Origin of the sequence: Treponema sp. OMZ 838, assembly GCF_000775995.1 — a bacterium.
GTDB lineage: Bacteria > Spirochaetota > Spirochaetia > Treponematales > Treponemataceae > Treponema.
This window is the reverse complement of the sequence record NZ_CP009227.1, coordinates 979,893-1,037,563: the sequence shown is the minus strand read 5'-3', so window position 1 is coordinate 1,037,563 and position 57,671 is coordinate 979,893. Positions and strand designations below refer to the sequence as shown.

At 43.9% G+C, this 57,671-nt stretch carries 49 protein-coding genes and 1 pseudogene (1 of these 50 only partly in view); 24 read left to right on the top strand and 26 right to left on the bottom strand.

The genetic code is table 11. From position 1 onward, the window contains the following. Both QI63_RS04620 and QI63_RS04615 read left to right on the top strand, forming a co-directional pair. On the top strand, positions 1–910 hold the 3' portion of the coding sequence (locus tag QI63_RS04620) for a DUF8084 family protein (protein ID WP_044014299.1). Its footprint begins 254 nt before the window's first position; only the last 910 of its 1,164 coding nucleotides appear in the window; its start codon lies off the left edge, out of view; its stop codon occupies positions 908–910. A gap of 4 nt (positions 911–914) precedes the next feature. Continuing rightward, entirely contained in the window at positions 915–1,604 is a 690-nt protein-coding gene (locus QI63_RS04615) for a hypothetical protein (RefSeq protein ID WP_044014297.1), read from the top strand. Positions 1,605–1,674: 70 nt separating this feature from the next. On the opposite strand, the gene QI63_RS04610 is transcribed toward QI63_RS04615, so the two are convergent. From QI63_RS04610 to QI63_RS04580, 7 genes are all read right to left on the bottom strand, one after another. After that, complete coding sequence (locus tag QI63_RS04610) at positions 1,675–2,898, bottom strand: ABC transporter permease (RefSeq protein WP_044014295.1); 1,224 nt, start codon at positions 2,896–2,898, stop codon at positions 1,675–1,677. A 5-nt stretch (positions 2,899–2,903) separates the two neighbouring features. Continuing rightward, entirely contained in the window at positions 2,904–4,127 is a 1,224-nt protein-coding gene (locus QI63_RS04605) for an ABC transporter permease (RefSeq protein ID WP_044014293.1), read from the bottom strand. Further along, on the bottom strand, positions 4,120–4,884 hold the full coding sequence (locus QI63_RS04600) for an ABC transporter ATP-binding protein (RefSeq protein ID WP_235619824.1): 765 nt from the start codon (positions 4,882–4,884) through the stop codon (positions 4,120–4,122). Before QI63_RS04600 ends, QI63_RS04605 begins: the two co-directional genes overlap by 8 nt. Before the next feature lie 22 nt (positions 4,885–4,906). Further along, complete coding sequence (locus QI63_RS04595) at positions 4,907–5,905, bottom strand: efflux RND transporter periplasmic adaptor subunit (protein ID WP_081984403.1); 999 nt, start codon at positions 5,903–5,905, stop codon at positions 4,907–4,909. After that, positions 5,902–7,368 carry an ATP-binding protein gene (locus QI63_RS04590; protein WP_081984402.1) on the bottom strand — a complete coding sequence of 489 codons (1,467 nt, stop codon included), beginning with the start codon at positions 7,366–7,368 and terminating at the stop codon, positions 5,902–5,904. Before QI63_RS04590 ends, QI63_RS04595 begins: the two co-directional genes overlap by 4 nt. Before the next feature lie 66 nt (positions 7,369–7,434). Then, positions 7,435–8,883, bottom strand: coding sequence for a hypothetical protein (locus QI63_RS04585; RefSeq protein ID WP_044014289.1), 1,449 nt, complete (start codon positions 8,881–8,883; stop codon positions 7,435–7,437). A gap of 28 nt (positions 8,884–8,911) precedes the next feature. After that, entirely contained in the window at positions 8,912–9,349 is a 438-nt protein-coding gene (locus QI63_RS04580) for a GAF domain-containing protein (RefSeq protein WP_044014287.1), read from the bottom strand. 219 nt (positions 9,350–9,568) lie between these two features. Between QI63_RS04580 and QI63_RS04575 the strand changes: the two genes are divergently transcribed. Together QI63_RS04575 and QI63_RS04570 are read left to right on the top strand one after the other, a co-directional pair. Continuing rightward, positions 9,569–10,153 (top strand): DUF3793 family protein, encoded by a 585-nt coding sequence (locus tag QI63_RS04575; RefSeq protein ID WP_044014285.1) that lies wholly within the window; start codon positions 9,569–9,571, stop codon positions 10,151–10,153. A gap of 51 nt (positions 10,154–10,204) precedes the next feature. Next, positions 10,205–10,630, top strand: coding sequence for a flavodoxin (locus QI63_RS04570; RefSeq protein ID WP_044014283.1), 426 nt, complete (start codon positions 10,205–10,207; stop codon positions 10,628–10,630). A gap of 51 nt (positions 10,631–10,681) precedes the next feature. Here the strand turns inward: QI63_RS04570 and QI63_RS04565 are convergent, their stop codons facing one another. After that, positions 10,682–11,851: a type III PLP-dependent enzyme gene (locus tag QI63_RS04565; RefSeq protein WP_044014281.1), complete on the bottom strand. Its 1,170-nt coding sequence runs from the start codon at positions 11,849–11,851 to the stop codon at positions 10,682–10,684. Positions 11,852–12,363: 512 nt separating this feature from the next. Here QI63_RS04565 and QI63_RS04555 point away from each other — a divergent pair. The 4 genes from QI63_RS04555 (at position 12,364) to QI63_RS04540 (ending at position 15,883) form a co-directional block, all read left to right on the top strand. Then, positions 12,364–12,807: an Hsp20/alpha crystallin family protein gene (locus QI63_RS04555; RefSeq protein WP_044014277.1), complete on the top strand. Its 444-nt coding sequence runs from the start codon at positions 12,364–12,366 to the stop codon at positions 12,805–12,807. Positions 12,808–13,100: 293 nt separating this feature from the next. After that, positions 13,101–13,577 (top strand): hypothetical protein, encoded by a 477-nt coding sequence (locus tag QI63_RS04550; protein ID WP_044014275.1) that lies wholly within the window; start codon positions 13,101–13,103, stop codon positions 13,575–13,577. A gap of 39 nt (positions 13,578–13,616) precedes the next feature. Further along, positions 13,617–15,338, top strand: coding sequence for a 4-alpha-glucanotransferase (malQ, locus tag QI63_RS04545; RefSeq protein WP_044014273.1), 1,722 nt, complete (start codon positions 13,617–13,619; stop codon positions 15,336–15,338). Positions 15,339–15,382: 44 nt separating this feature from the next. Continuing rightward, the gene (locus QI63_RS04540) at positions 15,383–15,883 is read left to right on the top strand and encodes a hypothetical protein (RefSeq protein WP_044014271.1); all 501 of its coding nucleotides are present in this window, start codon (positions 15,383–15,385) and stop codon (positions 15,881–15,883) included. 36 nt (positions 15,884–15,919) lie between these two features. Here the strand turns inward: QI63_RS04540 and QI63_RS04535 are convergent, their stop codons facing one another. Further along, positions 15,920–17,791, bottom strand: a complete 1,872-nt coding sequence (locus QI63_RS04535; RefSeq protein ID WP_044014269.1) for an MFS transporter — start codon at positions 17,789–17,791, stop codon at positions 15,920–15,922. Between the two features lie 164 nt (positions 17,792–17,955). Here QI63_RS04535 and QI63_RS04530 point away from each other — a divergent pair, with 164 nt between their 5' ends. Next, the gene (locus tag QI63_RS04530; protein ID WP_081984401.1) at positions 17,956–19,770 is read left to right on the top strand and encodes a phosphotransferase; all 1,815 of its coding nucleotides are present in this window, start codon (positions 17,956–17,958) and stop codon (positions 19,768–19,770) included. Next, positions 19,763–21,313: a BCCT family transporter gene (locus QI63_RS04525; protein WP_052185581.1), complete on the top strand. Its 1,551-nt coding sequence runs from the start codon at positions 19,763–19,765 to the stop codon at positions 21,311–21,313. The genes QI63_RS04530 and QI63_RS04525 overlap by 8 nt, the downstream gene beginning before the upstream one ends. Positions 21,314–21,407: 94 nt before the next feature. Here the strand turns inward: QI63_RS04525 and QI63_RS04520 are convergent, their stop codons facing one another. From QI63_RS04520 to QI63_RS04495, 6 genes are all read right to left on the bottom strand, one after another. Then, positions 21,408–22,595: a MalY/PatB family protein gene (locus QI63_RS04520; protein WP_044014267.1), complete on the bottom strand. Its 1,188-nt coding sequence runs from the start codon at positions 22,593–22,595 to the stop codon at positions 21,408–21,410. Positions 22,596–22,656: 61 nt separating this feature from the next. Next, the gene (locus tag QI63_RS04515) at positions 22,657–23,496 is read right to left on the bottom strand and encodes a YARHG domain-containing protein (protein WP_044014265.1); all 840 of its coding nucleotides are present in this window, start codon (positions 23,494–23,496) and stop codon (positions 22,657–22,659) included. 76 nt (positions 23,497–23,572) lie between these two features. Continuing rightward, entirely contained in the window at positions 23,573–24,682 is a 1,110-nt protein-coding gene (locus QI63_RS04510) for an ABC transporter ATP-binding protein (RefSeq protein ID WP_044014263.1), read from the bottom strand. 2 nt (positions 24,683–24,684) lie between these two features. Then, positions 24,685–26,412, bottom strand: a complete 1,728-nt coding sequence (locus QI63_RS04505; RefSeq protein ID WP_052185479.1) for an ABC transporter permease — start codon at positions 26,410–26,412, stop codon at positions 24,685–24,687. Positions 26,413–26,432: 20 nt separating this feature from the next. Continuing rightward, complete coding sequence (locus QI63_RS04500) at positions 26,433–27,539, bottom strand: ABC transporter ATP-binding protein (protein WP_044014261.1); 1,107 nt, start codon at positions 27,537–27,539, stop codon at positions 26,433–26,435. A 156-nt stretch (positions 27,540–27,695) separates the two neighbouring features. Beyond that, positions 27,696–28,721: an ABC transporter substrate-binding protein gene (locus tag QI63_RS04495; protein ID WP_044014259.1), complete on the bottom strand. Its 1,026-nt coding sequence runs from the start codon at positions 28,719–28,721 to the stop codon at positions 27,696–27,698. A gap of 221 nt (positions 28,722–28,942) precedes the next feature. On the opposite strand from QI63_RS04495, the gene dnaA reads away from it, so the two are divergent. Beyond that, the gene (gene dnaA, locus QI63_RS04490; protein ID WP_044017036.1) at positions 28,943–30,337 is read left to right on the top strand and encodes a chromosomal replication initiator protein DnaA; all 1,395 of its coding nucleotides are present in this window, start codon (positions 28,943–28,945) and stop codon (positions 30,335–30,337) included. A gap of 183 nt (positions 30,338–30,520) precedes the next feature. Continuing rightward, entirely contained in the window at positions 30,521–32,005 is a 1,485-nt protein-coding gene (locus tag QI63_RS04485) for a hypothetical protein (RefSeq protein ID WP_044014257.1), read from the top strand. 358 nt (positions 32,006–32,363) lie between these two features. Here QI63_RS04485 and QI63_RS04480 read toward each other — a convergent pair whose 3' ends face one another. The 8 genes from QI63_RS04480 to QI63_RS04445 form a co-directional block, all read right to left on the bottom strand. After that, a complete protein-coding gene (locus QI63_RS04480; RefSeq protein ID WP_044014255.1) occupies positions 32,364–33,617 on the bottom strand; it encodes an ATP-binding protein in 1,254 nt (417 codons plus the stop codon). A gap of 230 nt (positions 33,618–33,847) precedes the next feature. Beyond that, positions 33,848–37,345 (bottom strand): UvrD-helicase domain-containing protein, encoded by a 3,498-nt coding sequence (locus QI63_RS04475; protein ID WP_044014253.1) that lies wholly within the window; start codon positions 37,343–37,345, stop codon positions 33,848–33,850. 152 nt (positions 37,346–37,497) lie between these two features. Then, positions 37,498–39,726 carry a VWA domain-containing protein gene (locus QI63_RS04470; RefSeq protein ID WP_044014251.1) on the bottom strand — a complete coding sequence of 743 codons (2,229 nt, stop codon included), beginning with the start codon at positions 39,724–39,726 and terminating at the stop codon, positions 37,498–37,500. After that, positions 39,710–40,021 (bottom strand): hypothetical protein, encoded by a 312-nt coding sequence (locus QI63_RS04465; protein WP_044014249.1) that lies wholly within the window; start codon positions 40,019–40,021, stop codon positions 39,710–39,712. Before QI63_RS04465 ends, QI63_RS04470 begins: the two co-directional genes overlap by 17 nt. Next, positions 40,021–42,087, bottom strand: a complete 2,067-nt coding sequence (locus QI63_RS12395; RefSeq protein ID WP_052185478.1) for an AAA family ATPase — start codon at positions 42,085–42,087, stop codon at positions 40,021–40,023. Before QI63_RS12395 ends, QI63_RS04465 begins: the two co-directional genes overlap by 1 nt. A gap of 23 nt (positions 42,088–42,110) precedes the next feature. Next, positions 42,111–42,362: a hypothetical protein gene (locus tag QI63_RS04455; RefSeq protein WP_044014247.1), complete on the bottom strand. Its 252-nt coding sequence runs from the start codon at positions 42,360–42,362 to the stop codon at positions 42,111–42,113. Between the two features lie 34 nt (positions 42,363–42,396). Continuing rightward, positions 42,397–43,332, bottom strand: coding sequence for a hypothetical protein (locus tag QI63_RS04450; RefSeq protein WP_044014245.1), 936 nt, complete (start codon positions 43,330–43,332; stop codon positions 42,397–42,399). A gap of 45 nt (positions 43,333–43,377) precedes the next feature. Further along, positions 43,378–44,019: a TM1812 family CRISPR-associated protein gene (locus tag QI63_RS04445; RefSeq protein ID WP_044014243.1), complete on the bottom strand. Its 642-nt coding sequence runs from the start codon at positions 44,017–44,019 to the stop codon at positions 43,378–43,380. Positions 44,020–44,316: 297 nt separating this feature from the next. Here QI63_RS04445 and QI63_RS04440 point away from each other — a divergent pair, with 297 nt between their 5' ends. From QI63_RS04440 to QI63_RS13495, 8 genes and pseudogenes are all read left to right on the top strand, one after another. Then, positions 44,317–45,729, top strand: a complete 1,413-nt coding sequence (locus QI63_RS04440; protein WP_369792408.1) for an AAA family ATPase — start codon at positions 44,317–44,319, stop codon at positions 45,727–45,729. A 98-nt stretch (positions 45,730–45,827) separates the two neighbouring features. Next, a complete protein-coding gene (locus QI63_RS04435; RefSeq protein WP_044014241.1) occupies positions 45,828–46,184 on the top strand; it encodes a NifB/NifX family molybdenum-iron cluster-binding protein in 357 nt (118 codons plus the stop codon). 66 nt (positions 46,185–46,250) lie between these two features. Next, entirely contained in the window at positions 46,251–47,231 is a 981-nt protein-coding gene (locus QI63_RS04430; protein ID WP_044014239.1) for an AAA family ATPase, read from the top strand. A 3-nt stretch (positions 47,232–47,234) separates the two neighbouring features. Then, positions 47,235–48,062 carry a DUF58 domain-containing protein gene (locus QI63_RS13250; RefSeq protein WP_235619783.1) on the top strand — a complete coding sequence of 276 codons (828 nt, stop codon included), beginning with the start codon at positions 47,235–47,237 and terminating at the stop codon, positions 48,060–48,062. After that, on the top strand, positions 48,059–48,583 hold the full coding sequence (locus QI63_RS13245) for a hypothetical protein (RefSeq protein WP_235619782.1): 525 nt from the start codon (positions 48,059–48,061) through the stop codon (positions 48,581–48,583). Before QI63_RS13250 ends, QI63_RS13245 begins: the two co-directional genes overlap by 4 nt. Beyond that, on the top strand, positions 48,567–50,552 hold the full coding sequence (locus QI63_RS04420; RefSeq protein WP_052185477.1) for a transglutaminase TgpA family protein: 1,986 nt from the start codon (positions 48,567–48,569) through the stop codon (positions 50,550–50,552). The genes QI63_RS13245 and QI63_RS04420 overlap by 17 nt, the downstream gene beginning before the upstream one ends. Then, a complete protein-coding gene (locus tag QI63_RS04415) occupies positions 50,549–52,453 on the top strand; it encodes a tetratricopeptide repeat protein (RefSeq protein ID WP_052185476.1) in 1,905 nt (634 codons plus the stop codon). Before QI63_RS04420 ends, QI63_RS04415 begins: the two co-directional genes overlap by 4 nt. Next, positions 52,452–52,571: pseudogene (locus QI63_RS13495) on the top strand (antitoxin); the annotation flags it as partial. The gene QI63_RS04415 and the pseudogene QI63_RS13495, both read left to right, overlap by 2 nt. 25 nt (positions 52,572–52,596) lie before the next feature. On the opposite strand, the gene QI63_RS04410 reads toward QI63_RS13495, so the two are convergent. Both QI63_RS04410 and QI63_RS04405 read right to left on the bottom strand, forming a co-directional pair. After that, positions 52,597–53,004, bottom strand: coding sequence for a PIN domain-containing protein (locus tag QI63_RS04410; protein WP_044014236.1), 408 nt, complete (start codon positions 53,002–53,004; stop codon positions 52,597–52,599). Beyond that, the gene (locus tag QI63_RS04405) at positions 52,985–53,227 is read right to left on the bottom strand and encodes a DUF6364 family protein (protein WP_044014234.1); all 243 of its coding nucleotides are present in this window, start codon (positions 53,225–53,227) and stop codon (positions 52,985–52,987) included. Before QI63_RS04405 ends, QI63_RS04410 begins: the two co-directional genes overlap by 20 nt. A 240-nt stretch (positions 53,228–53,467) precedes the next feature. Between QI63_RS04405 and QI63_RS04400 the strand changes: the two genes are divergently transcribed. The 4 genes from QI63_RS04400 (at position 53,468) to QI63_RS13120 (ending at position 56,295) form a co-directional block, all read left to right on the top strand. Continuing rightward, complete coding sequence (locus QI63_RS04400) at positions 53,468–53,821, top strand: hypothetical protein (protein ID WP_044014232.1); 354 nt, start codon at positions 53,468–53,470, stop codon at positions 53,819–53,821. Positions 53,822–53,866: 45 nt separating this feature from the next. Next, on the top strand, positions 53,867–55,150 hold the full coding sequence (locus tag QI63_RS04395) for a DUF2715 domain-containing protein (RefSeq protein WP_044014230.1): 1,284 nt from the start codon (positions 53,867–53,869) through the stop codon (positions 55,148–55,150). A 58-nt stretch (positions 55,151–55,208) separates the two neighbouring features. Continuing rightward, positions 55,209–55,886 (top strand): hypothetical protein, encoded by a 678-nt coding sequence (locus QI63_RS04390; protein ID WP_044014227.1) that lies wholly within the window; start codon positions 55,209–55,211, stop codon positions 55,884–55,886. A gap of 235 nt (positions 55,887–56,121) precedes the next feature. Then, positions 56,122–56,295 (top strand): hypothetical protein, encoded by a 174-nt coding sequence (locus tag QI63_RS13120; protein ID WP_215904704.1) that lies wholly within the window; start codon positions 56,122–56,124, stop codon positions 56,293–56,295. A 284-nt stretch (positions 56,296–56,579) separates the two neighbouring features. Here the strand turns inward: QI63_RS13120 and QI63_RS04385 are convergent, their stop codons facing one another. Next, the gene (locus QI63_RS04385) at positions 56,580–57,518 is read right to left on the bottom strand and encodes a septal ring lytic transglycosylase RlpA family protein (RefSeq protein WP_044014225.1); all 939 of its coding nucleotides are present in this window, start codon (positions 57,516–57,518) and stop codon (positions 56,580–56,582) included. Between the last annotated feature and the right edge of the window lie 153 nt (positions 57,519–57,671).

Below are 57,671 nucleotides of genomic sequence, written 5' to 3'. Positions count from 1 at the left end.
CTTATCAAAATTGATTGTATTCTCCCTGTTATACCGGCAGTACGATATGTTCATATTCAAACAGATTTTGGCTTCGCCGGTAATAAAGAAATGGAACAGGCTCAATCCTGCAAATATTATTGATGAAAAAACACACATCAATCAACAATATCTGGCAGCGATTTTAAAGAAAAATGAAGACCTCATTTACAAAACAAAAAAAGAAATTCTTGCTCCGTTGTCTGCCTTTATCAGTAAAGAAGATCTTTCTCCCGCAGATAAAAATATGAAACTTTTTCTGAGTGAAAAATTCCTGAATAATCTGCGGCCTTTTATCTGGTTTATCATTACGAAATTTAAAGCAGCCCCGAATTTTGACCTTATTATACGGACAATCCGTACCAGCCTTACCGAATATATCGATAAAACTAAGATAGCCGAATATATCTCGCTGGTGTTGATGGAGCTTATTTTAAGTGCTGAAAATATAAATATGCGGAATGAGGCAAAGCAGCTATTCCCTAATATCGAAGATCCTCAAGATGCACTTTTCGATCCGAAAGTCCGCCAATTACTTATTGCCGAACTCAAACGGAAGGAAGTAAAGGTCTTTGTCTCATGGAAAATCGGAGGCGGTAGTACCACTTCGATCGGTACACAGGGTAAGATGCAAATTTCAGTGTATAACAAAGCTGATTCTTCAGAAGCGATAAAAGCAAGTATAAACGACATGAAAAAAGCGGATATTAATAAAAATTCGCTCATCGACTTTTATCGTGCATTACCGGAAGGATCGGATATATGCAGTCTTGGTATGTATTATATTTCGTATCTTATAGAACAATGCGAAAGCAGAAATGTTCACTTTGAATCCAGCGCGAGCAAATCGGCTTCCGATTTAACGGTTGTTAATCTTTCTTTTATGTTCTAGGCCGATGAAGCACCTGTCTTTTATCTGTCTGTTATCAGCTGTTTTACTGTACGCGTCATGTTCATTTAATACGCCGACTGTTGTACTGGTAAAAAAACAGCGGATATATAGCTATAATCAACAGGGGGCTTTAACGGAGCGGTTGGCCGTTTTTATGTTGCTTGAAGACGGTGACGGCAGAAATGATTATAAAGACTTGACGCTGCGTGAAGATACTACCGGTCTTGAATGGGCTCTTCATCGGGAAAACACCGTTTTTTTACAGGAAACAGGATATTCCAAGAATGCACAATGGGTCGGTTCAAATAAGTTTAAGTACCCCCGCCGTTTTTTTCCTGCGGGACAATATACGCTGAGCGCGTCCGACTTGGGCGGAAATAAAACGGAGACAACCTTTTCACTGCAAGCGCCGCAGATAATCACTTTTTTACCATTTGAATTTACACTGGAAAATGAGCAATGGACGCTGAACATTACCGATAGCAATGCGTGTTCATCTTTTTCATTGATTATGTTGAGTGCTGATTTACAACCTCTTACCGTATATCAACTGCAAACGAACGGCACGGACCGGCAAAACGGCGCGCTTACAATGTTTGAGAATAGACCCACGGATGCACGGTATATCCAGTGCTTTGGAGAAAATACAGATCAATCCATCGGCTTTCTTAGTACACCGCTCCCGTTGCCTTAGCCGGAATAAAACAGTTTAGATACCGGTATGAAGGAAGTCTATAAGCTGACTGTGTTTATAGGCTGCCATGTTAATCCGCCAATGCTTTAACCGGATCCAGCCGCGCGGCTTTAACCGCCGGTCGCAAACCGAAGAAAATACCGATGGTTATGGACACGGCAAATGCAATAACCGAACCGCTAATATTCGGGGAAAAGACCATCTTGAAATTGTCGGACTGAAAGACGGTTTGTACCAAAAGCATGCTAAGCCCTCCGCCAAGCAGCATACCGAATATGCCTCCCGTCAAACTCAACGTCGCGGACTCCACCAAGAACTGATTGCGTATTACCGCTTCGCTTGCGCCGAGCGCCTTGCGGATGCCGATTTCTTTTTTCCGCTCCGTTACGGTAACCAGCATAATATTCATAATGTTGATACCGCCGACCAGAAGTGACATAACTGCAATCACGGTAAGTACGACGCTGACCAGCCCGATTTGCGAATTGATTTGATTCATCAGATCTTTTTCCGAAAACGTCCATAAGGCGTTCTCTGTTTTGGCAAACGAATCGGAAAATGCCTTTATCTGCGTCGTTGCTTCGTCAATATATGCCGGATCGTAAATCTGCACCGAAGCGAGATCAGAATCATTTTTGCCGATACCCATATCCTCTGCAACAAATGACCGCGGCACCATAAAAGAACCGATACTGGAAAACCGATTGCGCGGCTTTACAACACCGCATACCTCAAACGAAAATGGAATAAACTGGCGTCCCTGATTATACGGAACGGTAAGCGTAACTCTTTTCCCGATAGCGTTTCCTTCGGGGAATAGCACCTTTGCTTCATCTTCAACCAGAATAATTTTATGCCGGCGATTCGCAAAATCATCAAGACTAAAACTCTTTCCATAAGACCATTCGTACCCGTTTGCTTCAAGCGCACCGTATTCAATACCGACTATCCGCTGATTTTTCAGATAAAACGAATTGTGCGACACTGTTGCGTTGAAAAAACCTGAATAAAATACGTTTTTTACGAGCGGTACATTTTTTTCTAATGCTTCACGGTATTTTTCAGTCAGTTTGATATGATGCTTTTGTTTATCAAAATCCCAGCGAGGCTCAATTTGAATCATATTCATCGCATCAAGGTTGAATAATTTCGCCATGCTTGCCTGCATAGAGCTGCCGATATTGCTGATAACCGTAACAACGGTAACGCCGATTGCAATCCCTAAAAGGGACAGTACCGTCCGCAATTTTTTGCTGCGGAAATTGCCGAACGCATTGATAAAATCTTCCCACATGGTGTTTATGTTTCCTCCAGCGCCTTGACCGGATCGAGTTTGCCGGCTTGCCATGCGGGGTATAGCCCGAAGAAAATGCCCGCTCCTGCGGAAATCAAAAACGCCATCAAGGCACCCCGCATATTGAACGATAATACAACGTCGCTTCCGCCTGAAAACTGAGATAAAATCGGCGTAACGGCGACAAGGCTGATTAAAAAACCTGCTGTAAGACCGATGCCTCCGCCGACAATGCTGATGGCTGCCGATTCCGTTAAGAACTGCGAAAGGATTGCTCCCGTCGTAGCGCCGATTGCTTTGCGGATGCCGATTTCCTGCCGCCGCTCCGCAACCGTTACGAGCATGATATTCATAATACCGACACCGCCTATCAACAGCGAAAGCCCTGCAATACCGGACAGCACAGCGGCAATCATCGCAAGACTGCTCTGAACCTGTTTTTGCATCGACTGCGCCGACCATATCCGTACCGCATTTTTACTGTTTGCATATTCGTCGGAGGCTGCTTTAATCGCCTCTTCAACAGCTTCGATATCCATTACGGTATCGTACAATTCAACATCAACCGAGTCAGCTTCCTTTCGGCCGAATTGCAGCCTTATAAATGAATGCGGTATCAATACAAACCGCTGCATCTGCCCTACCGTCGTCTGTTTTGTTTTGAGCACGCCGATAACCGTACACGTAAAAAGGAGCGGCGCAGCATTTCCATTGTCCACCGACAGCGTCAGCGTTTTACCTACGGCGCTTCCTTCCGGAAATAGGCCTTTGGCAATATCTTCCCCGATAATAACCTTCTGCGCACCGCTCATAAAATCCGAAGCGGTAAATCCCGTGCCGTATTCAAGATGCCATTTCTGCGCTTCCATATACCCGTATTCTACACCGAAACATTCCTTCGTGCCGGCGTTCAGGCGGCCACGCATGACCGCGGCATTAAACGAATCAAACCAAAAAACGCGTTTTATCTGCGGTATCTTTTTTTTCAGCATATCGGCATAGCGGTCGTTAAAAGTAATTGCAGAATTCCGCCACGACGAAGGCCACACGGCGACTATCGAACTGCTGAAATCCTTAAACACCAACGCAACGCTTGCTTCCAGCGAACGGCTTAAATTCATCGTAATAACAACCGAGCATACACCGATCATAATCCCTAAAAGCGAAAGGAGCGTGCGCATCTTATTGTGCCGGAAATTCTGCAATGCTGAAAGGATATCTTCAAACATGAGAGCCGTCCGCAGTGTCTGATGTATGCTTTTCTATATCTGTCCCGACAGCCGTATCCGTTGTACATACTTTCATCTCCGGCACCGCCGTGTCGGAGATGATTTTCCCGTCTTTAAGGTGGATGGAGCGCGGTGCCATTGCACCGATGTCAGGATCGTGAGTGACGATGATAACCGCCGTGCCTTGCCGGTTTATATCGAAAAAAAGATCGAGTACGGACTGCCCCGTTTCGGAATCCAGCGCTCCGGTCGGCTCGTCGGCAAGAATCAGTTTAGGCCGGGTTACAAGGGCGCGGGCAATGGCAACACGCTGTTTTTGTCCGCCCGACAGCTCGCTTGGACGGTGCTTGAGGCGGTTGCTCAATCCTACTTTGTCCAGCTCTTCGGCGGCAAGTTTCTTCCGTTCGGAGGCAGGCAGCCCCTGATACCGGAGCGGCAGCATCACGTTTTCGAGAATGGTAAGCGTAGGCAGAAGAAAATACTGCTGAAAGACAAACCCGATCGTTCTATTCCGCAAAAACGCCAAATCTTTTTCGGTCATTTCGGCAGTGTTTTCTCCGTCAACATAGATAGCGCCTGCCGTCGGACGGTCAAGGCAGCCGATCATATTCATACAGGTCGTTTTACCTGAACCGGACGGTCCCATAAGCGAAACAAAGCTCCCTTCCGGTATATCGAACGAGACGCTGCGCAAGGCATGTACTTCGTTTTCTCCCATAAAAAAGGTTTTTACCACCGAATCAAGGGAGACAATCATCCCTGGTTTCACTGCTCGTCTCCTAGAAATCTCTATCGTTGTTCGGCTTTGCTTGATTTTTCAGCACGTCGTTTTCCTGTACGCCGGAGAGAATCTTCACAAAGCCTTTAATATACGGTTCAACAGTTACCGCAATTTCCTGTGTGGTATTGCCATCGATTTTATCGACAAACGGCTTCCCTTCCACATAACGGATGGCGTCTTGCTCTACTATAAGCGCTTCGGAATCGGCGCCGGTTACGATGGTTCCGTTAAAAGAATAACCGGGAAGAATTTTCTCCGGCGGATTATCCAGCCGGATCAGCGTATCGACAACCGTCCGCCCAAGGCTGGTCAGCCGCGCTATTGCCGGATAGGAGATAACCTCCGCCTGCACTTTAATATCCGGTTCGGCGGGGAATGTCATATCAACCTTTTGTCCGACTGCAAGGCGGGACGCATCGCTTTCGGCAATTTCGACCGTGGCTTTAAGAAAACTGCGGTCAATCAGTGTGCCAAAGGTATCTTTGGCCTTGGCGTATTGTCCTTGCGAAATCGTGAAAGCTGCAACAATGCCGTCAAATTTAGCATACACTTTGCGATCGGCGAGCTGTTTTTCCAGAAGCCGCAATTCCTGTTCCATCAAGCTCAACTTCTGCGAAGAACCGTTTATTTGCTCTTGTTTTATTGCAAATGACTGCCGGGCAACATCATAGCTTTGTTTATCGGTATCAAGCGCAAACAAGAGTGCTCCTTTTTTTACTTTATTACCTTCTTTTACCAGCACCTGTTCGATAAACCCCTCGCCGGGCGCTTCTAAAACCTGCGTCTGTGCCGCTTCGATATAACCGGACACCTCAATTTGATTGTGTTCGATTTCCTTTTTTACCGTTAAAGGTGGTAAATCACCTGTTTTTGTGCTTTTAGGCTTCATAAAAATATACCAGCCGCCTACTAACGCCGCTATGCATACAATAACAATAATTCTCGTTTTCCGCGATTTTCGCTGCCGTGTCGTCAGCGGCTTTTTATTGATACTCATCGTGTCCTCCAATTATATTTTTTAATCTCCCAATATCCGGAACGGTTATTCCCAGCTCTTTTGATATATCCTTGTTCTTTTAATGTTGCAATTGTACGTTCGACCGTCCGGGTCGTTACCTCAAGTTTTTCACTGATTTCTTTTTGCGTGCTCTTGGGGTATTGTATCAGAAAATGCAATACTCTTTGGATAACAGTATCATCAGTAGAAGTACCGACAGCGGTATTCATGTCGGTATTCATGTCGGTATTCATGTCGGTATTCATGTCGGTATTCATGCGATATTCATACCGTTTATCATAGAATCTCTGCGGCTTCTCCCATACGACACCGGTATGTATCTCTTTTTTACAGCATTCAAACATCACCATAATATCTTCTGGGTGTACAGTGTACTTGGGTATAGGAGTGTCGTGTTCAATACATGCCTCACAGATTTTTTCGATACCGCGCCCCCATGTTTCTATTAAACCGGCTCTGAAAAAACCATTCGCAATATTCGGATTAAATGGTTTTGAACGATGCTTACTCATCAGTGTATCGACTGTCCAGCCTGCAGGCAGGATACAGTCGTTGGAAATATATAATTTATCTTTATATACGCTAATCTGGATAGGAATCTGAGTTGCATAATTTTTGTGAACAATCGCATTATACACCGCCTCCCTAATTGCGGCTTTAGGGAACGGATATGTTTCAATACGGGTAACACCTTCATACGTGATATCAGCTGTCAAATATTTTGTAAACAATAAATCGATTACTTTTTCCGCTTGACTAATCAATGACCCGTGAATTTCATCCATATATGCAATATCGGTATTGGATTTAAAATAACCGACTTTGATATACGCGCCATTAATCCATTTTTCAGGGTCTTGATAAAATAACATCATACCAGCTCTTAAAATATGCCCGTCTTTGACAAGACCTAAATGATCCAACAACTGCGCATCGGTTATCTGCAAATCTTTCTCGTCCATCCTTTTACTTAGGAGTGCTTGATTACGAAAAAGAGCAAAACTGTCGTGCCAGAAATCCTTCATATCAAGTTTTTCCATCGGAACACTATCCCAAGTAAGTCCCGTACGCTCAAACAGAAATTGCGTAAGAGCAGCGCCTTTGAGCAACTGTTTTGTACTGCCGCTGCGATAATGATATTCCCCTTTATAATTAACCGGATATGAACTCGGAGAAACACTGATCTCTAAATACTCTTTAGTATGGCTGGTATGTAAATTTACATCGACAATGATGCCTAATACGTCTCGTACTTTATTGGGAATATCCGTCAGCAGTTTTTTTGCATTTTTTAGGCCGACCGTCTCACCCTTATCATCTTTACCGATATATATTTTGCCTCCTTGCGCATTTGCAAAGCCGCATATCCATTTGAGGTACTCTTCCTTCCATTCAGCTTTCCATTCTACATTCTGTTGTTCTTTATGCTTTTCCGTTTTCATAATTCTTTGCCTTATAAGAACCTCTCATTAGAGGCTGTCCTTAGATTTATTCCTGATAGTATTGCATTATCGCTTTTCAAACAGCAGCGCCGTATCGATATTGAAAATCATAACGGCTGTTTTAGCCTTTGCATAGCGGACTTCCGCTTTTTTATACTCAAGTTCTGCTTGCAGGCTTTCAACCTTGCTGATAACACCGTTGCGGTACCATTGGGCATGGTCATCGGCATTTTGCTTATAGATGCTTAATTCATCCGCTGTCGCCGTTTGCTGCCATATCATCTGCTCCTTCGCTGTTTTATTGGTATGGAGCTGTTTTTGATACTGTTCCTTTGCATCTTCAATTTTAAGCCGCTCAATCGCATCTTCAAGCTCTGCATTTTTTTTATCGAGTTTCCGATACTGAATCGAAAAAGGATTCCAGCTGAATGACAGTTTAATTGCCGTGTTTTTAGGATCGGAAAGCGGAACCTCGACGCCGGTGTACGCCTTCCCTCCGGGGAATTGCATACTCAATCCGCCTAAGACGGAATGCTCATTTTTTGCGGAGGCGTTGCCGATTTTCGTATTACGCAATTTATAACCGGCATCTGCCCCGATGGAAAACGGAGACAGCTCAATATCCCGTTTAGCCGCATTTTGAGTATGCTGCTGTTCCGCTTCAACAAGTTTTTTATAAGCAGTTTGAGGATACTGTTCAATATCCGTGGCCTTTTGTATGGGGATGGAATCCCGTAGCGACGTTAAAAACGTTTGAGGTGCCTCATCGGTTGAAAGTCCGCAGCTTTCCGCAAAAACATGGTATGACGCCGAAAAGTTAAAATCCGCATTCTGATGTTCCCGTTTTGCACCCAACCGCTCTAAATTGGCCGTACGCATTTTTGTAGAACTGTCGGCATAGCCTTGTGCCTTTGTTTGATTATATTGAATCTCAGCTTTTACTTCGCTCAGTTCTTTATCAAGCAGTGTTGTATAATCGTCCAAAAGCTGCTGAATATCTTGAAGGAACTGCTTTTCAGCAAGCGCCAAACCTTCTTCTTTTGCTCGCCGCGCTTGATCTGCCGCGGATTGCGCAAGGTTAAGCGTATATTTTTTTGCTTCTGCATTTTTGGAATAGATATCGGTAGACACAGAAACCTCGGTGCCGGTTTCTTGCCGCTGCCCTACTTTACTGTACGGTACGCTCAGTTTTATGCCTGTATTATTGTACGAAGGTAATGCGATATTTGCATACGGTTCGGTTGTAATACCTCGTTTATTCGCATCCGTATTAAGAACAAGCTGCGTATTTCCGCTGCCGACTTCCATTGTTACTAACGATTCGGTTTTTGCTTTTTCTGCTTTATTGGCTGCAATATCCGCCTGCATTTGCAGCTGCCGGTAATGGCTGTCGTGTTCAACACGGTACTGTAAGAGTTTTTGATACACTGAATCTTGAGCCGCCCCTGTTTCCGTTTGAGCAAAAAGGGCAATGGCCGCGGATAGACATATCGTTATACAAGCAATCTTTTTCATAGAGGCGAATAACTCCTTGCAGCAGTTTTTATAATTTTTGGGAAAATATCTCGGCAATAGCCTCGATAAGGCGCTTGTCAGCATCGGTAAAATGATCGTACTTGGGTGCATCGAGATCAATTACACCGAATAAAATACCATTGTGAATAATCGGTACAACTAATTCGCTTTTGCTTGCTGCATCACAGGCAATATGCCCTGGAAAAGCGTGTACATCGGGTACCATGATCGTTTTTCGACTGACTGCACAATGACCGCAGACGCCTTTTCCATGACTAATTCGATAGCAAGCCGGTCGGCCTTGAAATGGCCCCAGTACCAATTCATCACCTTTCATTTGATAAAAACCTGCCCAGTTTAAACCGGAGAGATTTTCCATAATAAAAGCGCTGGTATTTGCCATTACCGCGATAATATCGGCTTCGCTTTCGATTAATGAGTGATATTGAGCTAATTTTTCTTTCATTGGGTTGCTCCTACTTTTATCTTTAACCAAGGGAAACCGTTTTTAATACGGTTAGCAGTGTTTCTTTGGATAGTATAATATTATTTATAATATAATATATTGTCAAGTATAATATTCAAGCATTTAAAGCCGTCTCATCAGCACAAATTGGTGCATTTGCTCGAAAATCGCTGTTGCTTCCAGTTGACATTTTTCGGGTTCTATGCTCATAATAAGAATATGTTACCGTACGCTTACGTTGAGGCAGCCCTTGCTCGTCATGCCGCCCCCTGTCTGGCAGGAATTAAGCCGGCGAATCTCGTGTCGTTTCCAAGTGCCGATATTCAATGGTGCGATGCTTATAATGCAATGCTAAATGACCAAGGAATATATTTTACTCCGATTTGCGTATGCGAAGATCGTGCTCAAGTATTAGTATATCGGAAGGATTTGCTTGCTCATTTTTGCTGCCAGCCGAAAGTGTTTGCAGCGCTACGGTATTTCGGGTATCAGCCGGAATGCGGGCTTGATGCAATTATTATACGATTAAAAGAGCGGATGTCTGGTTTTATAGGAACACGGAGCAGAGAGCAAGGAAAAAACTTTCCGCATGAGATCGGCCTTTTTTTAGGCTATCCTGCCGACGATGTAATGCAGTATGTAAGAACGGGGGGACAAAATTGTCTGTTTTGCGGGTATTGGAAGGTATACAGCAATCCGGAACAGGCATTACAAGTGTTTCATCAATATACGGAATGTAAAGAGCGTTTTGCTTTACAGATAAAGAGCGGCATGACTATCTTTGAGATAGTTTGTGTTGCCTAACAGTAGAATAATACTTATATTATTCTCATCACACTTTATAAGGAGTTTTCTATGGCAAAAGTTGCAGTAGTATTTTGGAGCGGAACCGGTCATACCGAAAAAATGGCTCATTGTATTATGGACGGACTGAAAGCAGGCGGAGCAGAGGCGGAATTATTCACTGTTTCGCAGTTCAGTGCGGACAAATTAGATAGTTATGACAAAATCGCCTTCGGCTGCCCTGCGATGGGGTCTGAGGAACTTGAACCGGATGAATTTGAACCGTTCTTTGCTTCTATCGAAAATAAGCTTTCAGGACGCAAAATCGCGCTGTTCGGGTCTTACGAATGGGCGGATGGCGAATGGATGCAGACTTGGGTAGAACGGGCAAAGCGTGATGGAGCCGATGTGTTTGAAGAAGGACTCATTGCTTATGACGATCCCGATGAAGAGGCACAGAAAAAGTGCAAGGAATTCGGCGAACGCTTTGCGAAATAACCGTACAATGCGGTAATAGACGGCACAAAGAACTTTTCTTTGTGCCGTTTTTTATTTCATAATATAGGTTTTAAGCGGAGGAAAGCCGTTAAACTCCACAGATGCATAACTTGCCGTATATGCACCGGCACTCAGAAAGTAGACCCTATCCCCCGGTTTAAGATTAATTGGAAGTTGGTATTTATGCTTTTCATACATAATATCCATACTATCACAGGTCGGTCCTGCAAGAATCACCTCACCGCGTCTACTGCAATTTGAATCCTTTGAGGTTATGATAGGATACTTAATACTTTCGTTCAGTGTTTCCACTAATCCGTTAAAAACGCCGGCATCAACATAGACCCAACGCTGCAAAGCTGTATTGTTCTTTCGCGAAACGGTGATAACTTCGGTAACAAGAACGCCGGCGTCGCCAACCATAGACCGTCCCGGTTCAAGGATGATACGGGGACGTTCATCGCCGAAATCGTCGTCAAGATATCGATTGATTTCGCTTGCATATTCGGAAAGCTCATTGGTCGGCACAACATACGAAGCAGGAAATCCGCCGCCCATATTGATCATCTTGAGTTCAATGTCTTCTTCTTCTTCAAGAGAGCTCATCAGATACTTTGTTTTTGCAATAGCATCGTCCCATTGCCCGATATCCCGCTGCTGGCTGCCGACATGGAATGAAATACCATAAGGAATAAGCCCCAGTTCTTTCGCTAAAATACAGAGATCGTAGGCCATATCGGGATGGCAGCCGAACTTACGGGAAAGCGGCCAGTCGGCGCTATTGGTGTTTTCAACCAAGATGCGGACATAGACATGCGATTTGGGTGCATATTTTGCGAGGTTTTTTAAATCATCTTTACTGTCGGTAACGAATAGTCGAACGCCTTTTTCATAAAAATAGGCAATATCCTTTGCTTTTTTGATCGTATTGCCATAACTGAGACGGTCAGGGGTTATCCCTAGGGCAAGAATCTTATCAAGTTCATAACGTGAGGCAATGTCAAAGTTTGCTCCCAGCTCAATGAGAAGCTTTAAAACTTCCTCATGAGGATTTGCCTTCACCGCATAATAAATATCAGCAGTGGAAAAGAACTTCTTTAATTCAAGATAATTTTTTTTAATTCGATCTAAATTGATAACAACACAGGGCGTTTCAAGTTTTTCGGAAAACTGCAGCAGCCTTTTCCATTCGGTTTCGCTAAGATAATCGGTTACATTCATGCCCGCCTCCGGATGCGTCTCTGGGACTATGGTGATATTAACATAGCTTTCGCTATAAGAGAGGTATTACCATAATCATATTGTTTTTATCTGTCAACAAATGAATAAGAGATAGTATAACCGATTTTTTCTGTTTTTAAAGAGAAAAATAGAAAAAAAGAGCAATAGTTACGACGCTGTCAAATATGTTTCATAATGACACAGTATTTTATTTATATCAAAAATATTGACCCAATATGGTATATAAAATGACACAGTGTGCCGGAAAAAGAGCGTAATCAGGGGTTGAAATGCTGTTTGAGTTTCGAAAAATTGAGAAAAGAACCGGTTTTGAACCTGTTTTAACTGCTGTTTGTACTGTATACGCTGAATTATTGTGGAAAAACAGCCATATACACCGAGGTTTTTTGTAATTAAACTTGGCACGCTGATTGCTTAATAATAAGTGAAGTTGAAAAACTTCAAGGACTTTCTAAAAGTCCTATTATTACGAAGCCTTTTGGAGGAAAACTATGAACTCACTAAGTATTTTTAATCCCTTATTTGCGGACTCTATGCTTGACTCATTAAATCACGACAACTCCCATTTCGGCGTTTTCAGTCCGTTGGCGAATGCAACTTATCCGACTGTTGACGTACGCGAAACAAGCGGCGCCTATATTATGGACATCGATCTTCCCGGTTATACGGAAAAAGATGTTACTATTCACTTAAAAGAACGCGTTTTGACGGTTGCTTCCAGCCATGAGGAAACAAAAGAGACGGAAGAAAAACCCAACGGTGAACAATTCCTTATCCGTGAACGCACACAACGCCGTTTTGTCAGACGGTTTACGCTACCCGAAGATATCGACCAAGACAAGGTTGAAGCCGGCTTTAAAAACGGCGTGTTAACCGTCAATATACCGCGCAAGGAGATTGCTCCCCGCCGGCAGATTGCGATAAAATCAAACTAAGGGGTTCCCGATCAATCGGAATTGCGATTGACCGAAGCCGTAGAAACTAAGTGAAAAGCCCTCTGCATGATAAGTATGCGGAGGGCTTTTTTTTCGAAATATCAATCGTATCTATTCGTATAATACCGAAGGTATACGTTATATCATAAAAACACTCTTTTTTAATCTAAACAGATACAGGTTATCAATATGATACCGCTGCCGCATTATCTTTTCATAAACCGAAAAGTGTGGTACATTCTTTCAGTATAGAGCGTCTCGAAAACTTTGAGATTTTTAATGGGAGGTCATATATGAAATTGCAGAAAAACACGCAACGGATCGTATTATCAATAGTTCTTGCCTTGTGTTGGGTTTGTCTGTCATCTTGCCAAACGGCAAATAATGCTGCTAAGGCAAAAGAAAAGCCCCGCACGTCTACCGAAAATACAAATTCAAAAGCCGGTTTATATCATGCCATGGCAGAAGGGGTAACGAAGCAATGCCCTCTGGAAATTGATGAAGCAACCACTCTCACAAAGCTCGAGTACAAAGAGGAACAGCATGCGCTTGTATACACATATCTTTTTTCCGGCGGTGTTTATGAAGACATGACTGAACAAATGTGGGGCGTTGTACAGAAATCAGTAGAAAATATGGTAAAAGAAAAACTGAAAACAAACCAAATGATCTATCAAATAAGAAAAGACGGTATTACCGTGATTTATATCTATATGGATAAAAACGGCAAAGAATTATTTTCCATAGCGCTTCTGCCCGGCGAATATTAATAGAAATACTTGAACTTTAATCTGCCTACCGGAGGTATTATGACCCAAAAGCTTTTAAACCGCTCGGCAGGAATTCTGCTGCACCCGACTTCCCTCCCCAGTAATGAAGGAATAGGAACTCTTGGAAAATCTGCATATAATTTTATCGATTGGCTTCATTCCGCGCATATACGGCTATGGCAGGTATTGCCTCTCGGTCCGACCGGTTATGGGGATTCTCCCTATGCGGCATTTTCGAGCTTTGCCGGGAACCCGCTGTTGATCGACTTGGACACACTTTCGGAGCAAGGATATTTGACTGCCGATGATATCAAGTTACCGGAGTACCTCTCTACAAATGGTAATATCGACTTTGGTTCGGTAGTCTATTGGAAAATACCGCTCTTAAAAAAAGCCGCATCGGCATTTCTTAATAGGATTAAAGACGGTGGTGCCGCCGGTGCAGAATTGAAAGCGGCCTTCCGGCGTTTTCAAAAGGCGAATAAACATCTTGACGACTATGCGCTCTTCATGTCGATTAAAGAAGTATACGATGCGCAGGCAGCTCAAGAAGGTGTATCCGGAAAATTGTGGAACAACTATTGGCCGAAGGCACTTGCCTGCCGCGACATAGAGACATTAAAACGTTGGGCGCAGGAACATCGGCACGAGATTGACCGCTATAAGGCTATTCAATTTTTCTTTTTTGAACAGTGGACGCGGCTTCGGCACTATGCGAATGAAAAAGGTATTTCGATTATCGGGGATATCCCGATTTTCGTAGCCCCTGATTCTTCTGATGTATGGGCGAATCAAAAACTTTTCCAGCTGGATGAAAACGGTGTACCGACAGCGGTTGCCGGAGTACCGCCCGACTATTTTAGCGCAACGGGACAGCTATGGGGAAACCCGCTCTATAATTGGGAGGCGATGAAGGCCGATAAATACCGCTGGTGGATTGACCGCATTGATGCATGTTTGGAACTCGTCGATTATATCCGTATCGATCACTTCCGGGGCTTTGAAGCGTATTGGGCGGTACCCTTCGGCGCTCCGACTGCGGAAAACGGCGAATGGCTGCCCGGCCCCGATCATCATTTTTTTGAAGCGGTACAGCGCGCATTGCTCAAAAAGAACAGTGAATATGCCAAAGGTTTGCCGATTATTGCCGAAGACCTTGGGGTTATTACCCCGCAGGTGGAGCGTCTTCGCGACGACTTCCGGTTGCCGGGAATGAAAATCTTACAATTCGCCTTTAGCGCCGCAGAGGTACGGGAAGTAGGCTTTACCGATGCCTTTTTACCGCACCGGTATACGCAAAATGCTGTCGTGTACACCGGTACTCATGACAACACTACATTGCGGGCATGGCTCGACACACTCTCACGGGATGATTTTGAAGTACTGTTGTTCTACCTCTACGGTGAAAAACCTGCCGTAGAATTGCTCGACGAGCTGTTTTCGGCGGAGTATACCGCAGCACGGCACGGCACGTCCGATGCGGTGTCTCCTGCAGTAGACGACGGGACAGCCTTGCAAGCCGCTGCTTTTAAAGACGACCTCTGTGCCGAGCTGATTAAGCAAGCGTTTTTCTCGGTAGCAGTCTTTGCCGTTATTCCGTTCCAAGACCTGTATGCACTGGGGGCAGAGGCGCGCATGAACGAACCTTCTACCCTTGGGAAAAACTGGACATGGCGCATGCCGCGCGGTTTGCTTACCCCGGAATGTGCCGAATGGCTGAGCGATTTAGTTATTGCATCCGGCAGGTGCGGGAAGATATAGTTACAGAGTCTTTATTTTGACAATCTAAATGGAGAAATGATCTTATGAACGCGTTTTTAGAATCTCTTTATAGCGATTCACGGAATGAGAAAGTTCCGCAAGACCGAGATATATTCGGTGCACTTATCGGTACATGGAACATCCTGTGGATAGATCATTTGGACTCCGCCGAAATGCGAAGTGTTAAGGGAGAATGGTTGTTTTCACGGGTACTTGATGGAACCGCAGTTCAAGACACGTTTATCGTCCCCTCCCGGAATGAAAGAAAGATACACCCCCAGCCCGATGCGGAATATGGTACAACAATCAGAATTTACAATCCTAAAACCGGACTATGGGATATATTTTACGGGTGTATGGGTGGGGCATTCCAGCTTACCGCTGAAAAACACGGTGATGAAATTATCCTCACCGAAAATACCGACCATGCTATGCGATACATATTTTCCGATATTACTCAATCGTCATTTAAGTGGAGAAAAGAAATACTCACCGATGAAAAAAATTGGCAAATTATTGCTAAGGTAGAAGCGATGAGGGGGTAACCGACACGGCTATCGCACTTTTCACGTGTACTCCCTTCAGCAATACTTTTTCCCGATTAATAATTCGCATACGGCTTTTGTCTTTGCATCGGCATCTTCTTTTTTTCCGCCGGATTCAAGTCGTTTGATTTCATTCAAAATGATTTGATGATTTTCCGGTGTAACTTTAAATTGCGAAGCAAACAAAATGCCGAGCAGCAGCATACAAACCGGCAGCACAATAAACATCAATCTGATTTTATTGAGTGTTTCTTGTTTTTGCAGCGGCTTTTGAACCTGCCCAATGCCCGAATACTTAAAATCAATCGTATCCAATAACACCTTCAAATCATATAAATCGGATTTTGTATAAAACTCAGGCGGAGCTCTTTTTTTATAACTGTTTCCGTCTTTCTTGTACGCAGACACTACAAGAAATTTATTATCGGCTTGAGTAAAGTCTCCGGTATGAAACGACGGTACGATAAAATCATCAAAGATATTTATCGGAATCTCTGTAAAAGAAACAGTGTTTTCAAAAAAAGCAGTTGTCTCAGCACTCGCAGTATTTTTGTGTTTTTTGTAAACATTTTTTATTATGCCGTCGGTATCTTTACTGATATATTTTAGATGCAGGTTGCCGTCTTCATACAAAGTGTAATATTTTTCTATTTCCGAAAACGGTGTCGCGGTATTTTTACAGAGCGCTTCGGCTTCTGCAAATTGGCTTTGCGTTAAAATTGAAGGTACCGGATTTTTATATCCTATTTTGCTCAATCCAACGCCGATGGTCGGCATAATAATTAAGCCTAAAAATAACTTTCGCGAAAGCGTCATCGCCGCCGAATAGGTACCTGCCCGCTGCTTCCCGCTCATCACGCGGTCTATATCGGAAATAAACGGCAGCAGCTGATGCGGTATTAAGTTATTCGCCGATATACCTATTCCCATAAGTACCATATTCAGTATTACCCAAACACTACCGGAAGTAGGAGTGTGCAGCCCCATCAATAAAATAGCGAGGATGAATACGGTAAGCGCTGTAGTGTAGACAGGCTTATGTCCTTTCCGATTGATAAAATAGCTGTGCACCGGTAAGGCTGCCATCATAGTAATGAGAAGGCTTCCCTGCGCAATGACAAAGATGCTGCCCTTATTTAAATAGTCAACAATATAAAAGAGCACAAACGACATAAAGATATCAAGTGCACCGAAAGAACACACGTACATCGTAATGTGAATTCTGCATGACTTATTTTGAAATAGCGACAAGAAATTTTTTATAAACGACTGAGTCGATTTTTTTCCAGCTTCATCTTGAGGAAGTTCCCATGTTTCAACATAGAGCGGAATCCACGGGAGTGCAAAGATGAGCGCAAATACGCAGCCCATGATAAAATACCCTTGGGCACTTCCGTTGAAATGATCGATAATAGGCTGCGCTAATAGCCCGCCGAGCAGCGTTGCAACAAACGAAAACATCAGACGAGTGCTGTTCAGTTTATTCCGCTCCGAAAAATCTTTTGTTATTTCGGCGCTGAGCGCTGCATATGGAATATAAGACACGGTGGAAACAGTAAAAAAGATGATATAGGCAACGGTATAAAAAATAAATTTTCCCGTTTGACTTTCTATCGTAACCGGAAACCAGATCAGAATAAACGATAGAGCTATCGGAAGAATGGAAACCAAAAACCACACGCGCCGCTTTCCGAACCGTGTCTGCGGCGTGTTATCGGCAATATATCCCATCATCGGGTCGGAAACTGCATCCCACACCTTACCGATCGCCGGAATTAACCCTGCCAACGCCGGATGCAGCCCGATAACGTTTACCAAATAATACATTGAAAATGTCGTAACAATAAAAAAGCAGCCGCCGCCGTACAAATCCCCGCCGCCATAGGCAAGGTATGTACGCCATGTCATTTTTCTTTCCTTTATATTCATGCGTCTATGATACAATAAGGTTTCTTCTATTACAATCAGTCTTTTGAAATATAGACAAATTCTTCGTCTATTATCTTTTTTGTTCAGTTCTTCGACGTTTTATCATTGACAGTGAACAAAAACTGAAATATACTTCATTCTATATGAAAAAACGATATTTTCAGATTATCGAGTTAATGAAAAAGAATCCGGCCATCACGCAACGTGAAATTGCCGGAACCTTAAAAATATCGCTCGCGTATGTCAATCAAATTCTTTTTTCTATGGAACAGGACAGCCTTCTTAAGACGAACGGCTTACCTGCCATCGGCAAAAAAGTTTTAACCATTAAAGCTCATACCGAATACGATTCATGCAAGGTTGATAATGCCATCATCATGGCCGCGGGTTTCGGTTCACGCTTTATTCCGCTCACCTACGCCATTCCCAAAGGGTTATTGGAAGTTTTCGGCGAACGGATGATTGAACGCCAAATCAAGCAGTTACAAGAAGTCGGTATTACCGATATCACGGTAGTCGTCGGTTATCTGAAAGAGACCTTTGAATACCTCATCGATAAATACAATGTAAAACTTGTGTATAATCCCGATTTTGAAAGCAAAAACAACCTTTCAACACTGTATCACGTCCGAGACAGACTCAAAAACACTTATATTTTATCCAGCGACAACTGGCTGCGGAAAAATATGTATCATGCGTATGAATACGATTCATGGTATTCGTCCGTAAAAATGAACGAAAAAACCAATGAATGGGTATTGCAGCTCGGTTTACACGACAAGATAATGAAGGTAAAGATCGGCGGTAGGAACGCATGGGTAATGTACGGGCCGGTCTATTTTTCGCGTGCTTTTTCCGATGCCATTCGTCCGATGATTGAAGAAGCCTATCACCGTGAGGATACCGACGACTGGTACTGGGAAGACGTATTGAGCCGTCATTTAAATACGCTGACGATGTTCGCAAATAAACAACCCGCTAATCAAGTATATGAATTTGAATCCTTGGAAGAGCTGCGTCAATTCGATACATCATACATGGTTTCCACACAGAATAAATGGATGGAAATGATTTCCCGCGTATTCGGGCAGCCTGAAATGCAAATTAAAAATTTGCGCCCGCTACGGCTTGGTATGACAAATAAATCTTTCATATTTGAACTGAATAACAACAAATATATTTTCCGCATTCCGGGCGCCGGTACTGATATTCTTATCAACCGAAAACAGGAACATGCAGTGTATAAGGCGATTGAGCCGCTCGGCATATCCGATAAGATTATCTATTTTGATCAAATGACCGGGGTAAAAATCAGTCAGTTTGAAGAAAATATGCATATCGCTGATCCCCACAATCCGGATGATTTGGAAGCGTGTATGTGGATTGCGCGTAAATTGCATACCTCCGGTATTACGGTACGACACCGCTTTAATTTTAGAGAGCGGATTAATTTTTATGAAAAGCAAGCGGAAGCAAAGCACGGTATTCTTTTCTATGATTATGCCGAAATCCGGGAAAAGATGAACACTTTGCTCGATTTACTCGACACACTGAAAAAACCGGAGGTACTGACTCATATCGATTTAATCTGCGATAACTTTATTATCAGTGACAGTGAGGTAAAACTGATCGATTGGGAATACGCTGCGATGTGCGACCCGCTGGCTGACCTCGCAATGTTTTCCATTTACTCTTACTTTTCCGAAGCGCAAATAAACGATCTTATGCATCGTTACTTCCGCCGCGATCCGGAAGGCGAAGAAAAACTGCGTGTCTATATCTATGTTGCGCTTGCAGGATTCTTATGGGCGCTGTGGACATGCTATAAACAAGCATTGGGAGAAAACTTCGGTGAGTACGGGTTAAAGATGTACCGGTACGCAAAAGATTATTACAAGCAAGTTATGCAGATGACGGAGTTTACAGATGACCGGAAAGAAGAGACAAATGATGAATAATCGGAAACATAACAAAGGTATGCACGGTTTCGAAGAAATCGACTGGATTATTACCCTTTTGCCGCTCGTCATTGTAACCGGCATTGCGGCACTGTTGCTTACCTTTCCGCAGCAATCGATGAAGGCTATCGATAGTTTATGGAATATTTTTGTCAACAAACTCGGTTTCTTTTATATACTTCTCGGTTTCGGAGTAGTGTGTACCGCATTCTATCTTGTTTTTTCAAAATACGGAGCAATACGGTTAGGCTCTCTCGATAAACCGCGCTATAGTAATTTTACATGGGGTGCTATGATCTTTACCTCCACGATGGCTGCAGATATTTTGTATTGGTCGCTTATCGAATGGGGATATTACTACACAGCATCACCGTTCGGACACCGAATGCTTACGGCCGCAGAAAGACAAGATTGGGCGGCAACGTACCCGCTGTTCCACTGGGGTATTACACCGTGGAGCTTTCATATCGTATGCGCCGTGGCATTTGGCTATATGCTCCATGTACGGCAGCGGAAAAAGCAAAAACTATCCGAAGCGTGCCGCCCTCTTTTCGGTAAAAAAATCGATGGCGTACTTGGTACTGTCATCGATGTGTTTTCGGTCGTGGGACTTTTAGCAGGAACCGCGACAACATTCACGCTTGCAACACCGTTGTTATCGCTGGCAATTTCCACCATCTCCGGCATTCCCGAATCACGGGAGCTGACATTAGCTGTGCTCTGCATTATTGCAGCGGTATATACCTCAGCTGTTCTACTTGGAATAAAAGGCATTTCTCATCTGGCAAAGGTTGCTGTTGTGTGTTTTTCCAGCCTCATTGTATTTGTGTTTTTGTTTAGTCCCAAACTCTATATTATCGAAACAAGCATAACCGGCATAGGGAAGATGCTGCAAAACTTTATCTCGCTTTCCACATGGATGGATCCCCTGCGGATTTCGGGTGCAGCCGGTACAGGGTTCCCGCAGCAGTGGACGATTTTTTATTGGGCATATTGGATTGCGTGGTTTGTCGCAACGCCGTTCTTTATCGGAACAATCTCTGAAGGGCGGACGGTACGGAATACCGTACTGGGCGGACTTATGTGCGGCATCGCGGGAACTTATTGCTCGTTTATCGTGCTGGGGAACTACGGACTTTATTTGGAAACACATGGATTCTTACCGGCTGCCGAACGGCTTGCTGCCGGTATCCCTCCAGACGAGATTATTTTAAGCATTCTAGAAACACTACCGCTTGCGAAAGCCGGTTTAGTGCTGCTCATCATCACGATGATTGCTCTTTATGCGAGCACTTTCGACGCGATTACGATGGTTATCGCATCTTATTCGCAGCAGGAACTGGAAGGCTGTGAACCTAAAAAGAGCCTGAGGGCTTTTTGGTCGGTTGTTTTTATCTTACTGCCGGCTGCGCTCATCCTTACCGGCAGCAATCTCAGCCAGTTGCAAAGCTTATCGATTATCGCCGCCTTCCCGCTCGGCATCATTATGATCTGTATTATCGTCAGCTTTTTTAAAGACGCAAAGAACGGGAAGGCAGGGTAAACGCATCAGACTGTTTTTAAAGCAATCGAAGACAGTTGTCCTGAACGGTAAGGCTGATTGGCTTGCATGCAGCTCATGCGTGATATAATTATTTTTACCGCTTCAATGTCTCCAATGCGCGGCTCAGCCGTTCGAGAGTTTCAGTAATGACCGATGCGGGGGCGGCAAGGTTAATCCGTTCAAAACCTCTGCCTTCTTCGCCGAAGATATATCCTTCATCTAGGAATACCTGTGCGGTCTGCGTCATAAAGGTTTCCAAAGCCTTGTGTTCCATTCCCAGCGCCTTAAAATCGAGCCATTGCAGATACGTGCCTTCGATGAGCGGCGCTTTAATTTCGGGATGATGCGTTTGGAAAAACTGCTGCACAATACGCTGATTGGCATCGATTACGGACAAACATTCATCAAGCCACGCCGCGCATTGCGTATAGCAAATTTCGCAGGCCTTATAGCTCAATGCCGTGAACAATGCTCCCGCCCCAAGCTCTTGGGCTTTTACAAAGGTTTTACGCATATTCTCATTTTTAATGATGATGTTGCTGATTCCCAAACCGGCGATGTTGAACGTCTTTGAAGGAGCGGTAAAAGTGATTGTCCGCTCTGCAAGATCATCCCCTAACGATTGGAAAACGGTATGCGTATACCCCGGCATCACAATATCAAAATGAATTTCATCAGAAAATAACCAAAGATTATGCTTTAATACGATTGCTTCTATTTTATGCAGCTCTTCTTTTGTCCACACCCTACCGACAGGATTATGAGGAGAACAAAAGAGCAGGGCCTTATTACGCGGATCTGTAGCGAGCCGTTCCAATGCATCAAAATCAATCGTATAACGGCCGCCGTTTTCCTGCAACGAACACGCTGCAACATTCCGCTCCTGCAAGCGTATTGCCCTAAAAAAAGGATAATACACCGGCGACAGGAGAATAACGCCGTCTCCCGGTTCGGTAAACGCTCTAACCGTATTAAAAATTGCAGGCACAACGCCTGCCGTCGGAACAATCCAATCGGGTTCAATCGCCCAATTATGCCGTGTCTTCATCCAATTTTGCACTGCCTCTTTATATGCAGCAGTAGGCCCCGTATAGCCCAGTACGGCGCTGTCAAGATAGTGCTTGAGCCCTTCCGTTAATTCCGGCGGCATCTTAAATTCCATATCGGCAACCGAAAGCGGCACAACGGACGAATCGACGTGCGGATTTACCTGATACATCGCATCCCATTTACGTGAACCTGAACCGGCTCTGTTTACCCTTGTCGTAAAATCATATTTCATAGAAATCCCCCTATTTATTATGATCGGTCATCTCTAAAAACATGGAAATGACTGATGAGTTTTATTTCGATATATAGTAATCACATGACCCAATCATTATCCATTTTTCACCCCATTCAAAATTATATTTTTTGTACAATTTACTTTCATTTAATGGGAGTGATATTTTTATTGAGTTTTTATATGTAATAATGACAGGAGTTCCTTTGTCTATATATGGAGTATTTGGATGATCTGCTACATAACCACCCAAAAGCACATTTTCTGATTCTACACTTAACACAATTCTATTTTTTACAATTTTCCATGTTCCTTTTATACTTTGTAATCTATTTATTGTTTCTGAAGGAATATATTCGAAAGTTTTATCTTGATTTAATTTCAGACACTGTGCTCTTTGATCTGCTCCTCCATTAAAAGCTTCCCAGACTATGGTTCGATTTTCGAACTCATACGTCCTCGATGATTCGGATTCAAAAATTTTTATCCTTTCTATCGCAGATTTTTCTAATTGAGTAAAAGACACATTTTTTGATTTCGGTTTGTACCATTCAAACTGACTAAAGTATTTTGTTAATTCGTCATCCGAAAAAATAAATCCCTTTTTTGCATAAAATAAATTTCTGAACAGTTTTAATTCAACTGTAGTTAAAGCTCCTAATTGTAAATCATTTAAATAAGGTTTTTCTATTGCATTAATATCACCATTTCTAATGACAGTTTTATATTGTTCAAGATCAATTTCCCGTTCAGCGCTTTTTAAGTATTCACTAACGCTAATAAAAGGGAATGGATATTCACAATCAATTTCAGTTGAATATTTGTTTTTCTTAAATTCTTGCGCATAAACGGATGTGATAAACAAAAGAAGTATTAAAAATATTGATGTTTTCTTTTTCATCTTTTTTACTCCACATAGAGAAAATCCCCTCCAACGCAGCGCATTGAGAGGGGATTCTCATAACGAATCAACAGTGTTAAATTAACTGACGGCGGTTGCGCTCTTCTTCCGCTGCATTTCCGTCATCGTCGTACCACATCGTTTCCGCAAATTCAACACAACATTCTTCTCCTTCGCTAAAGACAATACGGTGCGGGGTTTGTATCATCAATAACTGGGAACCGATTTTTACATAGTATTCCGTACAGTCGGTCAGGAATACGCGCTTTTCTATTTTAGTTTTAAAGCCAGTATTTTTGTTTAGATTGATTGCGTTGGGGCGCGCCGCAATAATCATTTTCTCTTTGCCGACGGCATTTTCGGGGATTGTACATGAAATTGCCTGTGTCGTATCACCGTCGGGATACACTTTGTTGCCGCGTAAATTTACTTTAACAAAGGTTGATTTCCCTAAAAAATTATGCACAAAACGGTTAATCGGTTTGTTGTAAAGGTTTCTGGGCGTATCAATTTGTACAATTTTTCCCATGTCCATTACCATCATGCGGTCGGAAAGAGCCATTGCTTCGGCTTGATCGTGCGTTACAAAGATAATCGTAAAATTGAATTTCTTTTGTAATTCTTTAATTTCAAAGCGCATCGATTCCCGCAGCTTCGGATCAAGGTTTGACAGCGGTTCGTCCAAAAGCAAAACCTTGGGGTTGGTAACAATTGCGCGTGCAAGCGCAATACGCTGTTGCTGCCCGCCGGAAAGGTTACCCGGATAAAGAGCTTCAAAACCGGTTAGATTCGTATGCTTCAAGGCCTGTTCAACCCGTTGCTTTATTTCTAAACGCGGGACTTTCTGAACTTTTAACGGAAAAGCAACGTTATCAAAAACATTCATGTGCGGCCAGACGGCAAAGGCTTGAAACACCATTCCCAAACCGCGGTCTTCCGGCGGCACGTACAAATTTTTGCTTTTGATTGAAACCGGACGACCACACAAATAAATTTCGCCTTCGCTCAAATCTTCAAAGCCGGCAATCATGCGCAGTGTTGTGGTTTTTCCGCAGCCGGAAGGGCCAAGGAACGAAAAGCATTCACCTTCTTCGATTTGAAGATTAAAATCATCAACGGCGACAACACTGCCCAGTAGTTTTTCGGAAAATACTTTTTTGACGTGCTTTAATTCTACCTGCACCATAATTATACCCCCCTCCTATCTTTTGTAATTTGCGTTACAATCGTGTTACAAATAATAATCAGCACAATCGCAACAGATGCCAATGCCGAGGCTCGAGGAATATAGCCGTCGCTGCGCAGCGAATAAATGGCGACTCCCAATGTGCGGGTATAAGGTCCGTAAAGCAGTACCGATGTTGTAAGTTCCCGCATTGCAGGCAAGAAAATTAAGAAAAAGCCGGAAACCATCGCCGGACGGATTAACGGCAATGTAACGTCTTTAAGCGCTTCGCTGTGAGATGCTCCGCAGGAACGGGCGGCATCTTCCAAAGACGGATGTACCTGCCGTAAGGATGCTGATGCCGATTTCATAGAAAATGAGAGATAGCGTGCAATATACGCTATCAAAATAATCCAAATCGTATTATACAGATTGATACGGAAAATTGCTCCCGACCATGCTAAGATAACACCGATTGCCAAAACCGTTCCCGGTATCGAATACGGTAAAACCGAAACGACTTCCAACATTTCTTTTCCCTTCGGGCGTATTCGATTGACAACATAGGCAACCATAACGCCGAGGAACATACTCAAAACCCCGGCTGTAACCGACAAAAACAGTGAGTTTCGGATAGAATCGGTGACCATTTTATTGCCTACAAGAACATCGATATAGTTTTTAAATGTAAAGTTTGCAAACTTTAACGGCAGTCCGTATGCTTTCAGTAAGCCGACCAAGAAAATCATCACAAGCGGTACAATAACGATAATAATAAGCGAAATAAAGGCAACCGTCAGCAGCGGATACTTTGCACTTCGCAGTTTTATCAACGTGGGACGCATACTTTTGCCTTTAATAATATCATAGCTGCCCGAACGCAAAACGAGCTTTTGAATTACAAGCGCAATCGATACGACAACAACAAGCAGTACGGAAAGTGCCGCACCTTCGCGAATACCGTTGAAATCGCCTGCCGCACGGTTTATCAGCTGGTAAATCTTTGTCGGCAAGGTATAAATATTTTGCGAGAAGCCGAGAATTGACGGCACGCCGAAGTGTGCAAGTGAAGAAATTAAAATCAATAACGCACCGGCAGAAATGGCAGGAAGAACCAGCGGCAGCGTAATTTTCCTAATAACATACCCCTGCTTTGCGCCGGCGATGCGGGCGGATTCCTCCAGTGTGGGATCCATTCGTTCAAGCGCACTGACAACTTGCATGAAAACAAAGGGGAAATAATACGAAACTTCAACAAAGATAATTCCGCCGATTGAATTGATGTTAATCGGTGCAGAAGATAAATGAAAGGTTGACATAAGCCAATTATTTAAATATCCGCCGCGTCCTGAAAGCATCAAGTCCCAGGCCATTGCCCCGAAAAAGGGCGGAAACATATACGGGATGGTAAAAAGACCGCGCATTAAACCTTTCAGCGGAATATCGCTTCTGCCTAAAAGCCATGCATAAAACAGGCCGATAATCGTGCCGAACACGGTAACCCAAAATGCAATCTTTATTGTGTTCCACATGGCGCCAATGTTGTCTTTATTCCCGATAACGCGCTTAAATAATTGTAAGTCGAATTTTCCTTCAAAGAAAAATGCGTTATAAATTATCATAAAAATCGGAATAATAACAACAATAAACAAAATGATAAAACTTAAACTCGTCATCATACCGTCGAGGCTAAAAGCAAACCGTTTGCCGTCAAGCCGTGCCAAATCGGGATTTTGATATTTTTTGAACATAAGTCCTCCGAATGTAAAGATTACGAAGAAACGCTGTCGTTATTTTGACATCGTTCATAATATTTGGGATTTACAAATACAAGCCCCACTGTATCGCCCTCGGCATATTCCTTTGACTGAAGCATATCGAGTGTGTTTTGCTCAATACGGATTTGTTGCCCTTCAAAATCCACGAAATACGTACACTGGCTTCCCAGAAACGATGATGACAGGACTGTTCCTTTAAAAGACGATTTCTCGTCGAATAAAATATCTTTGGGACGGATGCCCATTTCATAAGGCTTACCGATTTCGATATCCGGCATTTGTGAACTGTCGGCATTGAGATATTTGTGCATCTTGCCGTTTAATTCAAAATACATACCGTCATCTTTTTTTACAACCGGTAGGAAATTTGAAACCCCGATAAAAGTAAACACAAAGCGATTTGCCGGTGATAAAATAATTTCTTCATCAGTTCCGATTTGGCATAAGGTTCCATCGGGTTCCATAACCGCTATTTTGTCGCACAGTTGGAGCGCCGCTTCTTGGTCATGTGTTATATATATAATAGTGGTACCGATTTCCCTTTGTATTTGCCGAATTTCAATCAGCATTTCTTCGCGTAGTTTTGCATCAAGGTTGGTTATCGGTTCGTCAAGTACAATAATGTCTTTGGAAGATACAAGCGCCCGCGCGATTGCGACACGCTGCTGCTGTCCGCCCGATAATTGCGACGGTAAATGCTTACGATATTTATCCATCCGCACCTGTTTTAAAGCAAACTCCGCTTTTTGTGCTATTACATCTTTCGGCATTTTCCGCTTTTTCATGGGATACACAACGTTTTCCCAAACAGTCAAATGAGGCCACACCGCATAGTCCTGAAACACAACGCCGATGTTTCTCCGTTCGGGAGCAATGTTGATATGCTTTTCGGCACTGTACACACAGGTATCACCGATAAAAATTTCGCCCTGTTCCGGTTTTATAAAACCGCATAAACAGCGGATGAGCGTTGTTTTTCCGCATCCCGACGGGCCGACGATTCCCATAATCTGGCTTTCTTCTATTTTGAGCGAAAAATTTTCAAAAACGGGTGTTTTCCCGTAGCGGAACGTAATATTATTAAATTTGATTTGCGCCATAGCTGCTCCATTTTGGTAACATAATACCGCAGTATCAAAGTTGTTTGACTTTTACAAGCGGCTCAGTGATACAGACGAATGAGAGCTGCAAGATCGTTCTAGCAGGTGCTTCCGTTCAGAACAGTCTTACAGCCCCTTGATTTTTTACTATTTTGGTTATTTGAATATTGCGTCAAATGCTGCAAGAATATCTGCGCTCTGATCGGCAATTTTTTCGTTGTCAATTTTCATAGAACGCGCAACAATATCGCTTGTGGACATTGCGCCCGGCTTTGAAACATCAAACCGAATAGGTGAAACATTGTGATCAACAAGAATCTGCTGACCTTCCGCTGAAAGAATAAAATCGTATAGCAGTTTTCCGTTTTCTTGATTCGCAGAATTCTTTATAAGTGCAATAGGGCTTGAAATTGCAATCAAATCTTTTTCGGGGTATACAAACTTAATGGTTGAACCGTTGCTTTCCAATGTTTCCGCAACATAATCGACTCCGATACAAACCTTATACGCATTTGCCGCTACTTTAGAGTGGGTTGATGTTGTTCCGCTTTCAAGCTCCGTCCCCATTGCTTTCAGCTTCTTGAAAAAATCAATACCGTAGTGGCTGTCTGCCATCAAACCGGCAACCGCATAAAAAGTTGTTCCCGCTTCGCCCGGGTCAGTCATTACAATCTGATTTTTAAACTCTGCATTTAACAAGTCATCCCATGTTTTGGGTGCAGATTCGGCTGTTACGTTGTTTGTGTTATAAACAAGCCCCATAACGATCATACGGCCGCCGCAGTAGTAGTTGTCGGCATCTTTAAAGCTTGCGTCAATGTTTGCGGCCTCAGGCGAAACATACTGTTCCAAAATGCCCTGCCGTTTAAAGGTAATATAATTTGACGGGTCTCCTATCCATACTACATCACAGGCAATTTGTCCGGACTGTTTTTCCGCAGCCATTTTGGTTGTAACTTTGCTTGTACCGGCTGCATAATAATCCATTTTTATATGCGGATATTTCGCAATAAAACCTGCTTTAAGCGCTTCAAGCTGGGCTTCTTTTAAAGAAGAGTACAGCATAACCGAACCGCTGTTCTCAGAACCGGAAGCCGCGGAATCGGCAGGCTTTTTTGAGCACGACATAAACAATGCCGCAACCAAGACAGCCAGACTTATCGATATAATTTTTTTCATCATACCTTTTTCCCCTTGTATATAGAAAATATAATTGGCCGATTATATACTTTATTCTTTTAATTGTATAGGGAATCTTAAAAACCTTAAAAATCAAAGCCTATCAGCGTGTTCTATAAGGAAATCGCTTATCGGATCCGCGGGGGTGTTAAAAAAACGTCTGATGTGTTTACCTTGAAATTTCATATTGTCAAAAAAAGGAAAGTAGTAGTATAATGAAAGTTATGAATAGTTGCGATTATCGTATTTTTTGGGAAGAAACCGTTAAACAATTAAAAGATGAGATAGGCGAACAGGAAATATCTACGTGGTTCTCGCGTATTGTCTACGAGAGGGCTTCGGACAGTACTATCGTTTTATCGGTACCTTCCGGATTTTATCGCGATAGTGTACGGCAACGGTATGAAATCCTTATCGAAAAAAAATTATTGGAGCTGCTCGGTTCTCGGATCAGTATTGAATTTGAAATAAGAACACATCAGGCGCCGGATAGTCACTCAACGCCTAAAAACAATACGCATACACCGAAAGAATCTTCTTCATCGGCGCTCCGTGAGCCGCAAAAATCGGTGCCTCCCGAAGAAAAAAAGAAGCATCCCCTATTGAATGAACGCTATACGTTCGACAAATTCGTTATCGATGCAGACAACCCGCTGCCTGCGAACGCAGCGATTGCCGTTTCCAAAAATCCCGGAACAGCGTATAATCCGTTGCTCATTTACGGCGGTGTGGGATTGGGTAAAACGCACTTAATGCAGGCAATCGGCAATGCGTTGTACCAAAATACCAATCTGAAGATTTTATATGCGCCTGCCGAGACCTTTACGAATGAATATATCGCTCATGTAAATAAAAACAAAATGCATGAATTTAAAAATAAGTACCGCAATGCGGATGTGCTGCTGCTTGACGATATCCACTTTTTGGAAAAAAAAGAGGGTACACAAGAAGAATTGTTTCACACCTTTAATGCTCTCTATGAAAGCAATAAGCAAATCGTATTTACGTGCGACCGTCCGGTAGAAGAACTGAAAAATTTAACCGACCGGCTCCGTTCCCGCTTTACCCGCGGTTTGAGCATCGACCTAAAAATACCTTCGTATGAAACCCGCTGCGCCATTTTATTTAAAAAGCTGCAAGATGAACATTTTTCTATTCCTGATGAAGTGGTACACCTAATTGCAAAGAATGTTTCTTCCAATGTACGTGATCTGGAAAGTGCGCTCACTAAATTGCAAGCATATTCGGAGCTAACCGGTCCCATTACATTCGAAAATGCCCAGCGGCTTTTACAGGATACGTTCGGATCTCCCCGCCAGCATAATATTTCGATCGATACGATTCTAAAAATCGTTGCAGATTATTTCGGTATCTCCTATATCGATTTAAAAGGAAAAAAGCGGACAAAGAATATCTCCTTTCCGAGGCAGGTGGCAATGTACCTTGCACGGGAAATGACCGAATTCTCTACCACGGAGATCGGTGTTGAATTAGGCGGACGAGACCATTCGACAGTCATGCACGGACATCAAAAAATAGAAACGCAAACAGCGCTTGAACCTTCGCTCGAGGTTACCATTGCCGAATTGAAAAAACGCATAACGAACGCGAATCAGTAACGGTTTTTGCAGAAGTAAATGCGATATTTCCGGCGTTGCCGAAAACATATTTGGTAATGCGGCGCAATAATATGCCTAATATGCCGCATATTTTCAAAAAGAAAGGTTGGGTAGCTTCCCTTATTATGCGGTGTTGTTAAAAGACCGCTTGATGCGTTTGCCCGAATCCTATGAGAGGTATATATGAAAAAATTAACTGTATTAGTTTTAATGATAATGCTTGTGATCACCGTGTTTGCACAGGAAGCGGCAGGAACTGAAACAGGCAGTCTTGAAGATGAGCTGTTCGGTGGCGATACTGAAGCGCTCGTAACACCGGAGCAGGCAAACGCCGAAACTCAAAAAAGCGGTGTTTCCCTAACGGGCGATCTTAAAACCGCAACACTCACACTTGAAAGTAATAAATTGCGTATCGGCGGCTCGTTAAATGCCGAATTGGGGCTTAAATATGTATGGTCTGATCCGTACACAAAGAAGAACGATTCTAAAAAAGTATTTTTAAATCCTGAAGTAGCGCAGCTGCGGCCGACAATCGGTGCAAATCTCTTTTTTGATGCGCGACCGGTACAGGACTTAAAACTGTACGGCAAGTTTATCTTTGAATTCCCGTTTGAAAAAAACTTGAATGGAGCCCTTTCAATCGGAAAAGACCAGCTACCGCCTGCATTACAAGGATTGTTCCCCAACGGATTAGCAGCGCCTGTGAGTGTAAACGGTTCTCCAAATTTTAAAATTTGGGAGATGTATACCGATTTTTCGGCAAAAGATATTGCGTTTTTCCGGTTCGGAAAACATACGGTTAAGTGGGGAACCGGTTATTTTTACAGTCCGGCTGATGTTATCAATATTTCGCGGATAGACCCTGAAAAACCGACGGCAGATCGGGAAGGACCCGTTTCGCTGCGGACGCATATTGTTATTCCTAAGACACAGTACAATATATGGTTGTATTTGCTGCCCGACACGGAAACGTTTAAGCCGCAGTATACGGCGGGAGCTGCAAAGGCAGAGTTTGTGTTCGGCGATTGGGAGTTGGGTGTCGGCGGCTGGTATCGCTATGAAAAGGCGCCGCGGCTTATTACCACCCTCTCCGGCAGTATTGCAGGGAAGGTTGCCGTTTTTGCGGAAGGAGTGTTTGCATGGGGCAGCGATTATACCTATTATAGAGACGATGCTGCATTGACACCGTATACGGTAAAAAACAAGCCGTTTTTCCAAGCAACGCTCGGCGGCTCGTATTCAAATGAGACTTCTCATACAATGATCGCATTTCAATACTACTATAACGGCTTCGGTTATGCAAACACAAAGGCCGCCGACCGTATTGCTGATAGCGCAGCAGCCGCGTTGAACAACAAAAATTTTACCGATCCTTCGCTCAAAAAATATGAGAATATCGCCACAATGGGAAATCGAGGTCAGCACTACATCGCGTTTACGGTATCTCAGAATAAAATCGGTACGGAAGATTTGACGGCAAATTTGTTCCAGCAGTTCGCAATCAGTGAGCTTGAAGGGCTTACAACACTCAGCCTTAACTGGAAGATATTTAAGTTTGTACAGATGAGTACCGGCCCGATATTCTCGTATCCGCTGAGCCCTGCATCGCACAGTAAAGGTTCCATCGGCTATAACCTCAGCTTTAAGCTTGGCGGCGGCAAGTTCTAACGTCCGCAATTCATTCATGGGGAAAGTTGAGGGCATCTTTCAAAAAATCTATTAGCCGTTTATCATTTTGTAGAATTCTTCCGCAAGAAGATTCATTCTTTTGTCTATATTGAACGAATCTTCTTTGCCTTCATATCGAGCAACAAATCTTTTTACGCTTTTAAAGGATGATTGGGCACCTCTAAAAACTCGGTTAGATTTTTAGAGGTGCCCGCCGAGTTTTTAATAAGTCTATAAATACAAATGACTTATTAAAAACATCGCAAATAAACTTAAGGAAAACCTCTAAAAACTGAGGTTTTTAGAGGTTCCCGATTATTTATAAAACTGCATTTTTTTTGCACAACTCCCCTTATACTTACATATCAAGACTATGCTCATTTAAAAGAAAGTCGTAGATATTCATCGTTGTGATACCGTCATCATCTCTTCTGATATTCAGCGTGTCATGTACGATTATTATTTTCTTAAATGAATCCCCCACATTGAGAAGCGGCGTTTTTTCTTGTTTTATTTTTTCCGCATCAGGTAAACTGAATGCAGATTGAATATAATACTTCCGGCTTCCCAACGTTGCAATAAAATCGATTTCAAGCTGACTGCGCTCACGCTCTCCGCTGCTCACCGTTTTTCTTATCGGGACAACGCCCACATCGACGCTAAAACCTCTGGCTCGCAATTCATTATAGAGTATATTCTCCATCAAATGCGTTTCTTCATGTTGTCTAAATCCAAGCCGCGCATTTCTTAAGCCGACATCTTCAAAATAATATTTTAAAGGACTGCCGATATATTTTCTGCCTTTAACATCAAAGCGTTGCGCCTCATGTATCACAAATGCATCTTGTAAAAATGCTATATATTGACGGATAGTATTGATAGAAATATCCGAGTGGAGCTTGCTTTTAAATGTTGCTTCTATTTTAGAAGGGTTTGTAAGCGAACCGACTGCAGAAGCAAGAACGTTAATCAGATCATTTAATTCCTGTATTTTATCGATGCGGTTCCGTTCCCGTATATCCTTTATATACGTCTCTTCAAAAAGCCGTGTCAGATATTCAACTTTTTGTTCTTCCGTTTTCATAGAAAGAATAAGAGGCAGACCGCCATACATGATATAATCTGCAAAGCCGCGATAGGTATCTCCGCTATAGCCCTGCATATATTCCTTAAAGGTGAGCGGAAATATGTGTATTTCATCGCCGCGCCCTCTAAATTCCGTTATGATATCCTTTGATAAAAACCGAGAGTTACTGCCGGTTACATATATGTCAAGATTTGATATATGTAAAAGGGAATTTAACACTTCCTCAAATTCGTCGAGTAACTGTACTTCATCAAGCAGCAAGTAATATAATTCATTATCTTTGATTTTATTTTCTACATAATCCAGTAGCACATCGGGATTTCTATAGTTTTTATTCTTTCTTTCGTCCAATGCAATTTCAATAATATGATCATCTGAAATATGTATTTCCTTCAGATAATTTTTAAATATTTTGAAAATAAGATAGGATTTTCCGCACCTTCTGATGCCGGTAATCACCTTAATCATGCCGTTATGCATGCGGTTTGTTAGGGCTTTCAGGTATTTTTCACGCTTAATTTCCACTCTCTTCTCCATTGAAAATTAACGGGCTTATGGCCGCTTTTTTTCAAAATTATACTATTTATATCGTGTGGTCAAGCATAATATTGACAATATACGGCCATTTGGCCGAAAATTTTCATTTTTTTGATAACTTTTGCCGTATTGGGGCAATAAGAGGGAGTAGCGGAGGATCCTTGCAGTGATACGGCAGAAAAGGCGGCAAGAACCGGAGCAATATGATTGTCGACTCCTTACACCACCTCTACGGCAGTTTTGCTGCGGAGATAGAAAATGTAGGCTTTAACCGATTTGGGCGACTGTTGTCCGCCGGTGTCTTGACCGAATCCTTCCATTTTATAGAAATTTTCTACGGCAGCTTTGTAGATTAAAAGCTGCCTTCGATGTTGTTCAGGATAGATTTTTTGGTCGGTTTTATAATCGATGATATACGCGGTATCTTCGTATTCAAAAAGCAAATCGATTTGCCCTATGACGAGCTTTCCTTCATAGAGGGTTAAAAAGCCGTATTCGGTCTTTCTGAAGGAAGCTTCTGCCGCCTTTTGGCCCAGCGGAGAAGAAAGAAAAGCGGAGCACAGTTTTTCCACTTCCCGGGCGTACTTTGCAGGCAGTGTGCATGGGCGGTCTAAAAAGCGGGCTTCCATCGCCTTGTGCACCAAAGTTCCGAATTCGGTGGAGGAAAGCTCATCGCCGTCCTTTTCACCGGTATTGTCACCCTGCCCGATATTTTCATTTAATTCGGTATGTTTCATCGTTTTAGATTGTGCCATCGTTTGTGAATGTTCTATACTTTGCGCTTCCTTACTTTGAAGCATTGCAAGCGGCGCTTCGCTTAAATGAAGCCACTGCCGGTCTTTTTCAAATTGAGTTGCCGGTATGACGCGCGGTTCCGCAAGCGGAAAGTTTTTTTCCGCAGCCTGCCGGTATAGGGCACGGGTTTCATCAAGATTGAAGCGCTGCCGGTCTTCTGCGGTGTGCTGTACGGTCGAGGCGGGGAGCGGTAACACTTCCGTAAAATGCACGCAGTTGATATCTCCGGATAGCGCCGGTAATAAGAGCTGAAAAAAACTTCGGTTATTTTCTTCCTTCTGAGGTTGTACAAGCTGTTGGCGGATTTCCTCCAAAACGCGGGGTGTTTCCGGTAGTTCCTCAATATCACCGCCGGTTTCCTGCACGCCGCTCATCAGCAGCCGAACCTTAGCCCGCGTAACGGCAACATAGAGAAGCCTCTTTGTTTCAGCGAGGTGCTTGGCGTTTGCTTCCTGCCGCAGTTCCTCAAAAAAGATATTGGCGGAAGGATCGTTTTTTGTTTCCGGCGGTAAATGGATAACCGGCCCTAAATCCTTGTGCAAAAAGACCAGGCCTTCTTTCTTTTCAGACTTTCCCGCATTGCCGCAGTCGGGAATACAGACAATCGGGAACTCCAAGCCCTTGCTCTTATGCACCGTCATAATTTTAACCGCGTCGCCGCCGTGTTCGAGCGGAATTTCCATATCTTCAACTCGCTCTTCCGCATGAATGTACGAAATCAGTGTGTCGATAAAAGCCGAAAGACTCTGCCCCGCGGCATCCGCTTTTACCGCAAGTGCAAAAAGATAGTCGTATAGTTCCAGATAGCGGTGGTAGCGCGGCTCCGTAAGCAATAGGTACCGGTATCCTTCGTCATACCACAGTGCGGTAATCAATTCGGCATTACTCTTTTTTTTGATAGAGCCTTGGAGCCGCTCAAAAAGAGCGCAGGCATTTAAGAAATACTGCCGGTCTTCCGCATCCAATTCTTCGGCAGCGGAGAGATCAAAAGGCTGAAGTTCATGCTCAAGGCTGTGCAGCATCAATCGGGTAAAAGAGCGGTCGCTGAGGCGGACAAATGGTGAGCGGAGTACTTGGGCATACACGGCTCTGTCATGCGGATACACCGCTAAGCGGAGCAAGGCGCAGATATCGTTGAGCGGTGCGTCGTGGAATAATCCTTTTTGCTGTACGGAAATATAGGGGATTTTAAATGCACGGAAAAACCGCTCGTAGACTGCTTGATGCGTTGAAGCGCGCAGCAGCACGGCAAAATCCGACCATGTACAGGGACGGGTAGACTGTGAGGCGTCATCGTATACAAGGTAGTGTTCGTCATGGAGCGCGGCTATTTTTTGTGCAAGCGTATACGCCTCGCATTCAATCGGTTTGAGGAAGGCGGTATCGGTGTCGACGTCTTTTGGAAAGCGTTTTTTGTCGATAAAGAAGATATCCGTCTGAGGCGCTAAATGGGGAACCGCCTCCCTGCTGAGGATGGGGATAAATTCCGCTTCAAACGCAGGCACGGTGTCGATAAGGGGCTGATTGGTTTCCGAATAAAAGACCCGCATAAATACACTATTAAAAAAGTTGAGCAGTTCAGGTTCAGTGCGGTAATTTGTTTGCAGGTTAATCGAAGCGGAGCCGCCGCCTTGCCGTAAATCCTGCGACAGCGTACGGAACACCGAAACATCGGCGCCCCGAAACGCATAGATCGATTGTTTTTCGTCCCCGACAAAGAAAAGTTTATCCGGCACCAGCTCGTCCGGCGTGGGTATCGATTGGTCGGTACGTTCTTCTTTTTCCGCAAGCAGGAACAAGAGATCGCGCTGCAGGCTATTATTATCCTGAAATTCATCGATCATAATCCGATGGGTTTGTTTTTTGTAAAAAAGCCGCAAGTCGGGATCGGTGATGAGCGCGTCAACAGCGAGCTGCGCAATGTCGCCGAAATGCAGTATGCTTCTCCGCTTTTTTTCGGCAATGAAGCGTTCCTGCAAAACACTGCAAAGCGCGTATATCTTTTGCATCTGCTCTTTGTGTGCATAAAAATGATACAGACTTTGCAAGCGGCCGGAGCTTTCGCTCAGTTCACCGCAGAGCGCCTTGCACGCTTTTACGTCCTCATCCTTTTTTGAACCCATCGTTTTTTTAACGCTGCAAATCGCTTTCAGCCGTTCAAGAAAGAACGGTAGCTGCGGATCGGTCAGTGTAAACGGGAATTCGGGGAGTTGCCCGTATGCTTCTTTTACTGCGCTGATGTAGTTATCGGTTCCTTCAAGATGAGCGGCAATATCTCCGAGAATGCGTTCGGCTTGTTTGCGATAGCCGGTAAATAATGGTTCGGCAGCGGCCAGCTGATTCTGCAAGGCCTCAGAAAAATCAATCGGGCGGGAGACTGTAACGTAATCGTTTAATATTTTGACAAAAAAGTCGTTGATAAAATCGGTAATCGGTTTATCGCCGAGCAGATATTGCAGGTTTGTGTCCGCGCGGTGTTCAAGGAAAAAATCGAGCGAAAGGTTATAGGCGAGCCGTTTCGATTCGGTAAGGTCGATAGTGAAATCCGGACTGATACCGAAGCGCCGGCATGCGGTTACGGCAATCTTATGACAGAATGCATCGATAGTCATAATTTGCGCCTTAAAAAAAGAATCCAATGCAGCACCGGCACGTTTTCGCTGTGTTGCATCATCGGTTCCCGCATACATCTTTTGCAGCTCCCGATAAATACGCCGGTGCATTTCCGCCGCCGCCTTGTCCGTAAAGGTGAGGGCAAGGATATGTTCAACCTGATAGTTTTTTTCGGTAATCAGGTACACATACCGGCTTGCCAGAACCTTCGTCTTGCCCGAACCGGCTCCCGCCGCCACAACGGCATTTTCATCCGTTTTTACCGCCAGTTTTTGATGTTCATTTAAATCTTTGCAAATATCTATCATATTTTCTGCTCACGTACTTTTGAAGGATGTGTCGATTATTATAGCATAGCTTTTATTGATAGATAAGGATGGGTGTGGGGCTGTCCGAAAGCTATAAAACCGCGGCGCTGCATAGATATAGTGTTCATGTTGTCGGTGTGACAAGGGGCTTGTTATTTCCGCGTTTTCAGTTCATGCAGCTGTTCAACAAGATGCCGGGACGCGCGGGTATCATTGGTGTCGTACAGCCAGTTGTGATTAAAACAGGCGATGGTATTTTTGTTGCCGCTTGCTCCGATAACAAGGCTGTAAAAGCCGGTGTTCTTTTCTTTTTCCTGTTCGATAGCGGTAACAAGGTCAGCTGAAAGATTGCCCATTACGAAGTCCGAGATCATCAGTACATCGGCATTTTTATATCCTGTTGCAGTATCGCTGCCTGCAAGCATGTTAAGCGCTTTCCGCAGCGCAGGTTCTGCATCGGTTCCGCCGTTAAACGACATACGTAAAAAACGTACCAGTTTTTGCAGGTAGTTGCCTCCGTCCGCATTTGTCAATTCCATATCCTCATTCGGTTTTACTTCCAGTGTTTCAATATCCGTGGAAAACGAGATGATATAGCAAAGCCGTTCCTGTTCTGCGGCGATCTTTGCCAGTGCAAATGCTACTGTTTTTGCAATATTCTCCGGAGTGCCGTGCATAGAGCCGCTTGTGTCAACGCAGATGATAATCGGTCCCTTGGGTTCTTGCTTTTCCATCGTTACCTCTTCTTGCTCGATACTTTCTTTTAATTCCTCTTGCTCATTTTGATACTCAAATGACAGGAGCTGTTTTTGCGCACATTTCAGCTGAAAGAGTTTTTTTGCCGCAGGATTTTTCAATAGAGCAAGTTCACAAGGAAGAGCCGCTGCAATATCGTTTGAATACTTAAGTCCGTTTATCTCTCCGCGGTATGCAGGTTGCGGGTGCCACTCCGTTGTTATAACGATTTTATCCCGCAGCTCTTTTTCAAACACCACTTGTGTACGGCTTTGCCTGCCGAGAAGGTCGGCAAGTTCCTGCAGCGATTCATCTTGTTCCAGAAGTTTGGCAAAGGTGTCAAGAATTTCAAACCCGCTTGTTTCAAAGGGATGCTTGGATAAATCCCAGAGCCTTCCGAAATTTTTAGTGAACGGCGTAAGTAGTTTTTCAAGCCGCATAAAGTTTTGTATTTTTTTATACAGCTCCTCCAAAAACTGCTTTCGCATAGTATCGATCCTCTCCTGCTCCCACTTTGTTTTGCGTTCGATGAGATTTTTTTCCATATCGGCAATAAAGTTTCTGCGCAGCGCTTCAAGTTTTTCCGGCGATTCCCATTGAAGCGTATTTTTTTCATTATTTTTCGTTTTCTGTATTACGGTTTTTGCATGGGTAGTATTTACTTGCTCATTTTTTCCGGGAGTGTTTTCTGCTTGCATATCGTCTACCCGTATACTTGCTTCCGGAGACGTTTGTGCTTCCTCTGCTGGGACTGTTTTCGCGGTATCGTCTGCTGCACTATCGGTGATGTGTTTTTGCTCGACAAATGCTTTGCGGTAAAAATCAAAGTCCAGCGTACTTTCCTGAATAGTTCCGCGTTTTGAATCGCTAACTGACGGAAGGCGTTTATAGTGATACTGTATTTTTGACTTTTCCGCAGAAAGATCGGCTGCAATTTCTTCTGCAGACTGCTTTTTCTGCTGTGCAACAAAGATTGCTTCATCGAAAAACGGATTTTCTTTTTCCAATGTGCCGTGTGTCTTTTGCAGCCATTCCAAAAGGTCGGTCTGAATATTTTCGGAAAGTCCTGCATGACTTTGCATATACTTTTGTACATCTTGCGTATTCAGAATTTCGGAAAGCGTATGCTGTGCAACCTGCGCAAATGTATTCTGCGGAAAAGCAATGGGGATGTCTTCCGGCTCAACAGGCTGTATGGCATCTTCGATCGCATCAACCAACTGCTTCCGTTCCAGAGTTGAACCAAATGCAGATTCAGGGGCAGCATTTTTTTCAAACTTTCGCTTTTTCTTCGATTGCTGCTTATAGCGTTGAATGTTTGCGTTTAAATTTTGTTTTATGTTACCGATGTTGGAAAATAGTGTGCTGCACAGATTGAAAAATGCATTATCGCTTAAATCTTCCGTTTGGTGTGCGGTTCTATTCCGTGTTAGACGGAGCGGTTCCCACCAACAAGGCTTTGAAGAAAACCATACTTTTGTTAAACATTCCCGTAGCTGCTGCATTTTTATTTGCAGCCATGCACGCGCTTCTTCATTGATTGCTGTAACATCGGAAATACCGGAAGGGTATTTTTCACTCATTTCTTCAATAGGGCGCAATGCTTTCCTGCTATATTTTCTTGAGTTTCTATCTTTTCTCGTCATCAGTGCATCCTGTTTCTATTAAAGCTCTAATCTCTTCCATATTGTCAAATACAAATGAAACCATCTTTTGCAATTCCTTATCGGGAATATCTTCCGTTGCATGTGCAAGCCGGTTGCGGATTTTGTGCAATTCCATAACCGGCTGCGGCGGCTGAAGCCCTTCTGCAAGCATCTGTATTTTCAGCTCAAGCCATGCTTTCTGTTCATCTGAAAGCCGGTAGACATCGGGCATGCCGCCGGAATACTTTTGCTTCAATGCGGTAAGGGCTTCACGGGATGTATTCGTATCGTTCACTATATTTTATTCCATTCACGGATAGTGCGAACCGCATACTCATGATCTTTTGTTGTATGGTCTTGCAAACCGTTCTCATCAAAAAGTTGATAGAAGGCTGCCGCTTCTCCGTTTTCGGATGCCGACCAGTATTCCTGTGGAGTAAGCAGTCCTCCTTGAATGCCGAGTGCGGTTAAAGAAGTATTGAGCTTATCTCTGTTTTTCCATATTGCATACAGTTGAGCTTTGTCGGGAACACTCCAATTTGCTGCGTAGTCTTTTGGTAAGGCATCGCCGTAATGAAGGGCATATTCTTTGAGTGCATTCCATGCCAGTTTCTTTTCACTTATACCGATAGCAAAGGTTTTATCGTCAGCAATGCACACAACTGCAATCACATTTTTTTTCTGTTCCTCTGTCAGATTTTTAATTTCTTCCGAAGAAAAAGCGGTTCCGTCTTTGAGAATAACATCTCCTTCTGAAAAATCCGTATTGAGTTCTGCGTTGAAATACCTGTTATGCTGTTTAGCAAGTGTGATTTCCGCATCTTGAAGCTGCCGGATTGCCTCATCCAGTTTTGCAGTAAGACTTTTATTATAATCCTGATTTGCAAAGAGGTTTGCTTTAAAGGGTACCGCATCCGCTTCTTTTTTGTCTTTTAGCGCCTTAATTTCAGTATGGATTTCATCCACAATAGGCTTATAATATGCTTTGTCAAAATTCTTTTGTGAGGTTTCTTGAGCAATATCGGAGAATTTTTTTTGTTCAAAATGAGTTGTTGCGGAATTTTTCTTTACCCTAAAAATATGATGACATGAAATTTGATCATCTGTTTTCTTAAAGCTATCACTTGTATCATATGTTTTATTTGAATCATAAACATCGTGATAGGTATTCGATAAATTATGCTTTCCTTTACCCACAGTAATGTACCACGTTTCACTTGTTCCCCTGCGTATACACTCATAGCATTCTTGATTATCGATCGTAATAATTTTATCAGTTGCAGATTCTGTTACTGTTTCAAACCAATCTTTCTCAACTTTTGCTGTAAACTCTTCAATCCGGTCGTTAATGTCATCTATCGCAGTATCGCAATCCAGTCCGTTTTGTTGAATGCACGTCTCTACGATTTGGCGTACCTTTTTCTGCTGTTTTCCCGTGCTCCAGATGCAGTATTCAATCAGCTGACAGTCCATTAAATCTACTTCTGTACGGTCGTTCAAAAATGCGGATGTCTTTAAGATGCGCACTATTTTTTTCCAACGGCGGTCGCCGATTGCAAATGATTCACCGGCAGCTTTTTCTTCTTCGCTCAATGTCTCATTCTGCACCGTCAGTTCTTTACGGATTGCAGAAATAACCGCTCGTGATTCTTCTGAAAGCTGCACTGCGTCGATCTGTGTTTTCCAGTTTTTTAAGTCCTCGTTGGAAATCTGCAATTTTTTAATCTCATCGGAAAGTTCAAATTCAGAGGACGAACCTTCTACCATATCAAAAAAGCTATCTTCGTTTTGAATAAAACCGATAGGTAAACGAATAATGAACCGGTCATACAAAGCTTCAAGCCCGCGGTCTTTTGCAGGCAGTTCGTTTGACGCAGCAAGTAAAGCTTTTAGAGGTACGTCCTGTACTTTACTGCCGTTATGAAATTTCCGCTCGTTTATGATGGTAAGAAGTGTATTGAGGATTGCGGGACTTGCCTTCCAAATTTCATCGAGAAAGGCGATATCCGCTTCGGGTAGCATGTTCTCTGTGAGGCGGCGGTATTCTTCTTTGCCGCTTTCACCTTCGCCGTTCAAGGCTTTGAGCGAAATATTGCCGAACACATCTTCCGGCGTAGAAAATTGATTTAAGAGCGTTTCAAAATACTGAACGCTTCCCGCTCCGTCCGCCTTAAATGCTTGCACAACGCGCCGCGCAAGCATGCTTTTGGCACACCCGGGAGCACCCAAAAAGAAAATACTTTCCCCTGCAATTGCTGTTAAAAGTGCAAGGCGCAGCGCTTCGTCTTTTTCGTATAGACCTTCGCTGAGCGCATTTTTAAGCACTGATATCCTATCGTGATGTTTTATTGTTTCTGCCATCTGTGGTTCCTCCTGCTTGGCATTTAATTGTGTGTGTTCGGTATTCTGTACAAGCTGTACATATGTAGTACCGTATTCGTTTTTTCCATTTTTATCTGCGGTATCTGAGATAAAATTTCACTGAATTTACTGACATTGAATAAACTACACATATCATTGACGGTGTCTTTATTCCAGCCTAATTTTTGCATAATTACAGAGGGATTCCTTTTACCGTCAAAGTTTTTTACTACGGCAATAATTTTTGCTATTACTTCGTCTTTTGTACAACTCATTGTGTTTTCAGCCTCCTATGGTTACTATAGTCATTTATTCTGCCGGTTGACAGATTTTTTGCAGTTTTTTAATAAAACTGCTTATTGTTCTGCTTGCATCGGTTTTATCTTTGCCGAACTGTGCGGCAATATCTTCTTGCGTGGGGAGGTTTTCCGCTTCAAAAAACAGCCGGATGAGCGTGCGTCCGTGTTCCGTATCTGCAAAACGTGTATTGTGCAGGACTTCAGCTATTACAGCGCTGTCTGTTTTTGCCGCATCAAGTTCGCATAATACCCGATGGGTCAGCAATGCGGAAAGATACGGCTTTGTGCGGTCTTGCGATGCGGCAAACGCTACATCAATAAGCTGTAGGCAGCATTCAATGTGGTCTTGTTCTATTAAAAAGGTATCTGCTGTTTTGTAACCGTTTTGGATGCATAGTGCCACAGAATCAAACAGAGAATATCCATTGCTGTTTTCGAAATCGATATGTTCCGATTGTATAGCAGTCTGAACCTTCCACTCCATGAGCTGGGCTATTTCATTCACTGTATAATCGGTTTGTTTTGCAAGCCATGCTTGTGTTTCAGCTCGTTCTATATCTTTCCCATAGTGTGCAGCAGCGGCGCACAGCCGATTCCATTTTCGCCGTTTGTTCTCCGGAAGCGGAATGATCTCAGACTGAAAAGTATGCAGTTTTATATTTGCGCGGTTTATTTCTTGTTTTAAAGAGCGTGCAAGATAGTTAATATAGTGTTCGGCAGTTCCTTCATAGCTGAGCACACTGCGGTTTACACATTCCATTATTTCAATCGCGGCATTTTCAATTTTTTCCGGATTGAAAGTAAGTAAAGCCCAGCGCCATACGGCATCGGTAAGTTTTGTCCGCAAAGTAAGAAACTCCATACAGGCAGTATTCTTCTGTTGAACAAACGGAAACAGTTCCGCTGCGATTCTGATAATCTTTGCTTCCTGCTGTTGTTTTTCCATGTCCATCTCCGGGCTTTCTCTTTGCCCTGCAAAACACTGCAACAATTACAGTGCAAAAAAGGCATCCAAGGCTTTTAATGCTTCCGTTCCGTTTGGAGCTTCCATTGTCCCCATAAGATTATTTAAATAATAGAGCGGCGTAACATCATACAGTTCAGGATTTTCAGGATAGGCTATTCCGTCGGCATGTTTGATAAACTCAACTTTGCCGTATATGATTTTTTTTACATCTGCATCAAAAAACTTTTCCGCAAAATGAAAGGCACACATTAAAACCATGGGGATTGTTTTTTGTCCGAATGTAATATCCGCATAGAGTTCAGCGCCTTCTTCTATAAACGGCAGCATTTTACGGAGCCGTGCTTCATGGCTTGCTTTTGATTCAACAAAATCCGTTGCAAGCCGCTCATATTCGATATGCGCACCGATAGCAGCATTAATCGAATTTAGTTCTTGCTGAAAAAGTTCGGCATTTTCTCTTGAATGATCTTTGCCGGTAATGGTTGTGAGGAGTACCGCTTTTACCTGATCTCCTTTCTGCAATTTTTCTGCAAGCACGGCATTGACAGGAAAAACCACCTTACCGGTATAGCGGCAATCGGCATTTCCTGTTCCTGCATAACATTGGGTATCTGTAGTGTCATTCATTTTTTTCATAGGAATATCTACAAATATAATCTTTTTCATTGAAAACCTCACTTTGGGCACCCATAAAAACTCAAGGATATTGATCGAAGATGCTCCATTATAACTATTAGCGTCAGAGTGAAAAAGAGTTGACATATTATAAAACGATTGTAGCATATTTTTTATTCGTGCGGAGTAATGGGTATGTAAAACCGCAACCTTTTTACATCCTATGATGTTCCTCATCTTCCCCACCGCCGCACTCTTTCTTTTCGTACTTTTTACCTGCTTAAAAAAATAATTGGTAAGAGCCTTTTCCTTTCAACATTAGCAGCATATTTCCTTGGACAAAAAGAGTTGTTCAAGGGTTTGTATCTTGAAAAAGCGGAAGAGGAGCAAGTGGCACAAGAAAACCGAACCCCATGGCAAGCATATCCGGTGCTGTATCTGGATTTTAATACCGGACAATATGAACTGAGCGGAGCTTTAGATGAAACTCTTAGTTATTTTTTAGATACCGAAGAGCCGAAATACAATCTACAAAAGAACGGTCGCGCTCATGCTAAGCGGTTTACATCTCTGATACAAGCTGCATATCAGCAAACCGGCAAGCAGGTCGTTATTCTTGTAGACGAATACGATAAGCCGCTTCTGCAAACGATGGGAATAAATGAAGCGCTGAATGAACACTACCGCAATACGCGCAAAGCCTTTTACTCGGTAATTAAAACCTGCGATCAATATATCCGGTTTGCCTTTTTAACCGGAGTAACAAAGTTTAGCAAAATCAGCATTTTCAGCGATTTGAATAATCTCAAAGATATCAGCCTCAATGAAACCTACGCCGGTATTTGTGGCATTAGTCAAAAAGAGCTTGAAGCAAATTTTCAACCTGAAATAAAAGCGCTTGCAGAAAAACAAACGCTTAACTATCCGCAGACGCTTGCTGCCTTAAAACAGTGGTACGACGGCTACCTGTTCCATCCTGCCGGGGAGGGAATGTATAATCCTTATAGTCTCCTCAATGCCTTTGACGATAAAGAGCTCAAAAGCTATTGGTTTAGCACGGGGACACCGACTTTTTTGGTCCACTTCTTAAAAGAAGCGCATTATTATATCCCCGACTTGGACGGCAATGTGCAACTTGATGAAGATGGGCTGCAAACGTATCGGGCAATAGCGCAAGATACCCTGCCGATTCTATTTCAAGCAGGGTACTTAACAATAAAGAAATATATCAGCGATTTAAGACTCTATCAGCTGGGCTTCCCCAATGATGAAGTACGGTACGGCTTTTTGCATAATCTTTTACCCGCATACTCTGACGTGCCGTTCGGTCAAACAGGGGTATGGATAGGGCGGTTTGTACAAGACATCCGCAAGGGTGATGTAAATAGCTTTATGGAGCGGATGCAAGCGATTATTTCAAGTATTCCGTATGACAACTTCACCGACAAGAACCTAAAACTGCGTGAACAAAACTACCAGACAGCAGTGTATCTTGTCTTTGCGCTGATGGGACAGTTTGCACAAACGGAGGTGCATTGTGCGACAGGAAGAGCAGACTGTGTAGTGCAGACAGCGGATACTGTTTATATCTTCGAGTTTAAACTCTCCGGTAACGGTACGGCGGAAGATGCAATCGCGCAAATAAAAGAGAAAGACTATGCCGCAAAGTACATGGCGAGTGGGAAGAAAATAGTGCTCATTGGAAGTTCCTTTGATGAAAAGACGAGAACGATAAAAGACTGGAAAGTGGTTAATGAATAATTGATAATGGAAATCTCTTCGGTTTGCCTTATGCTGGGATAGAGATCCGTCATGCAACCTTTAGACAGCCCTCAATAATTATGGTATACTCAATCAATATGAAAATCGCAGCGACTTATGATATTTTAACGAATTCAATTTTCCAGCATTTTGGAAAAACAGAGCATTTTAAGGTTTATACAATTGAAGCCGGAAAAGTAACGAAAACTGAAGTAATCGATAACGGCGGTTTCGGGCATCACGATTTGCCAACCTATCTTAAAAGCCTTGGAGTTGAAACGCTCATCTTAGGAAACCGCGGACAGGGTGCGATTGATGCGCTGAACAACGCCGGGATTCATCAGCTGGCAGGAATTACCGGCTCCCCGGATGAAGCTGTCGCAGCTTTTTTAGCAGGCACATTACAGGATGATCCGAATGCTCAATGCAATCATCATGGGGAACATCATCACTAATAGGATAGGACAGTACTCCTTTTTATAAAGTTGAGGTGTTCCGCATACTATGCTATAATCTCCGCTATGAATACCGAAAAAACGGCGGAACGGCTTCTTTCCGCACTGGAAAAAGCGATTAAAGGGAAGAAGGATGTCCTCCGTCTTTTTATTACCGCATATCTGACCGGCGGGCATGTTCTTTTAGAGGATGTGCCGGGCGTCGGAAAAACCACACTGGTAAAAACATTTGCAGCACTCATCGAAAAAGACGGGCAGCCGGCGCGGTTCAGGCGTATCCAATGCACCCCCGACCTTTTGCCCTACGACATCACCGGCGTGGAAGTCTTTAATGCAGGGCTGAATACCTTTGAATTTATGGAAGGCCCGGTGTTCGCGGATATCCTGCTTGCAGATGAGCTGAACCGCACCCCGCCGAAGGTACAGTCCGCCTTGCTGGAAGCGATGGCCGAGCGGCAGGTAACTGCCGGTACGGTAACCCGTCCGTTAAGTCCTTACTTTTTTACGGCGGCTACGCAAAACCCTGTGGAAAGCTTAGGCACCTATCCGCTTCCCGCTGCTCAGTTAGACCGGTTCAGTATATGCCTGTCAATCGGCTACCCCGATGAAGAAGCGGAAACCGAATTGCTGCATGAACAAACGCACCTTCCCGCTGCAGAATCTGAGCCGGTTATACCGGTTGTTTCCATACAGGATATCGCGGCTTCGCGGGAAGAGCAGCGGCAGGTATTTGTGCATCCCGTACTCGAAAAGATAATCGCTCGAATCGGAAAAGAGACCCGTGCTCATCCTGCGTTTAAGCTCGGCACATCGCCTCGTGCCGGTTTGCATTTGCTGTACCTCGCCCGCACCTTTGCGCTTGTCAACGGACGCAATTGGGTTGAGGACGGAGATATCCGCACACTTAGCTCCCTCGTACTTGCTCACCGGTGCTTGATAAAAACCGGCGACGGCTCGGCTTCGGAACTCATCAGCAGCATTACCGAAGCGGTTATCCGCACCGCCGACAAACAAACGGATTGGACAAAACCGGCTGAGGCACAATAAGGCATGATGCGGATACGGATGACGAGGCACGGCGCAGTATACACCGTGATGGGCGCGCTGTTCTTAATAAGCGGCTTGCTCCGCGGAGAGCTTTTAAGCGCGGTATGCGGCGGGTTACTTGCGCTCTATGCCGGTTTCGCTGCCGCTGCTGTAGCGGTTACCGCCCTGTGTTGGAAATCGGAAGAACCTGATTTTGCCTCAGACGGCGGCGGCTTTACGGTTACTCCCGCCTGTTCCAAAACGGCTCAGTCCGAATCTGCAAAGACCTTCCCGCCTTGTGTTCCCGGAACCGCAGCCTTTTATACCATTGAGTTTTCGCTATCACCTGAACCTACCGCAGAAACGGCCGCACGTCTTTGCATCCCATTGCAGGGAATACAAACAAAATATCATCCTGAAAATCTAACCCGCGGACGGTACTTTTATAAACGGCTGTATCTCAATATCCGGGACTTTGCCGGTTTTTTTGCCGCGGCGTATACACAGCCGCCTTGTCTGTCCGTGCCCTACATCGTAGTACAGCCGGTGCTTCCGCCGCAAAAAACGGTATTTCCCGGTCTTCGTTCCCGTGCCGTAAACGACCTTCCGTCGCAAGAGCGCACGAATGAACTCTATGAATCCCGTCCGTATTTTCCCAGCGACGATCCGCGGAAAATTCACTGGAAGCTCTATGCACACACCAATACGCTTTCCATAAAGCTTGGCGCTTTTGAACCGCCGCCGGTTAAGCGCTTAACGATATATATAGAAGAGCCGGTGTACGTGAAAAAAAAGAACGGGCTTGGGTTGCCTCCATTTTTAACGCCTTTATCGGCCGTCTTTCCGGCGTGATTATAGAGCTGCTCAATGCCGGAATCCAATGCTCTCTTCTATTATATGATTATCCGCAGCAGTCCTTGCAGCGGTACGAAATAACGGAAGAAGCGTCCGCTGCTGCTGCGCAGATACAAAATCTGCTAGCCATACCGGCGCTCCGTGCTTCACCGGAAGCGCTTCCCGACGCGGCGGAAGTCTTTAATGCAGTACCGGACGGCGGGGGATTGTTATACTGTTATATGCCGACCGGTGGCGTCCCTCGCAATGCAGCCTCTGCGCCGTTTCGCCCGCCGCGTGCAGAAGGTATAACCAACGTTGAAACGTTTTTTTGTCTTGCCGCGCCACCGGCATCGGAAGACTTTATGCAGGCCGATGAGCTACGGCATCGTACTTTAAGCAAGACGTACATACACCGGCTGCTGTATGCTTCCACCGCTTCCGCACGGCAGGATGCTTTTTATCGAAAGGTGCAGGAAGCTGCCGAACGGGAACTCCGTATCTTTACCGCAGGAAATTGCCATGCAGAACTACTCTAAACCTGCCGTCGTGCTCCGTGTATGTTCACTCCTGCTGCTCCTTTCGGTACCGTACCGCTATCTTGCCGGTATTCTGCCCGCAGCGGCGCTGCCGGTATGGGGGCTTTGCTGCACGGCGGTAATTCACTTTCTGCATAGAAAGAGAATTCGTGCGGAAGCGGCAGTGATTATCGGCTTTTCCGCTGCGCTGCTTATCCCTGTATGTGTTCTCGGCTTGCTCGCGTTGATACCGCAGCTTATTGCGGACACCCTCTTTTTGCGCATCAAGCTGATATTCGGCTTACTTGCGCTAACCGCCTTCATCAGCGTTACCTCAACAGCGCTGTTCATTTCTACCGAGCGGTGGCGGCGTTATGAACCGCTTACTGCTATTCTCGTGTTCTCCCTGCTGTTTTTTCCACAGCAGCACTATCGTCTGACAGCTTTTTCCAATCCGCTCTTTGCGGCGGGCTTTGCCGGTGTTTTCATGCTGCTTCAAACAGCCTTGCTCTGCATTCCGTTTTTAAAACGTAGACGGTTCGCAACGTTTGCACTCATCTTTATCGGGTTAACGGCGGTTTTACTTGCGCTCCTCATCAGGACATTTAATAAAGGCTCCGTCGGCAATAACGGCGGACTGCTCGAACAAAAGCTTTTCGAGTTTGATTTTTCTCAGTTTTTGCAGTTGCAGGATGAAGTAAAAATGAACACCAATCTGGTGATGGTGGTGCATGTTGATCAGGAATATGATTCACACTTGTTCCGCCGTATGTACTTGTCGGGCTGGAGTCCGCAAAAAGGATTTTATGAAAAGTCGGCGCCCGGCGAACCGGAGCAGCCGCTGCGGATTACTCAGCAACCGGCGGAACTTCCGCATCAATCTTTCCTGTGCCGCGAGCGGGTCAGTCAGGAAATATTTACCGTCAACCTTGATCCCAACTCCCTGGTCGCGCTCGATTATCCGCTGTCGGTAACGCCGTATACGGTTTGGGACACGGTGAGCTTTAAAGGCGCTTACAAGGTGGAAAGCGAGGTGCTGCACGGTGTGCCGCTCGACCTTATTACGGCGGAGCCTCCGTCGGGAAATCCGGCTGAGGGGCTTTCGGCGGAAGCCTTGCGTTTTTATACGTCCGTAGATTCCGGCACAAAGGCGCTGCTCTTTCCTATCGCGGAATCGATTACCGCCCCCTTTGCGCTCTACTATGATAAGGTCTACGCCTTGCTCGAATATTTCCGCGAGGGCGAGTATCGGTATTCGCTTCGTCCCGGGCAGGCTCCCGACGGCGATCAGCTCCGGTATTTTGTAACCGAATCGAAAAAAGGTTATTGCTCGTACTTCGCCTTTGCGTACTGCCTCATGCTCCGCAGTCTCGGCATCCCTGCGCGGCTCGCTGCCGGTTTTTTTCTACAGCCTGAATCGGGCATCCTCAATTATTATCCGGTACGGGCGAATATGGCTCATGCGTGGGTGGAAGTCTTTTTCCCGTATCTCGGCTGGGTGGACATAGACCCGACCACCGAACAGCTTGCGGACGGTGAATCGCTCGATTTTTCTTTTCAGGCAGGCGGGGATCAATTTACGCAGCTCCTCGACGAAATCCTATTAAACCGCTCGGCGCTCCGTATCAGGCACGGCGGAACGCTTTCGGCGGCAGAAGCCCAAACCGTTGCTCAACGTGTTTCGCAGTTCTTTAAAATACACCGCGGAATACTATTCTGCATTGCTGTGCTCGTTGTGATTCTCTTGTACGGCGCCTTCCGTGCCTATCCGTATCTGATTATCAGGTATTCACGGAATAACCGGAAAATCATTCTCACGCTGAAACGGCTGCACAAGCATCCGAGCGATGCCTTTTACGCACTCACTCAAAAAGCAAAGTTTGCGCCGTCCTGTACCGACGAAGATGTTGCGACTGCAAAGCAGCTCTACCGCTTGGAGAAAAAGCAAGGAAAAAACGCTTGGAATCGAAGTCGGAGGGACGGCAAATGAAAGCACAATACCGAAAAAATTGGCAGACCGATACACACGACATTCCGAACGATATGGGCACACAGCAGAATAAGCGAGATGATAAGGTTGATATGCACAGAACACAGGCTGATGGTAAACGCGGTAACGGGCTGCTCCTCGTGGTGTTTTTGTTTCTATTACCATTACATCTTTTCTCTGCATCAAGCACATCGAACGCTGATGAGCTGCTGCAAAAAGCGGACGCGGCGGTGCAAGCGGAAAACTGGGATACCGCTGCTGCGTTGCTCGAAGAAGGTATCGCACGATACCCGGCAAATGAGCTTTTCCAACTCAAGCTCGGCGATATGTATTTTAGCAACGGACTGTATGAACCGGCATACCGCCGCTTTACCGAAGGCCTGCGTATCAACCGATACAACATCAAACTCCTGTACGGTGCAGCGAGTGCAGCAGCGTCATTGAATAAAGCAGAAGAGGCGCGCGGTCTTTTGCACGAATATCTTTCGTATAATCCTACCGATATTTTCGGATGGTCAACATACGGATGGCTCTGTTTTAAAACACACCGAACCGATGAGGGGATTAAAGCGATGCTCGATGCCCGCAGCAGCTACGGCGATGACGGCTGTATTGCGAACGCGCTCGGAAATTTGTACGGCGAACTCTTCGACTATCGGAATGCGGCGCTCTATTACCGGAAGGGCATTGAACTCGCACTGCAAAACGATTCGCTGTACTCGGCCTCGGTGTATTCCTACAACAAGGCGATCTTGGAAACCGAATTCTATCATTTTGATCAAGCTGAAGAAGATGCCCGCAATGCTTCCGACTATTTTTCACGCTCATCGGGATATTTGATTCTCGGAGAGCTTGAAGAGCGGAAAAATAATTTTGACCGCGCGATTGCCTATTATGCGCAATCGACAAAAGATAATTATACGCCGCTGCCGCTGATCAATCTTGCAAAAATCTATCTGCGGATGGGGCATTGGGAGCAAGCGGAACGCTATATTACACAGATCGAGCGGGTTACCGACTATTCGTGGATTGCGAACTTCGGGATGAGTACCGCGCAGTTTTATACTGAGCTGTACGGCCTGTATCAGACGTTATACGAAAAAAAATATGCGGCGGAAAAGATGCGGATACCTGAAAGCGCCAAGGATTTTTTTGTTCGGTCTAAAAATCTTACAAAGTATTCCGCTTTGATTCGATATTATCGAGCAGCTTTTAGTATCCATAATTTGAAATTGGCAAAGGAATACACGATAGCGGATACGGACGGCAATACGCACGGTTTGTATAAAAACAGCTTCTATTATCGAGCATTTCAGTCGGTACCGTTTAAGGCGCGGCGGTATTTACGCCGTGCGGAGGCGCTGGAAACGTCGGTTATTCCGCAGGCGCGTCCGTCATACATTGCCGAAAAAGGTATCCTGCTCCGCGATGAACAACTGCTGCGGGAAGCATTGGTTGCCCTCGACCCGGTGTGGGAGAAAGAACTGCGGGAACAAGCTGCTGCGGCGCTGATACTCTGCACAAGAAACACTGAACTGAAAACAGCGCTCTATCAAGAGCTGCTGCAAAGTAATCCCGCCTGCTTTCCCGAACATTGGATACGGCTGCCGGTTACGCTGACCTGTACCGATGCAGACGAACGCTTTAGCAAACGAACCGAGAAACGCCTTGCAGCCGCTTTAAACAAATCGTTATTTACGGTTTCCGCACACGCGCCGTTTTCCGTCACGGCAGTCTGTACCGAAAGCAGCATCCGGCTCAGTCTTATCGGCCAAGACGGCAGTATCTATTTCCGCTATAAGCATCCCGCTCCCGTTTCCGATAAACATGAGGCAGCTGCCTGCGTCAACCGTTTCGCTGAGCGACTGTTTAGAGTTGAGGTGAATAGAGGTACAAATTAATAATTATTTTAAAAATATGGCAGAGGAAACAGGTATGCCGTATCAGAATATAATTAATTATTATCTAAAGGATTGTGTAAAAGAAAAAAGACACTTGGAAGTTGCATTTCGGGAATAGACGGTGCTGGCATATCCATTCCCTATCACAATAAAAAGAACTGTTCAGGTGTGTATGTCGGAATGCGTGATAATTTAAAATCGGAAATATTACGGGAAAGTATATAATCAATATTGAATTTAACGGCACTGACTTCGATTACTGCGTCTTCATAATCCGTTATTGGTGATAGTAATGAAGCTTTCAGTATTGTTTCATCAATTGGAATAATCTGAAAAATATCAAACAATGTTGAAATAGTAGTTACTACTTTATTCTTATCTTTTTGTTCTTTGAATAAAAAATATGATAATGTTGTAACTTCATGTGCACAAATGTACCCCGTTAATACACTTTCAGCGCACATATTAATGAGTCGCGCCGCTTCTTGATGAAAATTTTGTTTGTTTAAAAAATCAAGAATGATATTTAAATCAATGAGTACTTTTTTCATTGAATATTTGCCTTAATTCGTTTTTATCCGGAATGGGTGAGTTATGAAAGATTCCGTATAAAGCCTGCACTTTTGACTGGAGCGGCTGTGTTTGATTATTTGTTTTTAATTTGCTTAAATACTGTTCAAATAGCTTCGAAATGGATAAACCGTTTTGACGGGAATATGTATGAGCGAAGTTAATGAGTTCATCATCGATATTAAGTGTCAGTTTTTTTTGCATAGCCTTCTCCTACGTATAAAATATAATAATACACGTAATAATTGTCAAGGAATCAAACTTTCTCGCTAACCTTACTGCTGCTCCCCTTACACCTCCGAAATTTCATATAGAAAGAATACGTCTGCTTTAAGTATTTCCGTTATATTTGCCCTGCCTATCTTGAATTTTCCTCTTGTACGTTTTTTTTTTTTTGGGGGGGGGGGGTAGTTATGGAAGAAAGTATTCTGAAAGGAGAAAAATATGAAAAAAATATTACTGTCAATATTTGTCGCGCTGACTGTTTTTTGTGCAACTGGGTATGGTCAAGGAACTAAAAGTAACTGGATGCCGCCGCCATTTCCTCAATGGTTTATAGAACTTTCGGAAATTGAAAAAGAGGCACTTTTGCAAATGGGAATAAGCAGCGGTATTACTTGTACTATCGTACCGCCCGGCTGGGTACGTATTGAAACGCGAGAAATAATTAAACAGCATAAATATGCATGGGCATACAATGAGGATGATCCGAATATCTTTTCTTTTATAACCCGCACTCGGAACGGGCAATATGTACAGGTCATGATAAGCCGCTACTGGCTTAATAATCTCAGGTAATAAAAATGCCGTAAAATTTTTACACAAAGGAGCATAACCACATACATGAAAACACTTAAAACAAGGATAATGATGTCTGCATTCGTAGTGATATATTGCTTTTTGGCAGTTTCTTGTATGACCGTGGATAGACGCGGAGCTTTTCTTATTGATAGTCCGAAAGTAATAAAAGAGCATAATATTATAGAAGATAAAATTCTCCCATATATTGCCGAAGTGCTCGAGTACAATAATCCCTCCGGTACAAATGATCCGCAAGCAGCGCAGTATTTCCGTACAGTCAAAACTGTCAATAACATGAACTCCGATAAATTCGTGGACTGTCAGGACTATGCCCTCCTTTTTTATGCGCTGTGTAAGTATTATAACATTGACTGTAAGCTGGTCGGTAATCCTACTTTGCGCCATGCATATAATCAACTGAATGTCCGCGGTCATGCCGTTGATGTTGAACCGCAAAGCGGAGAAGGAACTGTGTATTTTGTTGCACAGCACGGTTGGGAGCTTTCTGAAAATGGGCTTTTTATAAAACGGATCAATACACATCCTGATAATATAGTTATGGATATTGATGAATGGAACGCATATGGCAAAGAAGGACGCTTTGTCAGCCCTGCCAATATGGAGCTGTTTAACTATGTTGTCAAAAACGGACATCTCCCTAATTGGGAAATGAGAAGCAATTATCCGATGCCGGATTTATTAACCGGTAATAGCGTTCTCTTGCTTACGCCTTCTATAGGCTACAATTATTCTTACTATGGAGTCGATACCACCGCTCGAAAATCAGATCAATTTACATTCGGTATAAACTGGTTGCAAGTTGCACGGCCTCCCACCCGCTGGTCATATATGATAGGTGCAGATTGGGCAATAGGCGGTAAAATAACCGAAAAGAACACTTCTCGTGCGCAATGGGGAGAACCGTATACGGCCTTTTCATCGGTTTTATCTGCACATCTACTCATCGGCTATACCTTTAATGTAAAAGATTTTTATCTGACACCCGCCGGTGGCATCGGGCTTTCTGCCAGCATATTCGGCAAGTCATCATTTATCTCTTTTACCGTACCGATCGATTTGGATATTAAATATTATTTTACCCGCAGCGTCGGGATCAGCATTTCCGGTATGGGGACATTTGGTATAGGTTCCTTCATTACTTCTTCTGAAATGCCTGTTGATAGTGCTTCCGCATTCTTTCTGAGGGCATCAATGTTCCATCCTATCAGTATGAATTTTGCAGTAAAAATCGGTCCGACAATCAGAATTCCCGGTCAGAAAGGACTAAACGAAAAAATCCGTGAATTGCAGAATAAGCGAAGGTAGGAAAGAAATAATTATACTAAAACGCCATAAAATTTTTACACAAAGGAGCATAGCACACATGAAAACGCTGAAAAAATGGATGATGATGGCAGCACTTGCGGCATTGGGTTTAACGTTGAACGGATGTATCAGTTTTTGGAAAGGGATTGTAGAGGCGGCGGTACCGACCATTGATATGGCACGGCTCGATCATGACAATTACAAGTACTATACCTATAACGGACAGTCGGTTAAAGCAGTGTATGCCGGAACCCGCCTAAACTGCCTGTATATTGAACGCCGCGCAAACGAGCAGAAGCGGCAGGCAGAGTATCTGAATAGTTTAGAAACTAATGTTGGTGATTCATCAGAAACTTACATTATAACTGCAAGACGAGGAAAAATATCCGGTAAAACCGGTACATTCGGGAAAGGTGAGCAAATTGACACCTCCAATATGCCCGATTATTTCAGTTTTGTCATACATTCGGCAAACATCAAACTTGCATACGACCAGTCATACCGCATGTGGTTCCCGCAATCGGAAACCCAAAACGACGGCGCAAACGGCAATACGCTGGTCAATCTGTTTTACCAGCAGCAGCGCAAACATCCGTACTCGACCGGCAGCAATTTTAAAAATGCCGTTGTTGTATACGAAATCGCTCCGCTGCAAAACGGCGACCTGTACTGGTGGGACGATGGTAAGCTTTATTATTATCAGAACATCTACGTGTTCGATTTTAATGCGCAATAGTCGTAATATGGCTGTATTCTCGAATTAAACCGCAAGGGAATCTATTGCTTCGGATTTTGGGTACAGCTTAACAGAAACATGACGAGGGTTGGTATTTTAAACGGATGTTGGGTAAATATCGCTTCTGGTGTGTTTGTGTTGCAAGAAATAATCATCCAATATATTTTTCTTATAAAATTTAGTTCAGTGCTTACTGAACTAAGGGAAATTTTTTTATACTTAGGAGGAAGAATCTATGAATAATTGCAAATATTGCAAAACTGAAGTTGTAGATGGCATTAAACATGAGATATGTTTAAATGAAAGATTAAAGGAATTAAATAAATCAGACAAAAACATTCCCTGTATGAACAAGTTGCCGTGTGGAGAATTTAAAGAAATAAACAAAGCCCGCAATTACTTGATATAACATACAAATGGCTGTAAGTTGTATGCAATGAGGGGGGGTATGCCTTTATTGCAAGTCAGAGAATGTCCTGAAGATATTTATAGAAAAATTTCATACGTTGCAAAAGCCGAAAATAGAACTATAGCGCAACAAGTAATAGATGTATTATGCCATATTAGCAAGAAGAAATGATGCAACACTCATCACTAATGATAGGTATAGCATATAGCAATCGACAACCCCTGCACCTTGCGTCTCGGAGTTGTCGATTTATCTAATACATTTACTTTGATAAAAAAACCGGCTTACCAGCTTTCCTGTCTGATTACGTAGTCGGTGAAGGAATGATTTGCCAGTGCTTCTTTTACTTTTTCAAGATCGTCAGGCTGTATGCCCGGAAGAACAACCCGTACCGATTTTTCAGTACGCTCATACGCAGGGTCGAATCCTGCTTTTCTCAGTTGGACAACAAGCCGCAGCGCATTTTCTTCCCGTGCAAAAGCGCCCAGCTGAATTCTCCACAACACGCCTGAAGTACCTTGTGAATAAACCGGAGCCGGAGCTTGTTCCGGTTGTGCGGAAGCTGAACGGTTTGCAACACCTTTGACGGTGTCGGGCTTTGCTGTTTGTTTATCTACAGGTGCCGGTTGTCTTTGTGTTGTGTTAGGCTGCGATGCTTGTGCTTGTGTTACTTTAGACGGTGCCGTTTGCGCTTCTGCTGCTGTCCCGGAACCTTTAGCAGGTATGTCGGACACCGCCTCCTTCTGAACAGGCACTACTTCAGGCTGCGTACCTGAGGCGAGAGGCGTTTCTTTTTGTGCAGATTTTGCCGGTGTGTCGCTGTAAACATCAGTTGTCGCAACGAGTGCTGCATGATCAAGCGAATCAACCTTTTTAATCGAAACCCGTGTGATACCGCGGCTAATCATTCCCAACGATTTAGCGGCAGCTTTTGATAAATCTATCTCGCGGTTTGGGACGAATGGGCCGCGGTCATTTACGCGTACCACCACTTTTTTCCCATTTTCAAGATTTGTTACTTCAAGAAAAGTTCCGAACGGCAGTGTTTTGTGGGCTGCCGTATAGGCATTCATATCGAAAATTTCGCCGCTTGACGTCGGCCGGCCGTTAAAAGCCTCTCCGTAATAAGATGCATAAGTTTCTGCTGTGAGTAATTCTTCCGCTCCAAGGGGCAATAACAACAATGCCGCCACCAGAGCCGACAGTACATGGTATTTTCTCATAAGATCCTCCCATAGCTTCATATAGACAATATCGGAAAACAAGAAAAAAAATTAAGTGCAAAAGAGGAAAGCATTTTTAAGGAATTAACGGGGAATATGCTCTATTGAGCCTAAAGCTTTATGATACGGGAGACTATATAAACATTGTGTATA

Coding starts and splice junctions, on each gene's coding strand:
- QI63_RS04615 (WP_044014297.1), top strand. CDS start 915: ATGAAGCACCTGTCTTTTATCTGTCTGTTATCAGCTGTTTTACTGTAC.
- QI63_RS04610 (WP_044014295.1), bottom strand. CDS start 2,898: ATGTGGGAAGATTTTATCAATGCGTTCGGCAATTTCCGCAGCAAAAAA.
- QI63_RS04605 (WP_044014293.1), bottom strand. CDS start 4,127: ATGTTTGAAGATATCCTTTCAGCATTGCAGAATTTCCGGCACAATAAG.
- QI63_RS04600 (WP_235619824.1), bottom strand. CDS start 4,884: ATGATTGTCTCCCTTGATTCGGTGGTAAAAACCTTTTTTATGGGAGAA.
- QI63_RS04595 (WP_081984403.1), bottom strand. CDS start 5,905: ATGAGTATCAATAAAAAGCCGCTGACGACACGGCAGCGAAAATCGCGG.
- QI63_RS04590 (WP_081984402.1), bottom strand. CDS start 7,368: ATGAAAACGGAAAAGCATAAAGAACAACAGAATGTAGAATGGAAAGCT.
- QI63_RS04585 (WP_044014289.1), bottom strand. CDS start 8,883: ATGAAAAAGATTGCTTGTATAACGATATGTCTATCCGCGGCCATTGCC.
- QI63_RS04580 (WP_044014287.1), bottom strand. CDS start 9,349: ATGAAAGAAAAATTAGCTCAATATCACTCATTAATCGAAAGCGAAGCC.
- QI63_RS04575 (WP_044014285.1), top strand. CDS start 9,569: ATGTTACCGTACGCTTACGTTGAGGCAGCCCTTGCTCGTCATGCCGCC.
- QI63_RS04570 (WP_044014283.1), top strand. CDS start 10,205: ATGGCAAAAGTTGCAGTAGTATTTTGGAGCGGAACCGGTCATACCGAA.
- QI63_RS04565 (WP_044014281.1), bottom strand. CDS start 11,851: ATGAATGTAACCGATTATCTTAGCGAAACCGAATGGAAAAGGCTGCTG.
- QI63_RS04555 (WP_044014277.1), top strand. CDS start 12,364: ATGAACTCACTAAGTATTTTTAATCCCTTATTTGCGGACTCTATGCTT.
- QI63_RS04550 (WP_044014275.1), top strand. CDS start 13,101: ATGAAATTGCAGAAAAACACGCAACGGATCGTATTATCAATAGTTCTT.
- malQ (WP_044014273.1), top strand. CDS start 13,617: ATGACCCAAAAGCTTTTAAACCGCTCGGCAGGAATTCTGCTGCACCCG.
- QI63_RS04540 (WP_044014271.1), top strand. CDS start 15,383: ATGAACGCGTTTTTAGAATCTCTTTATAGCGATTCACGGAATGAGAAA.
- QI63_RS04535 (WP_044014269.1), bottom strand. CDS start 17,791: ATGACATGGCGTACATACCTTGCCTATGGCGGCGGGGATTTGTACGGC.
- QI63_RS04530 (WP_081984401.1), top strand. CDS start 17,956: ATGAAAAAACGATATTTTCAGATTATCGAGTTAATGAAAAAGAATCCG.
- QI63_RS04525 (WP_052185581.1), top strand. CDS start 19,763: ATGAATAATCGGAAACATAACAAAGGTATGCACGGTTTCGAAGAAATC.
- QI63_RS04520 (WP_044014267.1), bottom strand. CDS start 22,595: ATGAAATATGATTTTACGACAAGGGTAAACAGAGCCGGTTCAGGTTCA.
- QI63_RS04515 (WP_044014265.1), bottom strand. CDS start 23,496: ATGAAAAAGAAAACATCAATATTTTTAATACTTCTTTTGTTTATCACA.
- QI63_RS04510 (WP_044014263.1), bottom strand. CDS start 24,682: ATGGTGCAGGTAGAATTAAAGCACGTCAAAAAAGTATTTTCCGAAAAA.
- QI63_RS04505 (WP_052185479.1), bottom strand. CDS start 26,412: ATGTTCAAAAAATATCAAAATCCCGATTTGGCACGGCTTGACGGCAAA.
- QI63_RS04500 (WP_044014261.1), bottom strand. CDS start 27,539: ATGGCGCAAATCAAATTTAATAATATTACGTTCCGCTACGGGAAAACA.
- QI63_RS04495 (WP_044014259.1), bottom strand. CDS start 28,721: ATGATGAAAAAAATTATATCGATAAGTCTGGCTGTCTTGGTTGCGGCA.
- dnaA (WP_044017036.1), top strand. CDS start 28,943: ATGAATAGTTGCGATTATCGTATTTTTTGGGAAGAAACCGTTAAACAA.
- QI63_RS04485 (WP_044014257.1), top strand. CDS start 30,521: ATGAAAAAATTAACTGTATTAGTTTTAATGATAATGCTTGTGATCACC.
- QI63_RS04475 (WP_044014253.1), bottom strand. CDS start 37,345: ATGATAGATATTTGCAAAGATTTAAATGAACATCAAAAACTGGCGGTA.
- QI63_RS04470 (WP_044014251.1), bottom strand. CDS start 39,726: ATGACGAGAAAAGATAGAAACTCAAGAAAATATAGCAGGAAAGCATTG.
- QI63_RS12395 (WP_052185478.1), bottom strand. CDS start 42,087: ATGGCAGAAACAATAAAACATCACGATAGGATATCAGTGCTTAAAAAT.
- QI63_RS04455 (WP_044014247.1), bottom strand. CDS start 42,362: ATGAGTTGTACAAAAGACGAAGTAATAGCAAAAATTATTGCCGTAGTA.
- QI63_RS04450 (WP_044014245.1), bottom strand. CDS start 43,332: ATGGAAAAACAACAGCAGGAAGCAAAGATTATCAGAATCGCAGCGGAA.
- QI63_RS04445 (WP_044014243.1), bottom strand. CDS start 44,019: ATGAAAAAGATTATATTTGTAGATATTCCTATGAAAAAAATGAATGAC.
- QI63_RS04435 (WP_044014241.1), top strand. CDS start 45,828: ATGAAAATCGCAGCGACTTATGATATTTTAACGAATTCAATTTTCCAG.
- QI63_RS04430 (WP_044014239.1), top strand. CDS start 46,251: ATGAATACCGAAAAAACGGCGGAACGGCTTCTTTCCGCACTGGAAAAA.
- QI63_RS13250 (WP_235619783.1), top strand. CDS start 47,235: ATGATGCGGATACGGATGACGAGGCACGGCGCAGTATACACCGTGATG.
- QI63_RS04420 (WP_052185477.1), top strand. CDS start 48,567: ATGCAGAACTACTCTAAACCTGCCGTCGTGCTCCGTGTATGTTCACTC.
- QI63_RS04415 (WP_052185476.1), top strand. CDS start 50,549: ATGAAAGCACAATACCGAAAAAATTGGCAGACCGATACACACGACATT.
- QI63_RS04410 (WP_044014236.1), bottom strand. CDS start 53,004: ATGAAAAAAGTACTCATTGATTTAAATATCATTCTTGATTTTTTAAAC.
- QI63_RS04405 (WP_044014234.1), bottom strand. CDS start 53,227: ATGCAAAAAAAACTGACACTTAATATCGATGATGAACTCATTAACTTC.
- QI63_RS04400 (WP_044014232.1), top strand. CDS start 53,468: ATGAAAAAAATATTACTGTCAATATTTGTCGCGCTGACTGTTTTTTGT.
- QI63_RS04395 (WP_044014230.1), top strand. CDS start 53,867: ATGAAAACACTTAAAACAAGGATAATGATGTCTGCATTCGTAGTGATA.
- QI63_RS04390 (WP_044014227.1), top strand. CDS start 55,209: ATGAAAACGCTGAAAAAATGGATGATGATGGCAGCACTTGCGGCATTG.
- QI63_RS13120 (WP_215904704.1), top strand. CDS start 56,122: ATGAATAATTGCAAATATTGCAAAACTGAAGTTGTAGATGGCATTAAA.
- QI63_RS04385 (WP_044014225.1), bottom strand. CDS start 57,518: ATGAGAAAATACCATGTACTGTCGGCTCTGGTGGCGGCATTGTTGTTA.